The sequence below is a fragment of the Haladaptatus pallidirubidus genome (assembly GCF_020700235.1).
Classification (GTDB): domain Archaea; phylum Halobacteriota; class Halobacteria; order Halobacteriales; family Haladaptataceae; genus Haladaptatus; species Haladaptatus pallidirubidus.
The window spans coordinates 111390-168171 of sequence record NZ_CP085304.1 but is presented as its reverse complement, the minus strand read 5'-3'; the positions used below and the strand labels follow the sequence as shown (position 1 = coordinate 168171).

The 56782-nt window shown below is 53.6% G+C and carries 56 protein-coding genes and 5 pseudogenes (2 of these 61 only partly in view); 36 read left to right on the top strand and 25 right to left on the bottom strand.

The window, feature by feature from the left end; genetic code table 11:
• Window positions 1–936, top strand: partial view of a glycoside hydrolase family 27 protein gene (locus LIX15_RS26330; RefSeq protein WP_227777859.1) — the 3' portion only. The gene continues 252 nt to the left of window position 1, outside the view; the window shows 936 of its 1188 coding nt (coding positions 253–1188); its start codon lies off the left edge, out of view; its stop codon occupies window positions 934–936.
• A 183-nt stretch (window positions 937–1119) separates the two neighbouring features.
• On the opposite strand, the gene LIX15_RS26325 is transcribed toward LIX15_RS26330, so the two are convergent.
• Window positions 1120–2082, bottom strand: coding sequence for an NPCBM/NEW2 domain-containing protein (locus LIX15_RS26325; protein WP_227777858.1), 963 nt, complete (start codon window positions 2080–2082; stop codon window positions 1120–1122).
• The gene (locus LIX15_RS26320) at window positions 2079–3380 is read right to left on the bottom strand and encodes a BNR-4 repeat-containing protein (protein ID WP_227777857.1); all 1302 of its coding nucleotides are present in this window, start codon (window positions 3378–3380) and stop codon (window positions 2079–2081) included. The genes LIX15_RS26325 and LIX15_RS26320 overlap by 4 nt, the downstream gene beginning before the upstream one ends.
• A gap of 176 nt (window positions 3381–3556) precedes the next feature.
• Between LIX15_RS26320 and LIX15_RS26315 the strand changes: the two are divergent.
• Window positions 3557–3746 (top strand): annotated as a pseudogene (locus LIX15_RS26315) (zinc ribbon domain-containing protein); the annotation flags it as partial.
• A gap of 375 nt (window positions 3747–4121) precedes the next feature.
• On the opposite strand, the gene gfo6 reads toward LIX15_RS26315, so the two are convergent.
• Window positions 4122–5192, bottom strand: coding sequence for a D-xylose 1-dehydrogenase Gfo6 (gene gfo6 / locus LIX15_RS26310; RefSeq protein WP_303657543.1), 1071 nt, complete (start codon window positions 5190–5192; stop codon window positions 4122–4124).
• Between the two features lie 384 nt (window positions 5193–5576).
• Here gfo6 and LIX15_RS26305 point away from each other — a divergent pair, with 384 nt between their 5' ends.
• The 3 genes and pseudogenes from LIX15_RS26305 (at window position 5577) to LIX15_RS26295 (ending at window position 9155) form a co-directional block, all read left to right on the top strand.
• Window positions 5577–6359 (top strand): sugar phosphate isomerase/epimerase family protein, encoded by a 783-nt coding sequence (locus tag LIX15_RS26305; protein WP_227777855.1) that lies wholly within the window; start codon window positions 5577–5579, stop codon window positions 6357–6359.
• A 212-nt stretch (window positions 6360–6571) separates the two neighbouring features.
• Window positions 6572–8479 (top strand): annotated as a pseudogene (locus LIX15_RS26300) (GH39 family glycosyl hydrolase).
• Between the two features lie 145 nt (window positions 8480–8624).
• Window positions 8625–9155: a hypothetical protein gene (locus LIX15_RS26295; RefSeq protein ID WP_227777854.1), complete on the top strand. Its 531-nt coding sequence runs from the start codon at window positions 8625–8627 to the stop codon at window positions 9153–9155.
• A 177-nt stretch (window positions 9156–9332) separates the two neighbouring features.
• Here the strand turns inward: LIX15_RS26295 and LIX15_RS26290 are convergent, their stop codons facing one another.
• From LIX15_RS26290 to melA, 3 genes are all read right to left on the bottom strand, one after another.
• Window positions 9333–9755: a hypothetical protein gene (locus LIX15_RS26290; RefSeq protein WP_227777853.1), complete on the bottom strand. Its 423-nt coding sequence runs from the start codon at window positions 9753–9755 to the stop codon at window positions 9333–9335.
• A gap of 273 nt (window positions 9756–10028) precedes the next feature.
• Window positions 10029–11387, bottom strand: coding sequence for an alpha-L-fucosidase (locus tag LIX15_RS26285; RefSeq protein WP_227777852.1), 1359 nt, complete (start codon window positions 11385–11387; stop codon window positions 10029–10031).
• A gap of 121 nt (window positions 11388–11508) precedes the next feature.
• Entirely contained in the window at window positions 11509–12816 is a 1308-nt protein-coding gene (melA, locus tag LIX15_RS26280) for an alpha-galactosidase (protein WP_227777851.1), read from the bottom strand.
• 388 nt (window positions 12817–13204) lie between these two features.
• On the opposite strand from melA, the gene LIX15_RS26275 reads away from it, so the two are divergent.
• Window positions 13205–14203 carry an aldo/keto reductase gene (locus tag LIX15_RS26275; protein ID WP_227777850.1) on the top strand — a complete coding sequence of 333 codons (999 nt, stop codon included), beginning with the start codon at window positions 13205–13207 and terminating at the stop codon, window positions 14201–14203.
• A gap of 388 nt (window positions 14204–14591) precedes the next feature.
• On the opposite strand, the gene LIX15_RS26270 is transcribed toward LIX15_RS26275, so the two are convergent.
• The 3 genes from LIX15_RS26270 to LIX15_RS26260 form a co-directional block, all read right to left on the bottom strand.
• Entirely contained in the window at window positions 14592–15299 is a 708-nt protein-coding gene (locus tag LIX15_RS26270; RefSeq protein WP_227777849.1) for a ThuA domain-containing protein, read from the bottom strand.
• Between the two features lie 840 nt (window positions 15300–16139).
• A complete protein-coding gene (locus LIX15_RS26265; RefSeq protein WP_227777848.1) occupies window positions 16140–16910 on the bottom strand; it encodes an IclR family transcriptional regulator in 771 nt (256 codons plus the stop codon).
• Between the two features lie 550 nt (window positions 16911–17460).
• On the bottom strand, window positions 17461–18636 hold the full coding sequence (locus LIX15_RS26260) for an enolase C-terminal domain-like protein (RefSeq protein WP_227777847.1): 1176 nt from the start codon (window positions 18634–18636) through the stop codon (window positions 17461–17463).
• Between the two features lie 135 nt (window positions 18637–18771).
• Between LIX15_RS26260 and LIX15_RS26255 the strand changes: the two genes are divergently transcribed.
• From LIX15_RS26255 to LIX15_RS26245, 3 genes and pseudogenes are all read left to right on the top strand, one after another.
• Window positions 18772–18984: an L-rhamnose mutarotase gene (locus LIX15_RS26255; RefSeq protein ID WP_345413086.1), complete on the top strand. Its 213-nt coding sequence runs from the start codon at window positions 18772–18774 to the stop codon at window positions 18982–18984.
• Window positions 18985–19447: 463 nt separating this feature from the next.
• Entirely contained in the window at window positions 19448–21376 is a 1929-nt protein-coding gene (locus tag LIX15_RS26250) for an ABC transporter ATP-binding protein (protein WP_227777846.1), read from the top strand.
• Window positions 21377–21590: 214 nt separating this feature from the next.
• Window positions 21591–21803, top strand: a pseudogene (locus LIX15_RS26245) (ArsR family transcriptional regulator); the annotation flags it as partial.
• Window positions 21804–21823: 20 nt separating this feature from the next.
• Here the strand turns inward: LIX15_RS26245 and LIX15_RS33830 are convergent.
• Window positions 21824–22597: a DUF7260 family protein gene (locus LIX15_RS33830; protein ID WP_345412920.1), complete on the bottom strand. Its 774-nt coding sequence runs from the start codon at window positions 22595–22597 to the stop codon at window positions 21824–21826.
• Between the two features lie 167 nt (window positions 22598–22764).
• On the opposite strand from LIX15_RS33830, the pseudogene LIX15_RS26235 reads away from it, so the two are divergent.
• The 3 genes and pseudogenes from LIX15_RS26235 to LIX15_RS26225 all read left to right on the top strand — a co-directional run.
• Window positions 22765–23118: pseudogene (locus LIX15_RS26235) on the top strand (enolase C-terminal domain-like protein); the annotation flags it as partial.
• A 38-nt stretch (window positions 23119–23156) separates the two neighbouring features.
• Window positions 23157–23693, top strand: a complete 537-nt coding sequence (locus LIX15_RS26230) for an EamA family transporter (RefSeq protein ID WP_227777844.1) — start codon at window positions 23157–23159, stop codon at window positions 23691–23693.
• Window positions 23694–23708: 15 nt separating this feature from the next.
• Window positions 23709–24059, top strand: a complete 351-nt coding sequence (locus LIX15_RS26225; RefSeq protein WP_227777843.1) for an EamA family transporter — start codon at window positions 23709–23711, stop codon at window positions 24057–24059.
• A gap of 34 nt (window positions 24060–24093) precedes the next feature.
• On the opposite strand, the gene LIX15_RS26220 is transcribed toward LIX15_RS26225, so the two are convergent.
• Window positions 24094–24969, bottom strand: a complete 876-nt coding sequence (locus tag LIX15_RS26220; RefSeq protein WP_227777842.1) for a sugar phosphate isomerase/epimerase family protein — start codon at window positions 24967–24969, stop codon at window positions 24094–24096.
• 100 nt (window positions 24970–25069) lie between these two features.
• Between LIX15_RS26220 and LIX15_RS26215 the strand changes: the two genes are divergently transcribed.
• From LIX15_RS26215 to LIX15_RS26200, 4 genes and pseudogenes are all read left to right on the top strand, one after another.
• Window positions 25070–26149, top strand: a complete 1080-nt coding sequence (locus LIX15_RS26215; RefSeq protein ID WP_227777841.1) for a Gfo/Idh/MocA family protein — start codon at window positions 25070–25072, stop codon at window positions 26147–26149.
• Window positions 26150–26305: 156 nt separating this feature from the next.
• Window positions 26306–26605: pseudogene (locus LIX15_RS26210) on the top strand (geranylgeranylglyceryl/heptaprenylglyceryl phosphate synthase); the annotation flags it as partial.
• A gap of 135 nt (window positions 26606–26740) precedes the next feature.
• The gene (locus tag LIX15_RS26205; protein WP_227777840.1) at window positions 26741–26977 is read left to right on the top strand and encodes a hypothetical protein; all 237 of its coding nucleotides are present in this window, start codon (window positions 26741–26743) and stop codon (window positions 26975–26977) included.
• 380 nt (window positions 26978–27357) lie between these two features.
• On the top strand, window positions 27358–28536 hold the full coding sequence (locus LIX15_RS26200; RefSeq protein ID WP_227777839.1) for a hypothetical protein: 1179 nt from the start codon (window positions 27358–27360) through the stop codon (window positions 28534–28536).
• A 9-nt stretch (window positions 28537–28545) separates the two neighbouring features.
• Here LIX15_RS26200 and LIX15_RS26195 read toward each other — a convergent pair whose 3' ends face one another.
• Window positions 28546–28740, bottom strand: coding sequence for a hypothetical protein (locus LIX15_RS26195; RefSeq protein ID WP_227777838.1), 195 nt, complete (start codon window positions 28738–28740; stop codon window positions 28546–28548).
• A 169-nt stretch (window positions 28741–28909) separates the two neighbouring features.
• On the bottom strand, window positions 28910–29143 hold the full coding sequence (locus tag LIX15_RS26190; protein WP_227777837.1) for a winged helix-turn-helix domain-containing protein: 234 nt from the start codon (window positions 29141–29143) through the stop codon (window positions 28910–28912).
• 135 nt (window positions 29144–29278) lie between these two features.
• Between LIX15_RS26190 and LIX15_RS26185 the strand changes: the two genes are divergently transcribed.
• The 7 genes from LIX15_RS26185 to LIX15_RS26155 all read left to right on the top strand — a co-directional run bounded on the left by LIX15_RS26185 (window position 29279) and on the right by LIX15_RS26155 (window position 38791).
• Window positions 29279–29809, top strand: a complete 531-nt coding sequence (locus LIX15_RS26185; protein WP_227777836.1) for a hypothetical protein — start codon at window positions 29279–29281, stop codon at window positions 29807–29809.
• 10 nt (window positions 29810–29819) lie between these two features.
• The gene (locus tag LIX15_RS26180) at window positions 29820–31217 is read left to right on the top strand and encodes a TrbL/VirB6 family protein (protein WP_227778092.1); all 1398 of its coding nucleotides are present in this window, start codon (window positions 29820–29822) and stop codon (window positions 31215–31217) included.
• A gap of 117 nt (window positions 31218–31334) precedes the next feature.
• Window positions 31335–31643 (top strand): PrgI-related protein, encoded by a 309-nt coding sequence (locus LIX15_RS26175; protein WP_227778091.1) that lies wholly within the window; start codon window positions 31335–31337, stop codon window positions 31641–31643.
• Window positions 31644–31685: 42 nt separating this feature from the next.
• A complete protein-coding gene (locus tag LIX15_RS26170) occupies window positions 31686–34598 on the top strand; it encodes a VirB4 family type IV secretion system protein (protein WP_227778090.1) in 2913 nt (970 codons plus the stop codon).
• Window positions 34595–34855 (top strand): hypothetical protein, encoded by a 261-nt coding sequence (locus LIX15_RS26165; RefSeq protein ID WP_227778089.1) that lies wholly within the window; start codon window positions 34595–34597, stop codon window positions 34853–34855. The genes LIX15_RS26170 and LIX15_RS26165 overlap by 4 nt, the downstream gene beginning before the upstream one ends.
• Window positions 34852–35916 (top strand): DUF8128 domain-containing protein, encoded by a 1065-nt coding sequence (locus LIX15_RS26160; protein ID WP_227778088.1) that lies wholly within the window; start codon window positions 34852–34854, stop codon window positions 35914–35916. Before LIX15_RS26165 ends, LIX15_RS26160 begins: the two co-directional genes overlap by 4 nt.
• Window positions 35909–38791 carry a type IV secretory system conjugative DNA transfer family protein gene (locus LIX15_RS26155; protein WP_227778087.1) on the top strand — a complete coding sequence of 961 codons (2883 nt, stop codon included), beginning with the start codon at window positions 35909–35911 and terminating at the stop codon, window positions 38789–38791. The genes LIX15_RS26160 and LIX15_RS26155 overlap by 8 nt, the downstream gene beginning before the upstream one ends.
• On the opposite strand, the gene LIX15_RS26150 is transcribed toward LIX15_RS26155, so the two are convergent.
• Window positions 38783–39244 (bottom strand): helix-turn-helix domain-containing protein, encoded by a 462-nt coding sequence (locus LIX15_RS26150; protein ID WP_227778086.1) that lies wholly within the window; start codon window positions 39242–39244, stop codon window positions 38783–38785. The two genes, LIX15_RS26155 and LIX15_RS26150, sit on opposite strands and share 9 nt — an antisense overlap.
• Before the next feature lie 613 nt (window positions 39245–39857).
• Here LIX15_RS26150 and LIX15_RS26145 point away from each other — a divergent pair.
• Entirely contained in the window at window positions 39858–40094 is a 237-nt protein-coding gene (locus LIX15_RS26145) for a hypothetical protein (protein WP_227777137.1), read from the top strand.
• A gap of 615 nt (window positions 40095–40709) precedes the next feature.
• Here the strand turns inward: LIX15_RS26145 and LIX15_RS33020 are convergent.
• A complete protein-coding gene (locus tag LIX15_RS33020; RefSeq protein ID WP_265338456.1) occupies window positions 40710–40838 on the bottom strand; it encodes a hypothetical protein in 129 nt (42 codons plus the stop codon).
• 109 nt (window positions 40839–40947) lie between these two features.
• Here LIX15_RS33020 and LIX15_RS26140 point away from each other — a divergent pair, with 109 nt between their 5' ends.
• The 3 genes from LIX15_RS26140 to serS all read left to right on the top strand — a co-directional run bounded on the left by LIX15_RS26140 (window position 40948) and on the right by serS (window position 43565).
• Complete coding sequence (locus LIX15_RS26140; RefSeq protein WP_227778085.1) at window positions 40948–41256, top strand: hypothetical protein; 309 nt, start codon at window positions 40948–40950, stop codon at window positions 41254–41256.
• A 120-nt stretch (window positions 41257–41376) separates the two neighbouring features.
• Entirely contained in the window at window positions 41377–41946 is a 570-nt protein-coding gene (locus tag LIX15_RS26135) for a thermonuclease family protein (protein ID WP_227778084.1), read from the top strand.
• Between the two features lie 341 nt (window positions 41947–42287).
• Window positions 42288–43565 carry a serine--tRNA ligase gene (gene serS / locus LIX15_RS26130; RefSeq protein WP_227778083.1) on the top strand — a complete coding sequence of 426 codons (1278 nt, stop codon included), beginning with the start codon at window positions 42288–42290 and terminating at the stop codon, window positions 43563–43565.
• A 281-nt stretch (window positions 43566–43846) separates the two neighbouring features.
• On the opposite strand, the gene LIX15_RS26125 is transcribed toward serS, so the two are convergent.
• Together LIX15_RS26125 and LIX15_RS26120 are read right to left on the bottom strand one after the other, a co-directional pair.
• Window positions 43847–44221, bottom strand: a complete 375-nt coding sequence (locus LIX15_RS26125) for a DUF7344 domain-containing protein (protein WP_227778082.1) — start codon at window positions 44219–44221, stop codon at window positions 43847–43849.
• A gap of 77 nt (window positions 44222–44298) precedes the next feature.
• Window positions 44299–44958 (bottom strand): helix-turn-helix domain-containing protein, encoded by a 660-nt coding sequence (locus LIX15_RS26120; protein WP_227778081.1) that lies wholly within the window; start codon window positions 44956–44958, stop codon window positions 44299–44301.
• A gap of 303 nt (window positions 44959–45261) precedes the next feature.
• Between LIX15_RS26120 and LIX15_RS26115 the strand changes: the two genes are divergently transcribed.
• From LIX15_RS26115 to LIX15_RS26100, 4 genes are all read left to right on the top strand, one after another.
• Window positions 45262–45546 (top strand): hypothetical protein, encoded by a 285-nt coding sequence (locus LIX15_RS26115; RefSeq protein WP_227778080.1) that lies wholly within the window; start codon window positions 45262–45264, stop codon window positions 45544–45546.
• Window positions 45547–46108: 562 nt separating this feature from the next.
• Window positions 46109–46441 carry a bacterio-opsin activator domain-containing protein gene (locus LIX15_RS26110; protein WP_227778079.1) on the top strand — a complete coding sequence of 111 codons (333 nt, stop codon included), beginning with the start codon at window positions 46109–46111 and terminating at the stop codon, window positions 46439–46441.
• Between the two features lie 81 nt (window positions 46442–46522).
• Window positions 46523–46759 carry a helix-turn-helix domain-containing protein gene (locus LIX15_RS33430; protein WP_227778078.1) on the top strand — a complete coding sequence of 79 codons (237 nt, stop codon included), beginning with the start codon at window positions 46523–46525 and terminating at the stop codon, window positions 46757–46759.
• Window positions 46760–46836: 77 nt separating this feature from the next.
• Complete coding sequence (locus LIX15_RS26100) at window positions 46837–47208, top strand: DUF7344 domain-containing protein (protein WP_227778077.1); 372 nt, start codon at window positions 46837–46839, stop codon at window positions 47206–47208.
• Window positions 47209–47329: 121 nt separating this feature from the next.
• Here LIX15_RS26100 and ddfA (LIX15_RS26095) read toward each other — a convergent pair whose 3' ends face one another.
• On the bottom strand, window positions 47330–47605 hold the full coding sequence (gene ddfA / locus LIX15_RS26095) for a DdfA family disk-determining factor (RefSeq protein WP_227778076.1): 276 nt from the start codon (window positions 47603–47605) through the stop codon (window positions 47330–47332).
• A 362-nt stretch (window positions 47606–47967) separates the two neighbouring features.
• Window positions 47968–48459, bottom strand: coding sequence for an Lrp/AsnC family transcriptional regulator (locus tag LIX15_RS26090; RefSeq protein ID WP_227778075.1), 492 nt, complete (start codon window positions 48457–48459; stop codon window positions 47968–47970).
• A gap of 158 nt (window positions 48460–48617) precedes the next feature.
• Here LIX15_RS26090 and LIX15_RS26085 point away from each other — a divergent pair, with 158 nt between their 5' ends.
• On the top strand, window positions 48618–48932 hold the full coding sequence (locus LIX15_RS26085) for a DUF7344 domain-containing protein (protein WP_227778074.1): 315 nt from the start codon (window positions 48618–48620) through the stop codon (window positions 48930–48932).
• 349 nt (window positions 48933–49281) lie between these two features.
• Window positions 49282–49638 (top strand): DdfA family disk-determining factor, encoded by a 357-nt coding sequence (gene ddfA, locus LIX15_RS26080; protein WP_227778073.1) that lies wholly within the window; start codon window positions 49282–49284, stop codon window positions 49636–49638.
• Window positions 49639–49653: 15 nt separating this feature from the next.
• Here ddfA (LIX15_RS26080) and LIX15_RS26075 read toward each other — a convergent pair whose 3' ends face one another.
• Together LIX15_RS26075 and LIX15_RS26070 are read right to left on the bottom strand one after the other, a co-directional pair.
• A complete protein-coding gene (locus tag LIX15_RS26075; RefSeq protein WP_227778072.1) occupies window positions 49654–49848 on the bottom strand; it encodes a hypothetical protein in 195 nt (64 codons plus the stop codon).
• A 118-nt stretch (window positions 49849–49966) separates the two neighbouring features.
• The gene (locus LIX15_RS26070) at window positions 49967–50437 is read right to left on the bottom strand and encodes a hypothetical protein (RefSeq protein WP_227778071.1); all 471 of its coding nucleotides are present in this window, start codon (window positions 50435–50437) and stop codon (window positions 49967–49969) included.
• 405 nt (window positions 50438–50842) lie between these two features.
• Here LIX15_RS26070 and LIX15_RS26065 point away from each other — a divergent pair, with 405 nt between their 5' ends.
• Window positions 50843–51682, top strand: a complete 840-nt coding sequence (locus tag LIX15_RS26065) for a TrmB family transcriptional regulator (protein WP_227778070.1) — start codon at window positions 50843–50845, stop codon at window positions 51680–51682.
• Window positions 51683–51709: 27 nt separating this feature from the next.
• Here LIX15_RS26065 and ddfA (LIX15_RS26060) read toward each other — a convergent pair whose 3' ends face one another.
• The 3 genes from ddfA (LIX15_RS26060) to LIX15_RS26045 all read right to left on the bottom strand — a co-directional run bounded on the left by ddfA (LIX15_RS26060) (window position 51710) and on the right by LIX15_RS26045 (window position 53542).
• The gene (gene ddfA, locus LIX15_RS26060) at window positions 51710–52012 is read right to left on the bottom strand and encodes a DdfA family disk-determining factor (RefSeq protein ID WP_227778069.1); all 303 of its coding nucleotides are present in this window, start codon (window positions 52010–52012) and stop codon (window positions 51710–51712) included.
• A gap of 362 nt (window positions 52013–52374) precedes the next feature.
• Window positions 52375–53046, bottom strand: coding sequence for a bacterio-opsin activator domain-containing protein (locus LIX15_RS33825; protein WP_438267232.1), 672 nt, complete (start codon window positions 53044–53046; stop codon window positions 52375–52377).
• Between the two features lie 280 nt (window positions 53047–53326).
• Window positions 53327–53542 (bottom strand): hypothetical protein, encoded by a 216-nt coding sequence (locus LIX15_RS26045; RefSeq protein WP_227778068.1) that lies wholly within the window; start codon window positions 53540–53542, stop codon window positions 53327–53329.
• 279 nt (window positions 53543–53821) lie between these two features.
• On the opposite strand from LIX15_RS26045, the gene LIX15_RS26040 reads away from it, so the two are divergent.
• Window positions 53822–54877 carry a DUF7972 family membrane protein gene (locus LIX15_RS26040; RefSeq protein ID WP_227778067.1) on the top strand — a complete coding sequence of 352 codons (1056 nt, stop codon included), beginning with the start codon at window positions 53822–53824 and terminating at the stop codon, window positions 54875–54877.
• 724 nt (window positions 54878–55601) lie between these two features.
• Here the strand turns inward: LIX15_RS26040 and LIX15_RS26035 are convergent.
• The gene (locus LIX15_RS26035; protein WP_227778066.1) at window positions 55602–55895 is read right to left on the bottom strand and encodes a HalOD1 output domain-containing protein; all 294 of its coding nucleotides are present in this window, start codon (window positions 55893–55895) and stop codon (window positions 55602–55604) included.
• Window positions 55896–56236: 341 nt separating this feature from the next.
• On the opposite strand from LIX15_RS26035, the gene LIX15_RS26030 reads away from it, so the two are divergent.
• A protein-coding gene (locus tag LIX15_RS26030; RefSeq protein WP_227778065.1) for a bacterio-opsin activator domain-containing protein crosses the window boundary here: on the top strand, window positions 56237–56782 show its 5' portion. 114 nt of this gene lie beyond the right edge of the window; the window shows 546 of its 660 coding nt (coding positions 1–546); it begins with the start codon at window positions 56237–56239; the stop codon falls past the right edge of the window.

The following is a 56782-nucleotide window of genomic DNA, read 5'->3' as shown; positions in this document are numbered from 1 at the left end:
GCCGATTACGTCCACGATCGCGGTCTGAAGTTCGGTATTTACTCCTCGGCGGGCACACGAACCTGCCAGGGATATCCCGCGAGTCTCGGACGCGAACGACTTCACGCTCAACAGTTTGCAGAGTGGGGGATTGACTATCTCAAGTACGACAACTGCGGCGACCACGACGGACGCGACGCCATCACACGGTACGCTGCGATGGGTGATGCCCTTCGCGAGACTGACAGAGACATCGTATACAGCATCTGCGAGTGGGGACTCAACGACCCCTGGACGTGGGGACGCAATGTCGGGGGGCACCTCTGGAGAACAACCGGCGACATCGTCGCCAAGTGGCGTGCCGAAGACGACGAATTCGGCGACGGCCTTGTGCAGATCATCGATCGGGCCGCCGAACAGGGCAGCGCAGAATACCAGGCCCCTGACGGCTGGAACGATCCTGACATGTTACAGGTGGGTAACGGGCCGGACTCAGGACAGTCACAGCACGAGGCCGTTACGGTCGAGCGACCGTTCACCAAAGCAGAAGAGAGAACACACTTCTCGTTCTGGTGTATGTTCTCGGCGCCGCTGATGGCCGGAACCGACCTTCGGAACCTGTCCGAAACCACACACGAGGTGCTAACGAATGAACAAGCCATCGCGATCAACCAGGACCCTCTCGGGATCCAAGCAACCCGAGACCGCGTCTATGGCTCGCGCGAGGTCTGGAGCAAGCGACTTGTCGACGACGAAGCGGCGGTTGTCCTGTTCAACCAGGGTGAGGAAGCCGACGAGGTGCGCACTCACGTCGACGAGGTCAACGTCCCCGTCACAGCGGATCGCTATCGCGTCCGCGACCTATGGACCGACGAGGAGTGGGAGACTGACGGCGAACTATCCGATACGGTCGACCCCCACGGCGTGACGTTGGTCCGCGTCTCGCCAGCCGAGTAACTCCGCATCTCGATCCAGCGCGTGGAACGGACAGGCGGCACCGACTACGACGTGAATCCAATGACGGTGAAGCGGAGCGGTCGTTGACGCGTTGTCTGGTACTCGCCGGGATGCGATGATGGCGATCGGGTTGACGGGCACGCAGTCTGCGGTCCGCTGTTTCTCCGGTTCGCCGTTACCTGATTACGTGAGCACCCGCGCGGCAGCCCAGTCGGCGTGATCGGAGTCGATCCCGTTGCCACCATCCGTCACGACGAGTGTGAGCGTGTCGACGCCCGAGACGTCCACATCGAGATGCGTGGCGCCTCCACTCCCGGTGAGAACGTCGGTTTCGGCCAGCGTCTCGCCGTCGCCGACAACCTTGAAGCCGACGCTCCCGTCGCCTTCGACCTCGTCGTCGACGCCGACGTCGGAGACGAAGCGTGACATGTTCTCGCCGAGGTTGTAGGTGATCTCGGAGCGGGCGTGCGTGCCGATGCCCTTCTCGTAGGTGGTGCCACCGATCGTGATTGGATTGCCCTCGACACTCTCGTCGAGGCCGATCTCGCCCCAGCCGATCGTGGCATCGACCCACTGGAGATCGCTCAGGTAGGTGTCGCTCGTCGGCGGTTTAGCTACAGTGATCTCGGCCGTCGGCGAGGCATTGTTCGTTTCCGTCGATTCTTGAATCTCGTCGTGGGGATCGACGACCGCCTGAAGCTCGTACCGCCCGGCAGAAACCATCGAGGTATCCCAGTCGTAGGTAAGGATTGTGTACTCGTTCACGTCAAGAGCGGGCACATCGAACGTAGTAAGCCGGTGCTGTTGTTCGTCCGTCACGTCGAGCAACGCCGCCGTCGTCGCCGGCGACTGATCGGCCCCCACATTTGCGATCGGGACGGTAATCCGCCAGGTTTGTTCGTCGACCGATTCGACGGTGAATTCCCTGCCGTCGATCGTGAGGTCCGGCCCGGGCTCGGGTGCCCGCCTCCTCGGTTTCCCCGCGACGTAGATATCGGCGGGCTTTTCGTCCTCGGGAGCGGTCAGACGGGCCGGATCCCGGTAGTTCTCGATGAGGCCGCCGTCGGCCGTGACGTTGCCGGGGAACGGGATCTCGTCCACCTTCTTCCCGGCCTGCCCGTCGGCCCCCGTGTCGGTGGCGTTCACCACGTAGAGATCGATCGTATCGCCGCCGCCGGCGTAGTACCGGAACGATTCGTCGCCGATGCGCTCCAGGCCGTACTGGGGGTAGGTGTAGTCGACGAGATCGCTTTTCTCCCACCCGGAGCCCGTCCAGGTGGCGATCTTGCCGAAGTTCCCCCCGGCTCCATACCGCTGGGAGCCCGTAGGCAGTAGAGGAGGATGGGGCGGCCGTCGGCGGTCACATTCACCCACTTGTCGAAGGGGACACTGTGTCTGCGGGTGAACTTATCGCTCTCTAGCGTGTTCTCCACGATGCAGTGCTCGTCCATCTCCTCGGGGGTAATGCTTTGGCCGAGGTCCTTGCCGTCGGCGGTGTGCCAGTGGAGGTTGTGGGGCGTGAAGTACGCGTAGTAGACGTTCTGGAGGTAATGGCCGTGCGAATGTTCACCGTCCTCGTCGAGACCGCCGGAGATCATCCAGGTGAAGTGGACGCGCTCGGGGTTGCCGTTCCCGGCGGACTCGTGGTGGAGTTGCTCGGCGTAGATCTCGTTCAGCCAGTTGTCTCGGCGGCCGTCGTTGACGGCGCCGGCGTGGCCGGTGAGTTCCACCGAGTTGGTCCACGTCTCGCCGCCGTCGGTCGAGCGAACGTACCGGAGGGGGCGATACGCGGTGTCGTACTCCTCGTCGCCTGGATCCTCTCCTAGTACGTACGTCTCGCGATAAAAGACGTAGAGATCACCATTGTCCGCCACGAACGGCATCGGGTAGCTAGCGCCCTCGGCTTCCTCGATCGCCTCGTCCGTCCACTCGCCTCGGACGGTGTGGGACGCGGACGGCGTCGCGTGGCGCAGCGGAGAGTTGTGACAGCCATGGAAAACGTGGAGCCGACCGTTGTCGCCCTGGACCATCGTGGGATAGTTGTGCGAGTCGTCGAAGGAGTCGCCGACTTGCTTCTTCGGCGTCCACTTGTCGTTCGCGTGGTTGAACTCCTGGACGTAGGTGGGTGCTGGCCCTTCGGCGCCCATGTACGTGATGAACGTCTTCCCGACCTGCTCGTCATAGACCCCCACCTTCAACGCCCGCATGTCGGTGTCCGTCCCCGTATCCTCCGCGGTGCGGTAGAGCGTCCAGTCGGGCTCTTCGCCGTCGAGTGGTCTGGCGTCGATCGGGTCGGCGTCGATGAATCCGCCTGACTCTGCTTCGGCGGCCGCTGTCTGTCCTCCCGTAGCGAGCAATCCGGTGCTCGCGGCGAGACTCGTCCGCAGCAGTCGGCGACGACTGACACGATACTTAAATTTCGAATATGAAGGATTGTCCCTCATGCGAACGACAATAACATCTATTGTGTATATTTTCCTTGGTGGCACTGTTAACTTAGTCGGCTGAAGTAGATGGAGTTCCTCTGAACATGATTGAGTTATGATAGAGGAACTCCGGTTGGCAGATTCGGACGCCGGCACTGTCCCGTTTTTGGATAGGAGCGCACGCCAGCCGACACTACACGTCGTACAAGGCTGAAGCGGAAGGCATCGAAACGGCGCAGGTAGACCCGGCGTACACGTCACAACACTGTTCCAAGTGTGGGACGACTCTGCGAGGGAATCGCCCGTCACAAGAGCGATTCTGTTGCCAGAAGTGCGGTTACGCGGTCAATGCGGACTACAACGCGGCGAAGAACTTCGGCTTTAGGCTACTCTGAGTGGGGCAAAAGTTACCGCACGGGGGGACGACATATCACCTCACCATGAAGTCTGGGATGTTGAAAGTTTATAGCGGTGCTTGCCTGCCTCCGAATAGAGGCCTGAACTGGAATCCACCGACAAGCCCCGCCCCTCAGGGCGGGAAAGGTGACCTGTGTACGAAGCGGCCAGCAGGTCGACTCTATTGTCCGCATTCGGTTGGTAGAACGCGAAAACAAGCGTGCATCGGATGTGTGGCCCGAATATCGAGACGAGGAGAGTGGGACGCTCCGAACCCCAACGCTCTCAGAACCCGAAGGATTCTGCTCCTCCGATCGATTCGAACGCTTCGCGCCTCTGTTGAGGTCGGAGGAGTTCACAGGCTCAGATGTCGACGGAAGAGCCGGTCTCAGCAGCCTCGTGGATCGCATGGATCGTCTCCATATCCACGAGGGCATGGTGTCCGTCCGGATAGATTTCCTCCCCCGAAAGTACTCGGTCGGCGAAGTAGTCGAACACCGCTTCCATTTCGTCGTCGCCACTGTACGACGTGTTCTCGATATCGATGTGGATATCGTCACGATTGAGCGAGAGAATCACCTTGCCGTGGAACGCGGGATCAAGGTCGATCTGTCCCTCGGTTCCAGTGATCTTGAGCTGGGTGTCGCCCTGCGTATTCTGGCTTGCCGTACTAACCAGTGGAACGCCTCCCTCGAAAGTCAGCGTGAACGCGGCGCGCTCGTCGGGAACGGCTTCGAAACCATCGTGCTCGGATGTCATATAAGCCGTCGCCGCCACTGGATCTCGTCGGAGGAGAAACCGCGCCGTGTTTATCGTATAGATGCCGAGATCCATCACAGAGGTCCCGTAACCGGTTACGTCGGGATCTAAGCGCCACTGATCGGGGTCGGGAATCATCTCAAGGATTGATTGAGAGTTATTCCCGTAGACATGCGTCGGTTCGCCGATGAATCCGTCCTCGATTAACTCTCGGGCGCATCGGACCGCAGGATCGACCTGCATCCGGTAGGCGGTCATCAATGGTATATCAGCGTCTTCAGCAGCCTCCACCAGCCGCTGGGCACGTTCGGCGGTTGCCTCGAGTGGCTTTTCACACAGCGCCGCCTTGTCGAAGCGAGCAGCTGACTTGACGTGTTCGAAGTGATAAGCGTTGGGCGTGCCGATGTAGACGGCATCGTACGCCTCGGTGGCGGCACCGTCGTGGTATTCGTCGTATGTGAGACCGTGCTCGATGTCGTGTTCGTCCGCGATCCGCTCGGCTTTCTCCTTCGACCCGCTCACCAGAACGGTCGTCTCGCAAAGAGTGGAGGACTCGATGGCGGGGATGGCGACATCAACCGTCCACCAGCCGAGTCCGATAAGCGCGAATCGAACTGTGCCGTTCGTTGTGGTTTGCCAGTCACGTTCCGTGTACTCCTGGATCCACGAATGAATACCCATGCTTCCTAGCTGGAGCAGACGGAGGTAATAATCATTCGGATACGGTCATCCACTATCGGATACGTTTCGAGGGCCGCCGAAAACGTTCGAGGTCGCTCCCAGCGATCACACTATCGAACGCAGCGCCAGAAGTGAGTGCGGAGGTCGCAAGAAGGCGTCGGTTGCGAGACGCTACGGTGACCACGCCATTCGAGATCAATTAGCTGTTGGCAGCACTCTCGTCATCTCTAGACGGCTGGATGGGAGTGCATCCGTGCCCGGCGAAGAAACTCGTCCGTACCTCGAAGAGCTCCATCTATCCGATTCGCAGTGAATCGGTGGGTCCGAATAGCACCGTATTGGAAAAAATTCATAGTAGTGGCCGGCTCTGAATAACGTATGCAACTCGGCCTGTGTACGATCTCCAACAAGGAGTGGGATAGTACGCGCATCATCCGCCTCGCGAGCGACCTCGGCTTCGAAACCGTGGAAATCTGGGGAACGGAAGCCCACGTCGGGGACGGACCGAGCGAGCGGTACGAGGAAATACGGCACGCCATCAGATCGATGGGTCTGACGTACGGGTCCTATCTCCGCCCAGGAACGGACAGTTACGATGATGAGTGGAAGTCCGAACTCCAGATCGCAGATCAACTCGGAGCCGATATCATTCGTGTTTGGCCGGGAGAGCAGAACTACGGTGAGCATACTCGGGACCACTGGGAGCGGACGGTTGATGACCTCCAGCACGTTGCCCGTCGAGCCGCAGACCGTAATCTGACCGTCACCGTCGAAAAACATGGTGGAACACTTACCTACCGCGACGAGGGAGCGAAAAAGCTTATCGAGGCCGTCGACGAACACAACTGCGGACTCAACTGGCAGCCGATCTTCCACGACACGGCGGCGGAGGTGCTGGAAAGCGCCGAATGGCTCGCACCACTCACGAACAACGTCCACTTACAGGCCGTGATCGAAAGGGAGCACCCCGACGGAGAAAAGCGAAATCGCTGCTTGCTCCGCGACGCATACTTCGACGTGGAGGCGGTGCTCGATGTGTTCGATTCCAGTGGTTTCGACGGGGTCATCGGGGTAGAGTTCGTCACCCCTTCACTGTCGTATCGGGAGGCGATCGCGAACGATTACGACTATCTACAGCAGGCGCTGAACACCGTCGGATAATTGGCCGGTCGCTCGCACCGCAGAACAGGCTCACTCGACCGATCCTCCCAGTTTTTTACTAATGAATCGGTTTGTTCCTCCCGCACGCCCGCGATCGTGAACAGGCGAGCGTCCGATCAGTGTCGACTCCTCGATAGACAACGCAGCGGACGTGGCCTCCGCCAATCCTGCAAAATTCTTAAGCGTCTGCTCGGATATCTGCAGGTCACAGAATGACACTCGAGGGTGACGGTATCGATGTCGATTTCTCAGAAGAGGGAGTCCCATTTTCGCACTTTTACAGCGGAATGGGATACAACAACACCGACTTTACGTACACGCCGCAGTACCGGCGGATGTACTCGTATTTCACTTCTTATCCATCCGAGACGACCTACATCCGGATGCACAACATCCTCACGTCCCACGGCCGGGGTGATTACTACTTCCACGAAGGAGATGACTACAACGGGCGCGGCGAAGGTGCCGCCTGTATGCTCACCGAGGACGATCATCTCGAATATGATTGGACCCACGTCGATCGGGTATACGACATCCTCATCGAGCATGATATGAAGCCGATCGTGGAGATCGAGCGGATGCCCGCGGACCTCCGGGACTCGAAGAAGGACTATCCCGCACCCGCCGATTACGATCTCTGGCGGACGTTCGTGAAGGCGTTCGTCCAGCATCTCACCGAACGGTACGGCCACGACGAGGTGGCGACCTAGTACTTCGAGACGTGGAACGAACCGGACAACCACGCCGCATGGGGTCCCGAAGAAGGCGATTACACTGATTTCTTCCGTTACTGGGACTATTCCGTAGACGCGGTCAAGAGCGTCTCCGATGCCTACCGGGTCGGTGGCCCGGGAACGAAGCAGGCAGAACGCGCATTCGAACTCTTCGACCGATTCCTGAATCACTGCGTCAACGGGGAGAACTACTGTACGGGCGAGATCGGGACACCGATTGATTTCGTTTCGGTCCATTGTAAGGGAGTTCGTCCGAAGCGCGAGGACCAGCAACCCCGGACGGAGAAGATAATTGACGACGTCCGCTGGTATCTAGATATCCTCGACGAGTATCCCTCGCTTTCGGACGTCGAATTCTTCAATGACGAAAGCGACGTCGCGTGGAGCGGGAACATGGGGCCGGACGACTTCGATTGGCTCGAATTCCGGAATACACGATACTTCGCGGGCTTCAACTGCAAGCTCGTCGATCTGTACTGTCGGGTCGTCGAAAACGAATACGGCTACGAAATGAGCCGCATGGTGGCCGACAACTGCCACCTTCACTGGGAAAGTTCCCTGTTCAGCGGGAATCGCAGCCGTCTCACGCCAGTCTTCCATTATCCGACCACGGATCTCATCAAAAAGCCCGTCTTCAACAGTCACCACCTTCTGGAAAAACTTGGGACCCGTCGATTCACGCCTGTCGTACATGAGTCCACGGACGCCGTCGGCGTCCTTCCTACCGCCGCCGACGGGTACGTGTCCGTCCTCGTCTGGCATTTCGACGATGACCTGACAGCGACAGATGAGCGCGGCGTCCACCTTCATCTAGAGAACCTGCCGCTTTCCGACGAAACACAGTTGATCGAGTATCGGATTGACGACGCTCACAGCAACTCCTACACGGCGTGGAAAGAGCATGGCGGGGATCCCGCACCGGCGCGATCGGCACTCCGGGAGATCCGTGCGCGCCAGAACCTCGAATCTACCCATCCCGCACGGACGGTCGACGTGAGCGACGGAAGCGTCGAACTCCAAACCCGCTTACCAGCCCACTCGGTCGCTCTCTTCGTGCTACACGAGCCGACGACGCTCGCTACCGATTCCGACGTCGACCTCTGTGCTTCTCTCGAGATTGACGTCTACGGTGAACCGAATGTTTTCCTCTCGTGGGAATACCTAAACAGTACGTATGTCTCTCACTACCTGATTTATCGTACGCGTGATAACACTACGATGACGTTCGGTTCCGATCGGAACGTCACCGCTTCAACGTTCGTCGACATGGACGTCGAGCGAGACGAAGAGTACACGTACACCGTCTCGGCGGTCGGTATGGACGGACGAGAGGTGGAATTGGCGGAAACGAGGGTCGAGGTGAGCGAACGAACGGTCAACTTCTGATCGAACGTCTACGGATACCGTTGCACGCGCGATGAAGAATTAATGAACGGCAGTCGGTGCTGATCGCTCGTATTTACGACGACCTCGGCCCCGATTACTCGTAACTGTCCGATCAATCCGGAGGGAGGCCGCACGTCCGGATAGAATGGGACGAGCTAACTGGGGCAGTCTTCAGTTCTACAGCGAGTTGAGGAATTCGGCACATACCTCGATCGAGATTGCAGGATCTTCCGGTGCGTCGTGCTCAAAGATGAGCCACTTCGCACCACTAGCGCGCGGCTTCGGCGCAGCCGGGTATGTCGCCGTCTCTCTCGCCAATCTCGCGGAAACCCTCGTTTCGTTCCGCATCCGAGTCTTTCATGTAGATCAAGGACATCCGATCTCCGTACGTCTCGATGAGTTCGACAGGATCTCGGCCGGTGTAGTGCACCCAGCTGATGTCCAGTTCGATACCAATGTCGGTCTATTCGATGAGCGCTTCGAATCCTGTAAGACCATCGGCGAGTTCGATGAACTCGTGTTCGTGATTGTGGTAGTGAAGATCCCAATCGGGTCATCGAGCGCCGTCGAGAGGGCGACAAGGCGCGTCGCCGTTTCTTTGATTGCTTCGGCCGACTCGAAGTCCTCCGTCGGAAGGTGGGGAACAACCGCTTCGTCGACGGCAACGAAGCGATAGGCCTCAGTTACCTCGCTGAGGCGCTCTTCGAGATCACTGGCAACGACATGCGCACTCATGACCTCGAAGTCCGGTCTCCGCGAGTTTCTTGTGAATCGGCTTCGTGTCGGCGTTAAGCGCGGGTGTGGTGCCCGAAGAACTGAATTCCGTCGTACTTCGCCTCGGCGACGCGCTCGATTACCACCCCCACCGAAGCATCCAGTTCGCGGACGCTGTAGACAATGATGTCAGTTTGTGCCATGATTCGAGAAGGATCGGGGAGAGTATCGTTATTACGGTTAGCTCTGAATCGATGACGGTTTCGGATTTGTGATTCCCGCCGTAGCGGATCGAGTACTCTCTTATCGGGACGAAACCGCTTTCAGTCTTCCGTCGGCCGAGGCTGGAGCTCGCCCGATTCGACCCTCTCCTGTAGGGGTTGTCGTCGATGTCGATTCGCGCCCGCAACCGAGCTGACTTGTAGGCGCCGAAAATGAGTTTCATCGCTCGAAGCGCATTCTCGACCGGGAGTTCGGGTTCGACACCGGTTATGAGATACTCGACGATGTGCTCGATGCCGCGGTCGACCGCGCTGATCTCCTCGGCTTCGACAATTTCCACTCGGCCTCGTCCGCTCGCCTGCACCGGAGTTCTACCTCTCCCGCGACCTCAATCACGCCCTCGGTGCAACACGACCGGTGTTTACTGCACACTAAATCGAGGCCGACACCCTTGCTTCCGGTCGAACAGAGTCCATAGGCTCCGTTATCGTACTCCCAGATGTTGTCTTTGGATGATGTACAGTAGTCGACAAAAAATGTTCGTCTTTCAGTGAACGCACAGGAGAAGAAAATACCCGGTATGGGATCGAACGGGGTTAGTTCGAACGCAAGCCTACCGACCGATACCCGACACGTCGCTGATCCGTATTGCGTACGCCGGCGCTTCCGTCGGAGGGTCCTCCGGCAGCGCGACGGAGAAGTCCCCGTCTCGGTCGAAATCGAGATCCAGGTCACCATCAAGGAGTTCGACACTATCGATCGTTTCCAGATCGACGTGATCCTCGATCCCCAACACGAGGTCATCGGTCGGCCAGTCGAGGCAGATCGCGTATAACGTCTCGTCTTTCCACGTATAGCGCACCTCAACGTCGCTTATCGAGTCTTCGGAGGTCGCCCAGTAGGTCGTCCCGTAGATCGCTTCTCCGTTGGTATCAAGCCATGTTCCGAGGCCTGTGAGTGGTCGTTTCTGGAGATCGGGGATAGTTCCATCCGCTTTGGGTCCGACGTTGATGAGTAGATTTCCATTTTTCGAAACGATATCGACGAACGACTGAATTAACTCCTCGGCTGTCAGGTGGTCCTCCTCTGTTTCCGCTGCATTGTAGCCGAAAGAAAAGCCGAGCCCGCGGCACGCTTCCCACTTATCTTCGGAGATCTCATCGTAGGTTTCGTACTCCGGCGTAGAGAAGTCAGCGTGAGAACCTCTGGCGTCAGTTGCAGCGCGATCGTTGACGGCGACCGTTTTGTCCCACTCCGCGGCGGCATTGTAATAGTCGGCAATGATTTCGCGTGCATGGACGCGATCACTGTCGGCGCACGGAACGTCAAACCAGAGGAGATCAGGTTCGTACTTGCGGATGAGCTCCCGATGTTTCGCGTTCATGAAATCGACGTACTCCGGCCCCGGCCCGGCGTCTTCGCTTCGGTAATCTCCGCCAGCGCCCTCGAAACCGGGGTGACCGAACCGACCCTCGAACCCGGGTTGGTAGTAGTTTAGGTTGGCGTGGTACGATGCGGCGAACTTCATATCCCGATCGCGAACAGACGCCGCCAAGTCGCCGACGAGATCGCGTTCAGGACCCATCTCCACGGCGTTGTACTTCGTGTAATGGGAGTCCCATAGCGCGAACCCGTCGTGGTGCTCGCCCGTGAGGACGACGTACCCCGCACCCACATCGGCGAAGAACTCCGCCCACTCGTCTGGATCCCAGTTTTCGGCCGTAAACTCCCCGGCGAAATCGATGTATTCGACGTCCTCACCGTAGTGTTCACGGTGGTACTCGTACCAGGAACTTCCTTTATCGTACATATAATACGGGTACCATTCGGCGTAGTGCTCTCCAATGGGCGCCCAGGCGGGAACAGAGTATAGACCCCAGTGGATGAAGATTCCGAGTTTGGCATCGTGGTACCAGTCCGGAGCGGAATGTGTATCGATTGATGACCACATCGGTTCGTACTTCTTAGACATTAACTTCGAATTTTAATGGGACACATATATAGGCTTTCCTAACAGCAACATTGGTGAAGTTCGTCGTAGTCTCACCACCAGCCCATTCGATCGTCTCACCGCGGAGTCCTCCCTCCGGTGGCTACTTAAGCGCGGGTAGATACTCTTCGTTGGCTTCGATAAGTTCCTCAGTCATCTCGTGAATCTCGTCAAGGGAGATGGCAGCCGCCGTTAAGGGGTCGTGCTTAACCGCTCTATGCACTTTCTGCCGGTCATTCTCTAGTGCGGCCTCGACAGCGAGTTCGTGGACCGTCGTATGTTGATGGGAGAATTCTGCCACTTCAATCGGGAGTTCACCAACCGAACACGGGCGGATGCCCGTACGGTCAATGAGGGCCGGAACTTCGACACACGCATCGGACGGAAGATTCGTGATAGCTGAGGTTTCGTTGCTGACGTTGAGGTTGACTCGGCGGCTCGTGTCCGTTTCCAGTGAATGGATGATGCGCGAGGCGTATTCCTCGGAGAGTTGAACAGTAGACTCCGTGAGTTCGTCGTCGGGTTGGGAACCGTCCCGTTGCTTGGAACGGTCCTTCCAGCCTTCGAGGTACGTCGCAGTCGGCATCCGTCCTGCCGATGTGGTACCAGTCATCTCGTCGATGACCGCTTGGTCGGTACGGAAGTAGGGGACATACTCGCTCATGTGATGGGAAGACTCGGTGGGAAAGTAACCGAAGTGCTTCATCATCTCGAACCGGACCGTGTCCTGCTTGTAAACGGCTCGGTCATCCATCGCATCGAAAAGATAGGGATAAATGCTCTCTCCTTCGTACTTTGCTTCGAGAAACCACGCGACGTGGTTGATACCTGCGACCCAGTAATCGAGTTCCTCGGTGGGGATGCCGACGTAATCTGTGAGAGCCTCGGCAGTGTGAGGGACGCTATGACAGAGTCCGACTGTCTTGACTTCGGTCGCATCGTACATCGCCTTGCAGAGAATGGACATCGGATTCGTGTAGTTGAGAAGGAGTGCGTCCGGACAGAGTTTCTCGATATCGCGTCCGATATCGAGCATGATCGGAATCGTCCGGAGGCCGCGGAAGATGCCTCCCGGACCGATGGTGTCACCGATAGCTTGCTTGACGCCGTACTTCTGAGGGATTCGAATCTCGTTTTCGAATGGTTCAGTACCACCGACGTTGATCATGTTGAGGACGTAGTCTGCGTCCTCCAAGGCTTCTCGCCTGTCAGTCGTCGCCTCGATAGTCGTATCAACGCCTTCGTTGTTGACCATCGCTTCAGCAACTGTGGTCGTCTGCGCTAGCCGGTGTTCATCTATATCCATTAGCGAGATCGTGCTATCGGAGAGTTCCTCGAACGAGAGGATGTCACCGATTAGTGTCGTAGCAAACTCCATGCTACCAGCTCCGATAAAGGTCACTTTGGGCATGTGTGTCTATACTAGCGAGTGATTGCTATTTAAAATATTCGTCAACAGCAGCCTCAATTCTAAACTGTGCGACACCGCGGGGCTATCCGAGACCCGTTCGTGGAAGCCGCAGTTATCTGTCGGTGCATTCTTTCGGGAGTCACCCACCCGCCTAAATGGCCTCCGATTTCAGCAGGTACTGAGACACTTGGTGGAAGTTCCCGTAAGTGGCTACTACCCAGTTAGCGGTTAAACGCTATCATGAATGGCTCATAGTCGGATTCATCACGGCATCACACCATTTAGAGCGATAAAACGGGATACTTCTGCCGCTCTTTAGGAAAACGATGTAAGCAATCAGACCCGGTGATCCTCAAGATTCATTACGATAGAGTGAGTCTGGCGAGTGATGGCAGACATGGAATACACGTACCTAGGCGAGACTGGACTGGAAGTATCCAAACTTTGCCTTGGTTGTATGAATTTCGGTAGCGGATGGCGTCCCACATATCAAGATGACTGGACAGTCGGAGAAGAAGATGGTGTTGAAGTAATAGACCATGCGATCGAGAACGGTATCAACTTCCTAGACACAGCAAATACATATTCGACTGGCGGTAGCGAACGAATTGTTGGTAAAGCGATTCAAGAATACGACCGAAATGAAGTAGTTGTCGCCACTAAGGTCCGTAACGAGATGCGTCAAGGGCCGAATGGTGAGGGCCTCTCTAGAAAACACATTCTTGATCAGGCAGACGCGAGCCTTGAGCGTCTCGATACAGATTATATCGATCTCTACCAGATCCACCGCTGGGACGACAATACACCCATCGAAGAGACGTTATCAGCACTCGACCATCTCGTCAATGAAGGAAAAGTTAGATATATTGGAGCAAGTACAATGCCCGCGTGGAAGTTCATGAAAGCACTGTATACCAGCGATGTTGAAAATCTCGATCGGTTCATCAGTATGCAGCCCGAATATAGTCTCGTGCGTCGCCACGAGGAAGAGAACGTTCTTCCCCTTTGTGACGAGGAAGATATCGGGGTTATTCCGTGGTCACCCCTTTACGGTGGATTTCTTACGGGAAAATACGAGCGGGAGGAGGAATCGCCTGATGGGTCTCGGTTAGGGGAGAGCGGACGATCCCCCGATGAAGTCTATAGTGACGAGGAGTGGCAAGTCCTCGATGTTGTCCGAGAACTCGCCAAGGAACGTGGCGTATCTCCTACGCAAGTTAGCCTCGCGTGGTTACTCCACAATGAGATTGTTACTGCGCCAATCATTGGCCCCAAAACAACTGAACAGCTTGATGAGAATATTAGAGCACTCGGAGTCGCTCTCACTGATGAGGAAATAGAGCGACTCGAAGCTCCTATTGACCCAGTTTGGACGGCATCACAGTAATTAAACATCCTCACAAATAGTCATTTTTCACAGTAACTTTGTTTCGTAGAGCGAATACAAGCAGTTCAACTTCCAACACATCAGACGGTCAATATGAGCAAAGTGACCTGCCACGATGCGATCGCCAGTATACGATGGCCCAAACCCCTTTTCACCATGATGGTCAATTTCTAAGATTTATTTGTAATTCGACATATTAGTTCAGGTACTTGTACCATGGCTTCTACCCTACGTCGCCGCGTTCGTCCCATTCGCTTTGTGCTTCGTTCGACTGTACCACATGGTATCACCACAGGAAATTAGCACATGAAGGGAGAGGTGTTGTGAACGAAAAATTGTTTATTTTCTCGTGTCGAGAGACTTGATTCATCCTCGGTTGTACGAATGCTCACTCCAGTGCCTTTGTATTTCCGTAAGTCGCTGTCACACCTTCCAAAGGCGTAGCCCATTCAGTAGCATTAGTTATGATTCGACGAATTTCGTCTTGGTAATAGATTGGGTACTCCTCATGGCCAGGCTGGAAGTAAAAGATTCTACCCTTCCCACGTTTGTAACAACATCCACTTCGGAGAACTTCGCCTCCCGCAAACCAACCGATAAACACGATCTCGTCCGGTTTCGGTATATTTTGCGGTTCACCATACATCTCTTCTTCAGGAATCTCAACATACTCCTCAATTCCGTCAGCTATCGGGTGGCTTGGGTCAACAACCCAGAGACGTTCTCGATCGTCATGTCGCCACTTGATGCGAGTAGATGTCCCCATCAGTCGCTTGAAGACCTTTGATCCTCTTGCCGAATGAAGTGGTATAAATCCCATCCCGTTATGGATACGTGAGATAACGCGGTCAACCACCTCGTCTTTGACTTCGTCATTTGCAATATGACTCCACCAGATTAGAACATCTGTATCATCGAGAACCTCTTCCGAAAGACCATGTTCTGGTTCGTCAAGGGTCGCAGTCCGCACGTCGTAATCTTTGCTATCCAGCGCTTCTGCAATAGCGGTATGAATCCCGTCTGGATAAACTTCACGTGCTTGCTCATCCTGCTGTTCATGACGATTTTCGTTCCACACAGTAACCTTGGTGGGCATGACGTATGAATAGATTGATTCACAGATAATAAAGGAATGGATTGCAGTAAGAATACATCAATAGTTCAGACGGCTAGAAACCTGTGATTATATAATCAATTCATTACTTCACTTCTCCAAGACGTAGTTCTTCTCGTACCGGGAGCAGTACTCGTTTCTCGAACTCAAATTTGGTAAGTATGAATTCACTCTCGAGTGGCAACCGAAGAGACGAACAAAGAACTTCATAGTATGATATAATATTAATTTATGTAAAATAGAGAAAGAATAATTGAGGGAAATCAGCTGTTCCTCATTAATGAATACCCACCCAGGGTACTCCGGTAGCCTGAATAGAATGATTGGCTATTGGATAAATTTGTTTCCTATGAGATCACGAGTATTCAAAAAGGCAGCCGAAACCAAGTCTCACCAGTATCCCCTAAGTCGGAATCTATTCTATTTATGCAATCATATTCTTTATATTTGTGGTGTCGGCGCTGGTTGAAATCTGGATCAGGAATATTGTTCGGGTCTGCATTACTGAACACGGAACAAGATATTCCTCGACAGTATATGCCCTAGTTTTCCTTTCGGGCAGGATCCGCTATCGATAATGAGTATTGTATAACAGCACTACTTTTGTTATTCATATAGACGCTTTCGAGATGGGGAGGGGATTGAATACAATCAATTTTATATTAATTTATAAATAAATTAGATTAATTTTAAATCTCCGTGATTATTCCTGGCCAATATTCAATAATAGTGAATCCAGCTGGACTTCGAAATCAGCTCTCTCAAAGGCCATCCACAGAGGGATATATGAAGGAGGTCTCGATTCGGATCACGCAGTAATATCTATCCGTAAGCGATATTTAACTCAATAATATTGACTGCGCTTCTGAGCAATTCCGGAATCTCTTCTTCGAATCGCTCCTGCTGCATTCGACTCAGCGGACCTGAAACACTAATTGCTGCTTCTATGTACTCATCGTTTCTCAGAACCGGTGCAGCTACGCATCTCAAGCCCTTCAACCGCTCTTGCCTATCAAAGGCAACCCCCGTTTTCCTGATTTGTTCTAGCTCATCGAACAATTTTGACTGGCTGGTGATCGTGTTCTCAGTTGATCTTACCATTCCGTGCCGATCGAGAATTGACTTAACGCGCTCTTCGGGCATATGTGCAAGGATAGCTTTTCCGAGCGCGGTGTTATGTAAGTGGACTTGCCCTCCAGTGTACTTATCAACGCTCACTGCTTGAGATCCGACTTCACGCAGGATGTAAATTCCCTTGCCATGCTCCTCAACGAGTAGATTCGCCAATTCTCCAGTTTCTTGAGCGAGTGATGCCACTTCAGGTTTCGCGACCTCGTAGACGTTCTGTCGATGTCTTGCGAAAGCTCCTAGCCCGAGAAACTTTATAGCTACATGATATTCATTCCCCTGTTTCACCACGTATCCTCTTTCCCTGAGTGTACTAAGATAGTTATGAACGGAACTTTTCGTGATTCCAGTGTACTCAGCAAGTTCGGTCACACCCGCTCCGTCCAGTTCCTGTAGTGCCTCTGTAATATCGAACGTTTTATGTACGGATTTTACCGGATGTTGTGCCTTGTTAGACTGGTCCATAGCCCCCTTTTGGATTCACCAAATAAAAATATTTCTCCATCATTAGTGAATCCTGCTATATCTATCAGACTCGCCCAATTATACACACCTTTCTTCGATATTAACTAACTAATTCTTACTTGAATCAAACTCGAAACACATTGTGAAATGTATAGGGGCACATCGACGCTATTTCTATCAGCTTCGGATTATCGATCAAATAATCACCGATAATATAATAATTGTATAATGTTTATCGACGTGCCTTATTCAGTTTATCTACCTGAGTAAGGGAGCAACGGAGTATATGGTAGAGAATGATGAACATGGCGTACATAATATGCGTCTTTAGGCGGATACTCTTATTGCGGAAGGAATCGAGAACCTAATGCAATCAAGTCAGGTAGATATGACGTCTTCTGTACACCGATCCCCTACGACGGGTGCGATGGTTCGCAAGTCCGTTTGCTTGTCCGTCCACTAGGGTAAACTGCAACGATTTCGGAAATCGAATAGACTGAAAACCTAATTGATGTCGATTTATCGATGGAGGGCTCACTTACATCTTCTCTTACTTGTAGACGTGGACGCTACCTGTTTGGTTCGAATCGATATACTCCCAGTCGTACTCAACTCCGAGACCAGGATCTGTAGGAACAGGGACTGTCCCGTCAGCGGCGACATCATCGAGCATGTCTGAGTAGTCACCCAGATATACAGGCGGTTGTGTATTCTGACACTGAGGATGAACAAGTGCCAATTCGTAATAATTAGCGTTGCGAATCGCTGCAATACAATGGCGTTGGGCGGGACCAGGCGCATGGAACTCGACGTCGAGGCCGAACCCCTCCGCGACTCGTGCGATCTTCATGGCACCGGTGATGCCGGCGTCGTACTCAGGATCGGCACGGACGAAGTCTGTACCACTACTCTCAATAAAATCGGTATGTGGTTCAAGTCCGCGAATATGTTCTGTTTGAAGAATCGGTGTGTCGAGCATTTCTCGCAGTTTTCGGTGACTATGCTGTGAAATGCCCCCGTCACGATAAGGATCCTCTAGCCAAAAGAACCCTGCTTCGTCGCAGGCACGGCCGATTTTGATTGCTTCACCAAACGTTTCATACTCGCAAGCTGGGTCAAGCATAAGATCCATTTTGTCGCCGATACGGTCACCAAGAAGCCTTACTGTCTCAATTTCGCGATTGAGATCCCGTGAATTCTCGCTTCCTCCCCACCCATGTACTTTGAATCCAGAAAATCCCCGATTATGGCACTCTTCTGCAAATTTGGCGAATGCTTTCGGCGTGTCAAGACCGCCGTTTTCATCGCCATGGTAAGTTGAGGCATACGCTGGAATTCGCTCACGATAGGTACCGAGCAGTTCGTGGATCGGTGCGTTGTATTGCTTGCCGGCAATATCCCACAAGGCGATATCGATAGGGCCGATACCCATACGGTCGTATTTTCTGAGTGCGCGCTTCATCTCGCTCCAGTGCTTTTCTCGATGAAGCGGATTCTTGCCGATAAGATAGTTCGCAAACATATTGATCTGGGCTGCTCCTGGTGAGTTTCCCCCCACGTACTCACCAATAACCCCCTCGTCGGTATGTATCTTGATCGCGAATAATTTTCGCGTAGTCGTTGTTCCTGGATCGTATACTAAGTTAAATCCGTGATAGTCTGTACCGACATCTTCTAACGGATATTCAAACTCGGTGCTTTCGATCCTCGTTATTTCGAGAGTCACACAACTGTGGATACTTCCCTTGGATAATAAAATATCGTTTGGTATCGTCTTCAGTTGCAATCTGTAATCTTCAGTCTAGATTACGCATGGAGCTGCTCGTTGTCTCATCAATTTGATTTATAATGGAGAACAAACATTATAAGTCAACATATCGATTCCAGCCATGTTGAAGCCTACACTGAGGCTCACAATAATGTCCCCACCGATGTAACCAATGCAATGGAACGCGGTGGCTTCCGGAACTTTGAACTGTATATCAGGGGGACCGTCGCTGTCTGTCTACTTGAGGTTGATGACATCGACCACTATCTTGATGTCGTCACTGATGATCCGGCAATCGAACGGTGAGAGCGGCGTGTGGCCGTATACTAAGAAGATGGAGTGGAAGTTGATGCACTACCTGAGGAACAGATCCCGTTCATGGAACAAATCTGGTCACATCGACCGGAGAAATAACGTCTTGCGTATAGAATCGCCATGGCTTCCGTCTTACCTGTGAAATGCAATGCTCATATCTGGGTGAACTAAGTACATAAATTCTATATTCCCTACAATATCATCAGAATTTCCTGATCCATTGAACCCAATGATGAAGACTGCTAACTAAACATAATAATAAGGTGTCGATTAATATTCAACCAGCTATCAGAATATGCTAGCGCTGTTTGAGGAGCTATGACCGTCCAGTACGCCAGGAAGCACCGGTCTACCTGAACAGGATCGCCAGTGGCAGTATCGGAAAAGCGGAGAAACTGTCGCTGACCGATCTTTTTTTGACTGATGGAATAGTACTCCGGGAGTATCGTTCCGAATGAGTTCAGACACAGAAATCGATCTGGAGTATATCAGACGACATCGCGAAGAGATCGACCATCCCCTTTTCCAGCTGTTCATGCGGTTCGGCCACGGCACTCGTCGGTGGTTTATCGTGGGCATCCTAGCGAGTATCTGTTCGCGGTTCCTCTCACTGGTTCCGCCAGTGATCCTTGGCGTGGCAATCGACTCGATCTTCCGAGACGACACGGCCTTCGAGTTGCCATTCGTCCCCGCGTCGTGGCTGCCGGACACCACAATGGAACAGTTCTGGTTTGCAATCGCAGCTATGGGAATCGCAATGGTCGGCCAAGCAGTATTGATTTTCGTTAGGGCATCATCCCTAAACCTCTTTTCTCATCGCGTGAAACACGAGGCCAGGACGGCCACCTACAAGCAAATGCAACGCCTCGACATGGACTTCTTTAACGAAGTGCAGACGGGCGAGCTGATCTCCATCCTCTCCAACGACACAAACCGGCTCGAACAGTTCCTCGACTCCATGATGGGCGAAGCAATCCAGCTGGCTGTCCTCATGGGCGGCACCGCCGTGATCCTACTGTGGATGAACAAACAACTCGCGGCCGTCACATTGCTCGTTATCCCACTGTCGGCAGTATTCACCTACTGGTACATGAGACTTGCCGAAGAACGATATACAGACATCAGGGAGTCCGTCGGCGAACTCAACAGCCGCCTTGAGAACAATCTTAATGGCATTCAGGTTATCAAGGCCTCAGTCACAGAGGACTATGAGGATCAGCGCGTCGAGGATCACTCCTACAAGTACTTTCGCCTAGACTGGCTCGCGTTGCGCCTGAGTTTTATTTACCGGCCAGGGCTCAGGGTACTCACTTCGCTGTCGTTCATTACGACGTTTATCGTCGGCGGGGTCTGGATCCTTGACGGCCCGCCAGGACCGCTGACGGGCGATCTCACGGTCGGATCACTCGTGACGTTTCTCCTGTTGACTCAGCGACTAGTCAATCCACTCGCCCAGATGGGAAACATCGTCGAACGCTACGAGGACGCCAAGGCGTCGACGAAGCGAATTCTTGGACTGATGAGCCTTCCAGTCCACATCCTGGACGCCCCCGATGCCGTCGAACTCGAGGACGCTGAGGGCGACGTGAAGTACGATGATGTCACTTTCGGCTACGGCAAAGAGATAGTGCTTGAGGATATCGACATCGATGTCGAACCGGGCGAGACCGTTGGACTCGTCGGACCGACCGGCGCTGGTAAGACGACCGTCGTCAAGCTTCTCCTGCGCCTCTACGATGTCGACGAGGGAACCATCCACATTGACGATCTGGACATCCGTGATGTGACGCTGTCGAGTCTACGGGGAGCGATGGGCTACGTTGGACAGGACAACTTCCTGTTCGACGGTACCGTCGAGGAGAACATCAAGTATGGGCAGTTCGATGCCGACCGCGAGGCAGTCATCGAAGCATGCAAACGTGCTGAGGCTCATGAGTTTATCGCCAATCTGCCGGAGGGCTATGACACCGACATTGGTGAGCGCGGGGTCAAACTCTCGGGTGGCCAGCGTCAACGCATCGCCATCGCGCGGACTATCCTCCAGCGACCGGCAATTATGATCTTCGACGAAGCTACCTCGGCGGTCGACACGGAGACAGAGATGCTGATTCAGCGCTCGATCAACGAACTCGCGGCCGACCGCACCACATTTATCATCGCCCACCGTCTCTCCACCGTTCGGGAAGCCGATACCATTCTCGTTGTTGAAGACGGACGTATTGTCGAGCGCGGCACGCATCAGGAGCTCCTTGAGAACAACGGTTTATATGCGAATCTCTGGCGGGTGCAGGCCGGCGAGATCGAGAGCCTTCCTGAAGAGTTCGTCGAACAGGCAAGCGAGCGCGTGGCCCAGCAAGCACTCGACGCATCCGACGAGGACTGATGCAACGAGCCGGATACGTCTGGACTGGTCTGATGTCCCTGTCAAATTCGCGGGTAGGTGAGTATCTTCAGTTTGATTGGGATCAATCTGATTGATGGGCACGTTTATATTACGATCGATCTCAACAAACGGATATGGTAATTACCGACATTGAACATGATATCCGATCCAGTACTATGACTGAGTCGTTGCGCAGTCGGAGTTTCGGTCGTGATTGCGTGACCTTCCGCTGAATGCCAAACTCGTCGCGAAGGTATTAGATGTTGACGCGCCGCTTGATCAAGCACAACTCGCAGAGGAAACGTTCTTACCGAATCGAACCGTCTGATATGCACTGAAACAGCTCCAAGACGCGAACCTCGTCTCGGCGCAGGTGAAGATACACGACGCCCGCAAACAGGTCTACGAACTGCATCCACCCCACTGAACCAACATTTTATTCCGCCTTCAGGTGGAAGAGGCTGTCAAACCAGCCCAGTGCTGATGTTCGATACGATCGTGGATATCGCGGGCTGTCGCGAGCGCAGCTAATCCGGGATGATCAATGTCGAGGTCTGAATAGACGAGCGATGCAAACAGGTCATCATGCACTAGTGATGTCGAGCGCTGTTGGAGATACGCTTGGTGGTCGACTGCCAACTGGTCGAGGTGATCCCGTGTCGTCGTCAGACGTCTACTACACTCAGAGAATGTGTCCGTCCCTCGTTCAACCATTGCTAATTCCTCACTGATCAGGGCAAGCGACCCATGAAGATCCTCTAATTGCTCTTGTTCCTCTTTTAATATCTGGTTTGTCTGCTGACGGGTTTCGATAGCGGTTGTACTTTCAATGCAAAGTTGAGTCAGTAATTGGGGAGACCACGTTGCTGACCCACCTGTGACGCCGGCAACAATACCTGCACCGAACTCGTTTGCCATACTCTCATAAACGGTGTCCTCACCGTATGCGTCCATCCAGTGGTCAACAGATAAGACGGTCTCACGATACGCACACTCAATTATATCCTGGGGTGGTTCTGACAAGTGAAACCACGAACAGATCGTGGTTTTGAGCGACCCACCATTAGCATGAGAGAGATGGACTGGAATGTCGTTGAGTCGTTCACAAAACCGTTCGAATGCATCGATTTCGGCCTGAATGCGAGACTGTTCGTCAGTGAGGCGGCTCTGCGCTGGCGACAGTGACGTCCAGTCAGCTAGATGGTTGGTACTATTTACCATGGCTAGTCAATCGCCTATCTCCGCTCGAACCACTATACTTTACCGGTCGGATATCTCATCCCGTCAACAAGGAACGTCGTTTCGGAGAGAAATCGTGTTTCTCGGCCAGCAAGCCAAGAAACGCGGCCGTCGGGGCTTTTCTTAGATGCTCCGAGATAGGAACGCCAAGAGCAGTGTCTATCGTCCAGCCGAATTTAGGTCGGTGCGGCGGGTTTTCGGAGGCACGACGGATTGCTGATATGGCGACGACCGAAAACGTGGCGATTCGTCCCCACGTGTAGAACAGCAGCGTTGGGTTGGCAGCCGCAATCCAGTTCGCTGCAAGCGTACCGCAGTATCCGCATGCAGATTACATCCCAGAACCGCTACTCTTCGAGTTCGACCGAAGCGAAACCCCCCTTCGGGACGATCTATTGATCGACCCGGTCGACCCGACAAGTGGCGTGTTGGAGGTGCCTCAGGAGCCTGGACTCGGAATCTCCGTAGATGAGGACGCCGTCAAACAGTACCGAATCGATTAAGTCGGTACTCAAATACGCTTTGAGTTACATTATCAACTATGGATCCCGTTCTCAATAATGGAATGGTATACGCGGTCATTGGTGCCGTCGTCTGGGGATACTTCCTCTTTCTTTACAAATATCAGTTCGACCGGGTGCCGTCGACCGTTTTTATGACATTCATGTTTGTCTCGCCGGCGGCCTGGTACATGCTTGTCGCGGAGGTGAAAGGGATGCCAGTTACACTACCCGCACGACATTCCAGTACTGATTGGCTGTTCGTACTCAGTACTATCGCCTTCCTGGCTGCCGGACTACTCATCCTGTTTCATTCCATCAAGATCGGGCAAGTGTCATACGTCGCACCGATCAGTAAAATCACGCCTACTTGTTCTTCCGTTCGAAATCGTTCTGCTCAACGAGTAATTGACGTTTGTTCAGATATTTGGCGTAGGACTGGCACTTTGGCAGTATATGTCGCGAATTATCAGGGTGGGAAACTAACGATGTCGGTTTTGAAAGCGACCACGTATCGACCCGCACAGTTGGCACTCCTAAGTGCGTTTGTCTTAGCGATTTTGAACGTTGCACAGTGAGTCGTTCTTCAGGAGTTGGCGTTCCCGACGACGACGTGGGTCATACTCAAACTCGGGGGAACGCCGGTTCTACTGTCACCGCTGGCGATTCGTGATTGGCGTTCCGAATTTCGCGGCGATCTTCTGAAACTTTTCCTGGCGGGTACAATCTTGATTGTGGGTGAACACTTCATCGCACTTGCTTTTGCACGGATTCCAGCTAGTATTGCGTCGCCAATTCTTAGTATGCAAGCCATCATCGCGGTTCTGTTGGGAGGAATTATTCTAAACGAAGAGAAACTTCAAACCCGTCTCACTGCCGCCGCTATCGCCGTATCTGGGGTGCGTTTATCGCAATTTGAACCACTTCGTGATCGTGTTACTTGAGACATAACACGGCATGAACTCGTACGAGAGACCCCTATTCGTAGTCCACACCCACCTCCGTGAGGACGGAACGAAACGCCTCGGCCGCCGTCTGAAATCCTTCAGAACCACTCATCCCCGTGCTTGGGCCCGCATATTGAAGATGAGGTTCAAGAGAGGCAAACCCGTCGAATCCCCGTGCGTCAAGCACGCGAATCAAGTCGTCGAACCGGCCGTCGCCTTCACCGGCGGGTCGTATCTCACCACGTTCGTCCATCTCGGCATCCTTGACGTGGAGATACTCGACATATTCGGCGAGGAGTACAAATGCGTACGGATAGGCCTTGACCCCGATTTCGACGAAGTTCGCAGGATCAAACGCAGCACGGAGACTAGAGGAATTCACAGTTGTGAGAACGTCTCGACATCGTTCGGCGGTGTCGCCGTATATATCCTTCTCATTCTCATGGATGAGTGTCACGTTTTCTTCCTCTGCACGCTTTGCTTTCCAGCGCATTCGATCCATAACTTCCCCTCGGTATTTCGAGGGGTCGTCGCCCTCCGGGATGTAGTAGGAGAAGATTCGGATATACTCTACATCGAAGAACGCCGCGACCTTGATGGCGCGCTCAAAACGTGCTTTGTGGGGCTCGAAATCATCTGTGATACCGATTTTACCAATGGGTGAGCCGATGGAAGAGATAGCGATGCCGCGGTCGTCTATCATATCTCGAATACGTTCGAGGGAATTATCATCTAAATCAAGGACGTTGGTATCGTAAACACCGCGGAGATCAAAATAGCCGATATCGAGGTCTTCAAAAACGTCTAGCTGCGTTTCCAAGTTCGGATCGATCTCGTCCGCAAATCCGGAGAGAACGAAGGTACTGCCATCGCTGGTCGTTGTATTTTGTGTATGGTTTGTTGTCATGTTCGACGCTCGTGTGGATGGTCGTAATCATGTTAATGGTTTCGGCATCGGGGAAATAACCGGTATTCTTTTGACAAGGTCGCGAGTCGTTTCGAACCGAATGACGGAGAATTATCGTATCGCTATCGCCGGTATCGGAGCGGTAGCGGAGATGCATGCGGAATCCATAACTGACTTGTCGAACGCTAAACTAGTTGGGGGCTCTTGCCGGACAATCGAAAAGGGCCGCGCGTTCGCCGATGAGTTCGACTGCACGCATTATACCGACACTAAGACGATGTTGGAAGAGATGGATCCCGACGTGCTCATCGTCTGCACACCGAGCGGTGCCCATCTCGAACCTACGCTTGCTGCAGCGGATCACGGCGTCCACGTCCTCTGTGAGAAACCCCTTGAGATAACGACCGAACGTATCGACGAAATGATTGAAGCTTGTGAAGCGGCAGGCGTTCGGCTTGGAGGCGTCTTCCCACAACGGTATAACCCCGTGGTCGAGACGATGCACGACGCAGCAGAGTCAGGTCGATTCGGTCGGCTTGCGGTTGCGAATGCGTACGTGCCGTGGTGGCGTCCAGATGATTACTATGAGGGGTCGTGGCAGGGAACCGTGGAACTCGACGGCGGTGGCGCGATTATGAACCAGTCCATCCACAGCGTGGATGCTATCCAGTGGCTCGCCAGTGCAACGATGGATCTCGACGAGGACGTCAACCCGGTTGCCGAGGTGTTTGCCTACACGGACACGCTTGCGCACAATAGCGATCTTATGGAAGTCGAAGATACCGCAGCCACTGTATTTCGGTTCCGAAACAAGACGCTCGGCCAACTTCTCGGTACGACCTCGATGTATCCAGGGTCGCTCAAACGCATCCATCTGGCAGGTCGTAACGGCACCGCGGAAATCCTCGAAGATGAGCTCGTAACGTGGCAGTTTCGCGAGGAGCACTCGAATGACACAGCGGTTCGTGAGGGATTCACCGAGATGGCCAGTGGCGGGGGTGCGTCTGACCCGATGTCCATTGACTACGAATACCACCGCCGAAATATCGCGGCCTACCTTGACGCGCTAGCGAACGAGGAGCCGTTCATGCTCGACGGACAGGAGGCACGCAAAGCCGTCGAGATTATCGAGGCTGTTTATGCCTCGGCCGACCGTGGGAAGCCGGTTCGACTCGGATAGAATTTCACTCAGCAGGATACAGATCTGGTGCTGTGACGTGTACTGTAGACGTGGACGGTTTGATCAACAGTACGAGGTGGGCCTTCCCGACAAGGAAGCACGCGAGAAAATCTTCAAAGGACGATTGCAGCGCTCCCAATCGATCTTGATCAGCAGGATCTTGAGACCGATGATGTCGTTGCGTATGCTGAACTTGCCGAACAGATCCTCGGTCAGCAGATCGTTTATCTCGAGTATTCTGGCACCCTCGGCGATCCAGCAGTTGTGGCTGCCGCACGAGATGCACTCTCATCAGCACAGCTCTTCTATGGGGGCGAGATTCACGACTATGATTCGGCCTACGAGATGGCAAGTGTCGCAGACACGGTCATCGTCGGCGATGTGCTCCATGAAGCCGGCATCGAGGCGGTCGAAGCAACCGTTCGCGGAGCAAGGGATGCGAAGCACGACTCATAATCCTGTGCCCTCCAATCGAAGTGGTGATTGTGTCAATCGGGAGTGTGTGCCTACAGGCAATCGTTTGCAGGTTAGTATAATATACTAACCAAGATCCCCCACCGATTTAACGCCGTTCAGACACGATCACTTGACATGAGCGAGAATGCCGCAATCGTCGCTCGGATAATCGAGCATAATACGGGCGGGCAAAACCGTGCGACAATTGATTGCGACCACATTGGTGTGACTGCAACCCAACATGGTCGCTTTGACGGCGATATTGATGATTCAATAGCCGAGGCCCTTGATGAAGGATACATCGAAGAGCAGGACGGTGAGTACGTGGCGACTGAGAAAGTCTGGGATCTCGTTCCTGGTACGACTCGCTAACTCGTCGTCCGGTCTGACAGCGTTTTTAGCTCTTCCTGCCTCGCACTCTTTCTTCAACCTTCTCGTTAGCATATAATGCTAACAAATACATCTGAATTAAAAAACTCACTTCAATCCATTTAGTAACGTACGTAAAACTTATCTAGTGTTGTGTAATACCGTATTCTAGAAACAACGCCTGCACTAAAACGCGAGTGATCCCTCTATGATACCACCACTAACCGCTGACACAGATGATCACGAATCGCACAGTCGACGGGCGTTTCTCGCGACAACCGCTAGTCTCGGTCTTGCGTCACTGTCCGGGTGTGTACGGCAGTGGAATCGGAGCTGTTGATACTGGATCGAACAGCACCAATAGCACGAATTCAACAAGTGGCATGCCGTCAGGACTCGATCCGACAAAGTACGCCGACCAGTTCAAACACCGAGTCAACATCGTAAAGAAAGGCGCAGACAACAGTGGAAAGCAAGCGATTGATGATGTCCTCGACCGTGTGATCGACAACGATACACTCGTTTACTTTCCACCTGGTCGGTATAAGCTCAATACGAACCATCGCCACGTTGGACTCCGTAATCTCGGGATCATCGGACAGAACGCGGTCCTCACGCACGGACGTGTGGACGCGATCGAGGGATTCGATGTCACCAAGGGCGAGTATCACGGCCCTGCTCAGCATTTCAAAATCGGAGTGCCTGATACGCCACATCAGGGCAAGTTCGTGTTCGGTGGGTTCACAGCTGATTGGCGCGGGGAGAACGAAGGGATGCAAATTCTGAATCATCACACAGCCGGGACATCGGTGATTCAGAACATCCGGCAAGTCGGGATGCACTCACTGGGATGCCAGGGACCATTTCGACTGAATCCAGCGACTGAGAATGCGTTCGTTCGGGCCCAAAATATCGATATTCGACATGGTGGACTCACCTACCAGAAAACGATCAACACGCGAGATACCTACGACGGTGGGCCGTATGCCGGTCGATCGTGGGCGACATCGGGGATTACGATGCATCCACGCACGCAGGGGAAGCTCCGCTTAGAACGGGTTATCTGTGGTGGATGGCCCGACAATGGGATCTACGTGATTGGTGGCCATCCCGGCACAGGAGACGGTACCGTCGAAGTGATAAACTGCATTGCAGGCAATTCACACGCCTCAAACATCCGGATTGGCGGGACGGACTCAAAGATCATCGGGTGTAAGGTCATCATCGATCAGTCGTTCGGAAACGAGTTCTATTACGAGCAGCGTCCCATTCGGATCGATGATGGTTCCTGTGCGGTCAAGAATACCCAGATCATCCAGAAGAAGCCGACTGGATGGAGTCTCACTATCCTTCATGGGGTGCAGAAAGCGTTGATTGAGAACGTCTCGATAACAATCCACGAGTCGCCGACGAAAGCACTCGTGGTTGATGATGCAGCAAGCAATGTTACGGTTCGTAATCTACGGGTTCAAACCCCTGGTTGGCAGGCGACAGAGAACATTCTCTTTCGGGGGTCGGGCGATGTGATGGAGAATATCACTGTTGATGGGGAGCCGGTTTGATCCTCGAGATCAGATTTTTCTGATATCGCGGAGGACACCCCAGACACAAATAAGCGAAATCAGAAACGCCGCTGGTTTTGCCCAGCCTTCGGGAAGGTACATCGAAAGATAGTACCAGAATCCGATGAAGGAGAGACCGAACGCGATGAATGGGGCTCCAAATGCGAACAGAATTGCAGATACTCCTCTCCCGAGGGTACCCATCGTTACGCCCTCCAGTTTGCGACCGCAGCAGTACCAAGGATGATGATGAATGATCCGATTCCCTTGATACCAAATACATAGCAAACAAGGAGCGCCAGGAGAATTGCGCCCCAGAAGCGTACTTTTCGACTGTGCTTGATCGCATCAATGAATGTGGTTTTGAGGGCAGTCATGAGTTTGTGTCTTGGTCGTCTTCGGTGTTTTCGCGTGGGTCAGTAAGGAGGTGGTACAGTGCGGATTTGGCGTGGATGTTTTCGATGTAGCCCGCTGCTTCCAGCACTTCTAATCGCTGATGGATGTATTGCCGCGTATAGCCTGTTTCGTCGACCAGATATGATTGCGTTCGGTCTCCCTCGTGAAACAGGTCGAGTATTTGCTTGTCAACATCCTTTAGTCGAACCATCGGCTGCAATTCGTAGCGTATCATACGTAAGTGTTGTCTGTCATTGCCCTTTTGTAGTTTACGGACAGTCAAATACGAAAAGACACTACCGTCCGTAAACTATTTATTTCTATTTCTAGTTGAGTAGGATGGAATATGGTTCCCTCAAGAAACCACGAGCAGAGCGATAGAGGCGCATCAGAAACAGCATCTAGTGACTCCGTTTCACAGACGATTGCAGGGACGGTTGACGCTGGTGTAGAGTTGGTAGACACGATGGCCGTGCGTGCCGGTCGAGCAATCGGCGTCACGGACGAGACGGTTGCAACAGCGATTCCAAAGGCATACAGTGTCGCGCTCACATCAGGCCTCGTTATCGGTCGTGTCGCCGCCCAATCGAGTGGAAGCGTGAACGTCTGCAATCAATCCGAATTCATTGGTCAAGCACTCCCGTTCTTTCTCACCGCTGGCGGGACGTTCCTCGTTGGCGCGTACGCACTGAGCCAACTCATCGGTGGGGGCGGCCAGGCACTCACGATGTCGAGCGGGAAACAAGGCACGTTCAAGCAGATGCAGATGAGAGGCCACAAGGGCTTCATCAGCGCTCTCGTTGGTCTCTCGATGCTTGGCATTATGATGGGCTGGATGGCCTTCCCGGTCGATACCAGCTGTCTGCCCGGTGTCTAAGGAGGAATGCATGCACGCCAACACCCGACGAGTGTTGGTTGTCAGTCTCGCCATCATCCTCCTCATTCCGATGCTGATTACCTCGGCGACCGCCGCCACCCCCCACTCGTCGCACCCGATGTTTCAAGCTACTCCGCCCAACGGATCTGCAGCCAATAATTCGACAACAACGACGCTAGCCAACGGCTCGCATGCGCCGGGCAGTGGCTCGTCCGGGAGTGGTGGCTTCGGTGGGTTCATGCCTGATATTCCGGGGCCGAGAGAGACCGCGAAAATCGCGGTCAATTTCCTCGCTGGCACGTGGCTTGTTGAGCAAATCACGACGGCAATCGAGGAATTCATCAACGCCTTTACCGGCTTTATCGTCGGAACGCCATTCCCGACAAATGATGGCTATCTCGGTATCCTCGGCTATCCGGTTGAGAACCAGAACCCCAATTGGAACGACATCTTCTGGCAGCTTTACGTTCCATTCGTTGGCTCGACCTCGATGGTCCTGCTGGTGTTGAATCACTGGTTTTCTGCGATCAAGGTCACCGCACCCGGTATTGGACGAGATCTTGATGGAGGTGACTTGCTGATTAAGACGACAGCTGGCGGGATGTTCATCGGCCTCTGGTGGCAGATTGGGACAGCAATCGCCCGGCTGAACAATGCCTTTGCAACCACACTCGCCCCAAGTGGAGCAGAGATGGCTACGACGTTGAATGGATTGGCCAAGCTCGCCTCTGGAGGGATACTCACTATCATCTTGACCCAAGGCGCGAGTCTCTCCGAGATATTTGCCTTGGCGATCATGTTCGGTACGCGCCACGCATTGCTCATCCTCTATCAGGTGTGCATGCCCATTCTGGTGATCATGGCGCTCACAGCACCGGCTGAGTGGATACGTGGGTTCTTCGCCCGATTGGCGTGGCACTATCTCACGCTGCTCATCCTCGTCTTCCCGGCGGCCTTCCTTCTCCGACTTGGGTTGATTATTGACTTCGATTTCGGATTTGGAGTCCTCGGCGACATGCTCGTCGGAATGGGCTTTCTCGGGGGTGCGATCCTGTCGATCGCGATCCTCGGTTGGACGTCGATCGCAACGCGGCGCTATGCAGGGAAGATGAGCAAAGCGGCCGGGAACAGTCGTCCTACGAAAGAGGGTATGGAGAAATCCTACGAGCGTGCCAAAGAGCGCAAAGAATCCACCACCAATTGGCTCCACAATCGACGCCAAAATCTCCGAGCCATTCGGTCAGATGGCGGCACAGACGATTCCTCACCTGAACCAAGAAAATCGCCCGTAACACGGCAGGGATCACAGCCCGAAATGGCGCCCTCACGTCCGAACGAAAGTATGCGAAAGCGTCGGAACGAAGGCGGATGGCGGTTGTCCGGAAGGAAGGGCTATACCGATGACTGACAGCCAGTACCGACTTTCAACCACGGAGGACGGGACTTGTCCTCCCACTCGCAGTCAAGCAGTGTCGTTCTTGAGCGGCACTGTGCTGCGGTGATCCACTACACACCTAGATCACATATGCCAGATTCACCTGGAGCAGAAGTCCTCGATCAAATGGCCAGCGGACGGGACGTCTTCGGCCGGTGGGACATGAACGAACTCGTTCGTGCCATCTACCCGGCACTCGGGATCTTGGTCCTCACGCCATTCCTCCCGAAGCGGCTCCAAATCGCGGGCATTCTCCTAACACTCGTCGCGTTGGCGGGTGCAGGAGTTGTGCTCGCTGTCGAACCGGCGTACCTCACAGCAGGTGAGTTCGTCGCTCAACGGACAAAATGGCTCACCCGGCAATCGGTGAAGCTCCATTCCCGTCAGAACCGCCGCTAACCCACAGTATCGACCGCTAACTAACATCCAAAACCCAAACCAATGAGTCAGAACGCCCAACCCGCAAACGAGCATCCGACCGCACAGAAACTCTTCCAAACAGTCCCTCTCGTCCGTCGATTCGTGACGAGTACCAGCGGCCAATCCACCCAAGAGTGGGTTCCCGTGAACCGACCACTTCCGGCACACAACGCCGTGGAATTGGCAGACCGTTCAGTTGTTGCCGCGATCCGCGTCGACCCAGCGAACATGAGTACGAAAACGGCATCCCAGTGGGAAGACCGCATCAAGCAGCTGGATGAAGCCCTCTCAACAACCGTCGATTTCGAGATTGAGCAGTACAGCACGCTTCGCTCACTCGATAAGCAGAGCTATCGCGAGGATTATCACGAAATGGCGGCTGAACGGCCTGACGGAAAAGACCTCACGGGAATGGATCGCCTGCAACGTCGCCTGCTCGATGAACGAGTGGAGATTATCGACGACGACCACGAGAGTGTGCTTGTTCGCGAGCATTACATCCTCGTGAAGGTCATGCCGGTCGAACTCTCCGAATCGTGGGACGATGCTGCTGGATTGTTCGGGAGTGCAACGAACCTCCCGCTCATCGGCGATCAGATCAAGGCCCGTCGGATGAACAACTACGGCGATGACCTCGAGCAGCTCCGTACGGACTTAACTGCTCGGCTAAACAAGCGAGTTGACAGCGTCGTTCAGGCACTCGGAAGCGTCGATGGTATCACCGGGACGCCGATCTCACTTGTCGAGTTCACACGGTTGCTTCGCTCCTACTACCGAGCGGACAATGCAGCCACGATTCCCGATGAGACGATTCGGGCACTGATCCATGACTCGCCGGTTGTGGGCGGGAATGCCGATGTAGATGCAGATTACGAGGTTGATGTGCAGACAAAGGACAGCGATCCACTCGCCGAGAACTATCGGTCATTTCTCGCTCCCGAGTCGGTTCGATATGATGATCAGCGCTATCTTGTCCTAGACGAGGAGACCTACGTCCTTGGAATGTGGGTCGAGAATTGGCCGGAGAACCCTGATATTGGCATGTTTCGTGACGTGTTGAACACACCCGGCGTGCATATTACGCTCTCAACCCATGCGCTTGGGATCTCAAAATCCGATGCCCGGCAACAGTCCCAGAAAAACAAGATCAAACACAGGAGCGACTACGAGAAGAAAGAGCAAGAAGGCCACTGGGGAGCCGAGTCAGCCTATCGCAAGTGGCAAGCAGCTTCTGACATCGAGGATTCCCTGACTGAGTCTGGGTCGGGGCTGTTCATGACATCGACGTACGTGAGCCTTCGCGCCAACTCCGAAGAGCAGCTGCTCGATGCGGCGAAGACGATGAAACAGCGCTTCAAAGAGCAACCCGCTCGGTGCGAGGTCGTGCCTGCCCACTTCCAGCAGGAGGAGATGACCCACTCGGCTGCACCGCTCGTCTACGATTCGATGAATAAGGCCACGCCGATGCTTGGACGGGCGTTGGCAAAGCAGATGCCCTACACGTCGAACAACATCTACGAGCCATCGGGAATTGAGGTCGGCATCCATCACGATCGGGACGAGCCCACGATTGTCGATCCGTACCTTCGGGGAATGGGCTACAATATGATGGTGTTCGGCAAGATCGGAAGCGGGAAATCGACGACATCGAAGAAGATCCTCACCCAACTCAAAGAACGCAACCCCGAGATGAACGTCGTGCTCATCGACCCACTCGAAGGGCTTGCAGGCCCGTCGAAGCTCTTCGATGCTGAGCAGATCGTCGTGGGCGGTGAGACGGGCCTCAATCCACTCGAAATCAAAGAGACACCCGAGGAGAAGCTATCGGTCGTGGGACGTACGACGCCGTTCAGTGAGGCGATGGAGCGCTTCATGAGTTTCGTCGAGATATTCTACGACCTCGAAGACCGAGAACTCGAAGCGGAGAAAAAGAACGTCTGGGAGAAAGCCGGACGCCGTGCCTATAACGAGAAGGGAATCACGAAGGATCCGAGCACGCACGGCAACGACTCACCAACGCTTCGCGACGTGATTCAGGAGATCGCTCACATTGCTGGGGTGGGTGACAACCCCGAGATTCACCAGATGGGGGACCTCCTCGACGCTGATTTGAGTGAAACGGACGTCCCACTGCGAACGCGCGAAGCGGCCGAACGGGTGCTCTCCGAGGACATTGAAGCGTTCCGCACGCGCTATCGGCACTTCACAAAGGAAACTGGCTTCGACTTGAACGCCGATGGCGGGAGTTTCTACCTCGATCTGCAACTCAAGGAAGGGAAAGGCGAAACGGGGCTGATGCTCGGGTTGCTCCTCACGTCGGTCTACGAGATGGCCAAAGAAAGCGACGACCCGACGATGATTCTGATTGACGAAGCGCAGTATCTCACTAAGCACGCGGACAACCTGACGTTCCTTGAGCAGGTTGTACGCCACTCCCGGCATTATAACCTCTCGCTGCTCTTTAGCACCCAGTCAATCAGCGAGTTCTACGCGAAAGACGACGAGGGGACGAGTGCGCTCAAATCGCAGGCAGAGGTCATCTTCAACAACTCCTCGATGATGTGCTTTCATCACTTGGACGATATGACCCCCGAGTTCGGGAGTGAAATCGGGCTCAACGCCGAGGAAGCAACCTTCGTCAACAGTGCTCTGCCGGGCGACAAGGACCGTGGGTATTCGGAAATGCTACTTGCTGTAGACGAGGATGGAACGCGGGAGTGCTACCCGCAACGGGTTGAGATGAGCATGGATGTAAATCCGGTCGAGTTCTCGATCGTCGATTACGAACCAAGTGACCACGGCAACTGGCATGAGTACTTACAGCGCCAGCTTGGCGATCGCTTCGATGATGGGCAGCAAACCAGTGATGAGTCGGAGAGTGAGACGACGGCAAAGCGTTCGGTAATGGCGGTTGACGGAGGTGAGCGGGAATGAACCTCCTATTCCAGGCTGTCGAGATGGTAGTGGCCGCGTTTCATACACTCGCGAGTGTCCCACTCATCCAGCAGTTCTCAACGTTCCTCGCCGAGCGGCTGTTCGCGGTCTTCTTCACGAACAGATTCGTGCCGGCGTTCCTGGGCTACTCAGCACCAGAACTCAGCGCGCTACTCGGTGACATCGTCGCGTCGTATCTCGCGATCATCGGTGTGCTAATCGGAGCCTCAAAACTCATTCCGGGGGCAGGCCGATGAGTCGCTTGAGTCGGTCAGCCGAGTACAGTGCCGCACAACTCGGTATAGAGTCCAACAACCAAGCTAGTGATGAGCTCATTCGCGTTCGGCCGTTCAAAGACGACGGCGGGATAGACACTGCGATCGAGTGGTTCGAATCCGTCCATCCCTCCCACTCAGATCTGAGTGGGAAGCGAAGCGTGCCCCGTGCAGCCGAGATCGTCTACGACGGTGAGCAGATCAGCTTCCGCTACCTGCCGTGCAGCGACGATTTCCACTGGTTCCTCACCCGACTTCGGCACAAGTATCCTGATTCGGACGTTCGGAGGGAAGAGGCCGACCTCATACACATCGATGAGGGGGATTACGTCGCCGGTGGTGAGTGGACGCTCCGAAAGCACCGATGGTGGCCAATACGTCGCCGCGACCTCGAAGGCTTCCGCGAAGACGACCCATACGAGACTGTCCTCGGCGATATCGTGGATGATGCCGTGAAAGCAGGCGGTGCGACCGGTCGAGAGTCAGTACGGAGTGTCATCCAAGTCATGTTTCGCCCGACGACGCGGAATTGGCAGACAGGACGGCTTCTGACGACGAATCTCACCGAACTCTACTACCATTTGAACGGTGTCTACACGATTCACAACCTCGCCGAAACCAAGCGCGAGAAAGAAACAGCCGATGCCACAGAGATCGGAAACGTCCTCGATCGACGTGCGAAAGAGAAGGCGTTTGATGTGATGATTCGCCACCTCTCGGTCGGTGACGACAAGAAAGCAGTCAAGCACCATGCTGAGGCGGTTGGTGCCTCCTTCGCGAGCTACTACAACTCAAAGACCGAGCAGGCGTTCATCGTCGAGCCAAGTAGTTCGCCGAATACGCTCGCCGAAACGATGGCCCGCCGGGAGTGGTCCGGGGAAAAGATGCTGCTCACGTCACTCGAGATCGCCCCAATTGTGCACCTGCCGCCAGCAGATATCTCGATCGCCCAGCTCGATCGTCGCCAGACCAAACGTGGCGAAGAGGTGCCGGTCGGGTCCCACGAGCACAGCGGGTACATCACGGGGGAGAAAGATGTTTAACCGACTCTTCGGGAGTGGTGAAGACGATTCGGCGGATGAATCAGCGGAGAAGGAAGCCGAGGAGAACGAATCCATCTCAACGACGATCACAAACGAACCGTACGGGTTCACCCAAACAGGTGCAGAGTACGCGGCGGATGGAATGACCGAAACGATCACTGAGACCGAAGAGCAGGGACCGGTGGCAGGCCCAGAGATCCGCGAATTGCTCGAACGCGCTCGCGATCATCCAGACATGCCACTGTGGTTGGGCTACAATGACAGCGCCCAGCAGGGCTTTGATCCAGCACCAGTGGAGTTCAATCAGCTCTTTCAGCATCTCTGGGTTGTCGGCACCACTGGCGCGGGGAAAACGACCGAGATGCTGAACTGGATGGTGCAGCTCGCGTGGGCAGGCTACGGGTTCATCTACTTCGACCCCAAGGCCGAGGACAGCAAAGAACTCCTCCAGAAGCTCCCCGAGTATCGGCATGACGACGTGATCTGGATCGAACCGGGTGACGACGATCACGATCGAAGTATCGGGATCAACTTCCTCGAAGTGCCGGACTGTGAGAGCGAAATAGAGCTTGAACAGCACGTTACCGACCGTATTCAGGTGCTCAAGGCCGTTCTGTCGGGCGACGACTACTGGGGACCGCGGATGAACGCCATTGTTGAGTCGATGGCACGGGCGATGATGCAGGCGAATCACGAGATCGAGGATCGAGACGAGCAGTACTGTGTGCTCGATATGTACTTCGTCCTCCTGAACGCCCAACGGCGTGAGGACTTCGCCGAGGAGATTGACGATCCGTGGGTCGGTGAGTTCGTCTCCGAAATCGCCGAAATGGATGACGACGCTGTCCGACCCGTGATAACCCGGCTGAAGCCGTGGGTCGAGAGTCCCGTCACCCGCCGAATCGCGGGGTGTCGTGCGAGTACGATCGACTTTCGGGACATCCTCGATGACGAAAAGATCGTCATCGTTCGCACGGCGGTTTCCGACGATGATATCAAGCAACTTGTGACACTCGGGACGCTTCGCCCGCTGTGGAATGCGATTCAGAACCGTTCAATCGAAGGCGCAGAGAAAACACCGTTCTTCGCGATCCTCGACGAAGCCGATCGCGTCCTCCACAAGAACCTTGACGTCGATGACATGCTGGCACGCGCCCGCTCGATGCGCCTCTCGGTCACCTTAGCCTGCCAGTATCCGACGCAACTCAAAGAGTCAGGCGTGCTCAAGCCAGTCAAAAACAACTGCAACACGGGTGTATTCTTCCGCGTGCTGGACGACGAAGACGCCCGCCCACTCACACGGAGATTGAGTGACTGTGATATCGAGGATTTCACTGAACTCGAAAACCATCGGATCTGGTCCCGCATCCCGCTGGACGGCGGTACCCGGTTCTCTGGTGCGCTCAAGCTCAAGACGTTCGCGCCGTATCCGAACATCCGCGATGAAGACGAAGCGGAGGAGATTATCACTGAAAGTCTGGAGCGGTTCGCGGCCCCACCACTCACGGACGACGAGATGATGCGCCAGCTCAAGTTTGGCGGGATGAACGAGAGTGTCACGCCGGAGAAAGCGAGTGCTAAGACACTCGATACAGCTAACGACGAACGATCGCGTGATGCAGCACTGAAAGCCATCTACGACGAGAGCATCCGACAGGGACAACCGGGTGCGTTCATCCCGATTGAGGCATGTCTCGATCGGCTCACCGACTATCTCCCCGCGAGGGGTGGGGTTGAGACCGCCGAACGTGCGTGGCGGCATGTGCTCAAGGACATCCCCGAAGCCTATCTTGAGTATCGCGAAGAAAGCGGCCAAAGCCAAGTGAAGGTGCGCTCTCGGAGCTTCATGAACGTCGGCGATAGCGAGAATGACGGCGGGGCGGAACACTGGGCACCGATGGCTGATGCCTATGTCCCACTGACGCAGCTTGGCTTCATCTTCGAAATTCCAGATCAGACGGGCAACGCAATGCCGGACGGTCTCGCACGGGTTGATGAGATGCTTGCAATCGACGACACCGACGATCCCGAAGAGATCACTGCTAAAGTGACCACCTATCGGGACAATCACGCCCTCCTGAATCGCCTTGCGGGAGCGAAGGACGTCTATATTGAGAGTGAACACACGACCGGCAGCACCCAACCCTCACAGACGGTGAAAAATCTCGCCCAAGCCCACAACGCCGGGCATCGCTGTCTGTTCTTTGCCCGAGAGGACGTCGCCGAGAATGTGTATGAGACGGTCGCAAACACGCCGTTCTGTTGTCGGAGCAATCACCCGGTGGATGACGAACGGCGGTTCTACACCAGCACTCAGATGCTTACGATTGACGGCGAGACGATGACCCGACCTGGAAGTCGGGAGAACGTCTGGGTACATGATGAGCAGACGGACGAATACGTGCTACGCGACAGTGAGGGCACCGTTCATGCACGCTTCGAGTCGGCAGCCGACATCTTCACCGACGCGAGTGCGTACCCGAGCGGTGGCGAGCGGAATATCAAGCCGCCGATGATCCCCGAGTACGAAATGGATGGCGACCTTGATGCGGTCGAGTGGGACGTGATCGTGGTTCCGCCAGAGACACAAACACCGATGGATATCCGACTGTATGAAGGCGAGACACAGACACCGTTAACCGATCTGGTGAACGATGTATCCAGCTATCAGCTGGAATCGAACGGAGGAGGTACCGATGAATCAGTCACAGGTGATGAGAGGGACGAGCATGAGACAGGCACCGAAGACGACGTGGACACCGAGCGAGAGGAAGATACAGCACCGACTACCGAGAACTTGAGCAGTGAATGCGATACGAACAGAGACGAGGAGGAAAGTATCGAGTCAAACAGTGGATTTGGCGTATTACGATAGTTTCGTGTCGGCCTCTGCGAGGATCTGTTGTACTTGTTTTTGCGTTTCGTCGTCTTGTGCTCCGGAGATGACTTCGAGGATATCGATGATAACCTGCCGCCGCTGGCGAGTTTCCGCTTCGAGGTCTTCGATACGATTTTCAAGCGCGGTTACCCGTGTGGCAGTCTGTGCGGTTTCTGGTGGTGAGAGCACGTCGTCATGGTCCTCGATGAATGCCACTCCGTCGTCGGTGAGCTGCCACACGCGAGCACGTGAACCACCTTGCCCAGTGTAGGTGCGATCTGGTTGTTGCTCAATGAGATTCCAGCGGGTGAGCAGCTTGAGATGATGGTCGATACTTCCGGTGGGAACGTCGGCCCGTTGTCGGAGTGTTGATGTATCCAATGTGGCCTCGTCGGCCCGGTTGAGTGTGGCGAGCATTTTCCGGCGCTGGTCGCCCAGCTTGTCTCGCATCTCTTCAGGGGTTGGTGTGGAGTTGTCAGAGTCCATAGTATGCCTATACCCAGCACTATTGAGGTAGTACGCCTTCAATATTAGGGCACTATACAGCTGTATCAAGAACTCCCGATAGCTGTGCATGAAGCGGTGAACAACACCAAAAAATAACGCCATGGGGCTATCCCACAGTTCTATCAGAAACTGGAAATGTGTGTGCGCGACTCAACGCGGAGCGAGGACGCCCCCGAGAAGAGCGGGAAATTCTGGCGGGCACCAGAGAGCAAATGACGAGTGTAACAGCAGCAAGGGGCACCCCAACTTATCACGAAAGTGATGGTGGGAGATATGACGTGAACAGGGGCACCCCAACAGGCACAGCACAGGCGAGAAACCGACGAGCGAACAGCCCATCAACAGCGAGCGAACAGAGGGGACAGTCCACCCGAGAACACGAGGAGAAAAAGAGCAGAGTGAGGCCGTGGGACAGTCAGGCCATGCCGGACCCAGAAGAAACAGAGAGAAACAGAAAGGGACAGTCCAGCAGCGCGACCAGCAGAGCAAGCAACGGAGTGCACCGACTGAAGACAGGACGACAACAGAGAGGACGAAGGCAAATTGAGGAGCAGCGGTGAACAGGGACCGAGAGCGCTGGCGTCCAGGACAGCACGAAGACCGTAGCAACCGCGGCAGGCGAGAGGCAGTGAGTCACGGTCTGAACAGCACGGAGAGCGACGAGACAGCCGACAGCGAGAGTGCAACCACACCGGAATTCCTGAGAAACATCGCGAGCAGCAGCACCCCGAGACAGAGTGATGACCACGAGAAAGAACGTAGCACGACCATACAGGACAGTCACTGGGCGTGACAAGGCCGGACAGTCCACTTCTGGCCGGAACAGGCCCGACAGAACGCTGTGCGTCTAGCGTGGGGGTGCCGACGAGCGACACATCTCTACTCACAGCCTGAGGCATGGCCAGGTGCCACCACCAGCACGCTTCATCTGGGTGCCGATATGACGGCCTGATCTGGGTGCCGACCCGAGCGCACCAGCGGGGTCCCAATGTGGGCGACACACCAGAGTTTCAGTGAGCGCACCAGCGCGAGAAGAGGCGACGACAGCAGACAGCACCGTCAGCACGTGGGACTGTCCACGAGCGACAGCCTGCCCTGTCCGCCGGCCACCAACAGAGGGGACTGTCAGATCTGGCGACCAGTACGCCGAGCCTCTAGCTAGCTGCGGCGTCGACGGCGCATTGCACCGAGTGCAAACTACCACGTACAGCAGGGCCGACTGTCCTCCGGGCGAGACACTGAATTCTCTGAGCTCGAGCACCACCAGACTGTCAGCCCAGCACGACCCAAAGGGGACTGTCATCCGGGCGGTGCAAGACTGATGCGAGAGGCACGAGTGCGACTGAAGATGGCCAGATTACTACGGAAATGTGGTGTCCGCTACACGAGAAATCCGACTGACAACCGGCTACAGGAGTCTGACTGTCCCACCGGTGTCAGCAGTGGCGGTCCGGTCGGTCGAGGCGGCCTGCTGCGGAGCGTTCGGGTCGGCGCATTCATTCGCTCGCCAGTACCGGTTGTGGTCAGTGTCTTGCAAACTACTACTATGGATTGTTCATTGCATAGCTCCACTCGGCATATACAACCATATCAATAGTATATCGAATTAGATAAAGAGTTATTTGCAATCAACACGATTTCTCAGCATGGACGTATTTGAAGATCAACGCCAGAAAGAACAGACCGCTGGGTTCATCGGCTTACTTATTGCAGGCCTGTTCCTCTGGCGAACACTCTCTGCATACGCGATGCAATGGCAAGGGTTGTTTCGCATGCCATCGGGACTCTGGTTTGTCATTACGACCACGACCTGCCTTGCTCTCTTGATCTGGTCCGTCGGGCATCTTATTGGTGACTATCGGCACAACCAGCTCTACTCCCGTTTGATTGGCATTCTCTCCAGTCTCGCCGTCGGAAGCATCCTCGTCTTCGTCGGCTATATTTTCGCGCAATAACCACTACACTGTTTGAAACAGCGATGATCGAATCTCGCCACAGGTATGTAGTCAGACCATCTGTGTCGGCCATCATTCGCCACCCCCAACGTTGAACTAAACACAGAGACGACCACCAGTATGCATCGCTCCCTCCCCATTCTCGGCCTTGCCCTGCTCATCGTCCTCGCAGGCTGTCTCGGTGGTCTTGGATTCGGTGGTAGTAGCGACGCCGCGACAACGACGACGAGAATAGAAACACAGACGACGTCTCTGCGGCAGCCGACGACGGCGAACATTGAGACCCCTGAGGATAGCGAGCGCTTCCAAGCGCGTGTCACCAAGATCATCGATCCGACGACGCTCAAGATCAAACACAATGGGAAGAACCGCACTGTTGATTTGATCGGTGTGAGCGTCCCTGAGAGAGGTCCCATCCACAAGAAGGCAGTTCGCTATACGAAATCACAAATGGATCATCAAGTCGTGACAGTCGTCTCTGACCCAGAGGTGGGCACAACAGACGACGGCCACCTACGAGCGTATGTCTACATCGGGAATTTCATGGTCAACTCTGATTTGGTTCGTATCGGCTACGCTCGCGTGCCAGACGGCCAGTTCAGCAAGCGACAGGAGTTCCTACAAAAACAGCAGCAGGCCAAACAACGCGGATACGGCCGCTGGAACACAACCACCAATACTGACTCTTAGAACCACTTGATCAGCGAAACACTTGGTCAATGGGTGAGCGTAGCCTAGCCAATATATCTCACAAAACTATAAGTGTCCACAAGTGTCAGCACATGATATGGAGTCTACTTCCCGGTCTCGGTCTCAGTCCTCGTTTTGGGAAGTAGACAGTACTGCTGCTGCAGTCGGTTGGGCATAACTCAACGCGTCGGCGCTCGGTCTCCCTCGCTTCCTCGCTTGTATTGGCCGAGAGCCATCATTCCACAACCCACCAACTACGACGTATGCAGTACACTGAACGCAATACACCGAATCAACCTATAGACGACCAGTATCAGCCTGGAGTGTTCCAGTGACACCCTATGCTTGATATTGCCCTCTTTCGGGACGCCCCAGACAAGATCAAAGCAAGTGAAAAACGCCGAGGCAAGGATCCCAGTCGTGTCGACACCGTTCGCGAACTCGATCAACAGTGGCGCGAGACACACCATCGATTGGACGGTCTTCGTCACGAGAAAAACAACCTAACAGATGAAATTGGAGCGAAAAAGCAGGCTGGAGAGGATGCTTCGGATGCAATCGCGCGAGTAGCGGAGTTGAACGCGACAATCGACGATCTCGAGGAACAAGAAGCAACACTCCGGTCGGAGCGAAATGATCTCCGGTATGAGATTGGAAATCTCGTACATGAACCGGTTCCTGACGGTACGGATGAGAATGATAACGTCCCAGTGAAACACTGGGAGCCCACCGAGGGAAAGAAAGACGATGCAGTGCTTGGTGCTGAGCTACTTGAGCGGAACAATCTCGTAGAATCCGAAAAAGCAGTCGAAGTCGCTGGTGAACGCGCTTACTATCTCAAAGGCGATCTCGTCCGACTAGCTTGGGCGCTCCAACAGTTCGCGATGGATCTACTCGTTGAGCGGGACTACATGCCGGTCCAGACACCGTACTATCTGGACGAGGAACCGATGGAGGCTGCGGCGGAGCTCGAGGACTTTCGGGAACAGCTGTATAAGCTGGAGCGCCACAATCGATATCTGATTGCAACCGCGGAGCAGCCGCTTGCTGCTCTGCAGTATGATGAAATCATCGAGGCGGATGACCTACCGCTGAAATACGCGGGGTTCTCGACGAACTTCCGGCGCGAAGCGGGCAAACATGGTACGCAGACGCGTGGGCTGTGGCGAGTGCATCAGTTCGAGAAAATCGAACAGTTCATTTTCGCCGACCCGGCGAATTCGTGGGAACTCCATGGTGAATTGTTGGAGAACGCGGAGAAGGTGATGCAAGCACTTGAGCTGCCATATCGGGTGGTCAACGTCTGTACTGGCGATCTTGGTGATACAGCGGCGAAGAAATTCGATATCGAAGTGTGGCGACCACCACTACAGGAGTATGGTGAGGTCGTCTCATGTTCGAACTGCACCTCGTATCAAGCCCGAAAGTTGAATGCGCGCATTCGGCGACCGGGTGAGGAGAATGAGACGGTACACACGCTCAACGCGACAGCGCTTGTTCCCCAGCGAATTATCACTGCGATTGTCGAGAACAAGCAGACGAGCGAGGGCATCGTTCTTCCTGCGCCACTTCAGGAGTATTTCGGGAAGGAGGTCATCGAGATTCACTCGAGCGATTGAGTCAGATTCGACTCTATCAAATGGGTCTGATCTTTGGAAGACACCTACGATACCCGGAGGAGTGCTGAAAGTCTAGAAAAGATAAGAACAGGCACTACTCTATTTTGCACTAAGCAGGAGTGGAGACTATTGCAGCATTAATGCACCATCACCGATGGGGCAAAGAGCAGTCCTACTCCATGCTCATAGTGAAGGCGGCGAATCTCGAGTAAAACGAAGCTAACAACGATTGCATCACCTAAGGAGGCCAAAGGTGGAACACACATTTCTAATGGTACGGACTACGTATGTGGATCGTCCGCATTCGAATCACCTCCTGTTTCATCGCTCTCGATTTGTTCTGCATGTATCAGTGCTTCTACTCGTGGATGCTCAGTATACGAAATAAGCTGGAGTGAGGTGTTGTACTCGATTACGCCATAATCCGCCAATTTTGGAAGGTGAATATGGCGAAGACGAATCAAGAGACGCTCCCGAGAGTATGCTGAATCAATACTTTCGTCGGACATGAGTTCTTCAAGAAGCGCTTCAAGGGGAACAGGGTGGTCAGCATTGTCGATCAGATAGATCAAAATTCGTCGACGTTGTGGATCTGCTATGAGATCAAAGAGTTCATCAAGAGAACAGGGTAGATCCTCATCGTCCGACGGGCTCATTGTATGGAGGTACTAGAGCCAGTTGTAAAAGGGATGGGTCTGTTCAGACAGGGTAGTTTAAAAGGTTGGTAGTAAAATCACACTCCCGACGTGCGGAAGAGGACATATTCGACAATCGCTTCAACGCCATGTCGAATGCGATCAGAGAGTGACTGTTGACTAATATCCAGTTCTGTCGCTAATTCTGAGAGCGTCACCTGCCGTGGTGTCATGAAATAGCCACGTTGGAACGCAAGCACGAGTGCTTCTTGTTGTTTGTCAGTGACGATATTTGCTAATTGGGACGCTCCAGTATCTTGCATCGCTTGCATTTTCCCAAGTATATATTCGAGATTATTGTCGCGGCTTACATTGTGAAAGCGCGTCAGATGATCATGCGAAGGGAACAATAATTCAAACACCCAATCATCGTCACCGGAACCATGTGCGCTCCGAATAATCCCTTCTGCGACGGTAAGACTTTCCAGAAACGCACCAGGTGGGATATCCCAGTAAAGAAGATACAAACGTCGGTCATTAATCTCGTCAATGGCAATGAGCTGCTGAACGCGTGGATCCGCTCGAACGTGGTGTTCAAAGCTATCTAAATCCCCATTCCAGGCCCAAAAAATAGGGACGACGTCGGTACCAACTGGAACAACTCGCTCGAATTCGAGATGAATCGCTGTTCCTGCAGTCAGCAACGTTCCTAACGGAAAGTCCTCTGGCGGGAGTGACAGCTCAACAATAACTGCCATCTGTCTCTGACCCATCTATGCATACAATCTTAGTAGCTTGGGTAGATGCATCTAAAATGGTAGCTGGCAGACGTAGTCGGTTGTGGAGGAAGCTATTTTCGCTAGGAGACAAAGAATCAGTGTTCGATAACTAACAACTGAATACTACTTGCTTTCGCTTGTATTGAGCGAGGCCGGTGACAATTCCGGTTGTTCAGCAGCCTCGGATTCGTCTTCTCCTGCCATGTCGATCGGAATTCGTCGTAAAGAACAGTATCTCGACAAATCCGTAGCTCTATTGAATGCTATTCCATAGCAAAGATTATGGCTGACATTGACTGGGATGCAGATGATGTCGAGCAACAAATTATGACCGCATCGGAGATCTCAGATATGGAAGCCGCAACCATACAGCTGTTAGACACCGTTCAGTGTATCAATCGATGGGTAGACGATCATCCCGAACACGAGCAACTGTCGGTGTGGTCTCGCGAGCTGCTCGAAGCAGCACTGTACATTCAAGGTGAGTATGCATTCTCAAGAGCTGAACTACCAACACTTGCAGGAGAAGATACAAACGCCGATCCCCGATTTCTTCAATCACGCTGAATTCGCGGACATGGTCGTTAGCGCGTACACGCTGTTCGAATGCATCTAAATCGTCATTCCAGGCGAAAAACAAGGGAATCGCATTTGACCCAACGGGGACGATCTGCTCGAATTCGACCTTGATTTCTGAGTCAGCTGTAAGTAAGCGGCCAAGCACGAAGTCTGTGGCTGGGAGCGAGAACTCAACGAAGGTTGCCATTACTTCACAAACTGTCTGGTGTCTCTTATGTCTCTTGGCGGGAACGCCGAGCAACTTTCGTACATATTTTGGTTCAAGGATACTGAGGGCACTTCACTGCTGTTTCTGATGGTATCAGTTGAGCTACCTACCAAATCTTCCCACTTCGATTGTCAGCTCTCGCGTGGATAGGCCAGCTGAACTCGTGAAAACAACATTGATAGCCAGTTCCAGAATGTGGCAGCTTCTCTGGAGTAATACAGGATAACCACGCCAACCTCATTTTCCGAGATACCATAATATTACTACTCTATTTTGCACTGAACGGGCGTATTCAGTTCGCCTGTACATGGGTTTTTCCGTCTTCAGGCGCTACTCGGGACCATGTTTGTCGCGACGTTTTCGCTCCCGGCAAAAGGATTCGCTCTCGGTCACACACTCGAGACAGCACCAGACATGACGGTCAAAGCCGAGCGTGTCGCCGCCCATGGCACTGTTTGGGTCATGCCGTGTCTGTGGGTAACTGGTGGCGATTTCGATGCCTTCGATGCGGCACTGAACAGTGATCCAACAGTCGAGAGAGTCATCGAATCAGAAGCATTTGACGAGGAGACATACTATCAGCTGGAATGGAGCGACTCGGTCGCCCAGTTCGTTGATGCCCTCATTGATACCGAAGGCGCAGTCCTGAATGCCAAAGCGCATGACGGTACGTAGGAGCTCCGGATTCGCTTTGCGTCGCGTGAGCAAATCAATATCTTTCAAGAATATCTCTCGCTCCAGGAGCATCCATATCGGTTGCTGAATCTCTTTGAGCCACGATTCCCACGCCAAGAGCGGGCACAACTCACAGCAGCCCAACGCGACGCGCTTGTTGCGGCTGTCGAACACGGCTACTATCGCATCCCTCGCGATATCGCGTTGGAAGACCTAGCGGACTCATTGGGTATTTCTCGCCAGGCTGCGTCAGAACGACTTCGTCGAGGAATCGAACAGCTCGTTACGACCGTTCTTATCGAACCTGAAAACGTGTAATCAATATTCACCGTTTTATATAAAGGCATGACTGGTCATGCCGGTGATTCTCACCACTACATAAACGTAGTACCCCTATGGGTTCGAACTCACCAGCACGTTATTCGGAGACAAGGGATGAGACAGACCCTTCATTGGATGCTGTGTTCGAGATACTTGCTGAACCACGTCGGCGATTCGTCCTCTCGCATCTCCACGAGCGCTCCAAACCAATCGCGATCGCAGATCTGATTCGGGAGATCAGTGCAGATCAGCACGAGCTAGCCAAGAACGAGGTTCCAGAGGGAATGTTGAAGCAGGAAACAATTACGTTTCATCATTGCCATCTGCCGAAGTTAGAGGGTGCAAATCTCGTGACTATCAATGCTGATCGAAATACGGTGATGGCAACAGAGACGCTCCAATCGATCGAGCAGTTCCTCGCGATCGCAGCAGAGATCGAACAGTAGAGAGTCAGTGACGCAACAGGTTGCAGGGTATTCTACGGAATGAAAATCAGGGTTTGATAGCAACAACGGTCACGACTGCCACTCTAGATGAGAGCTGCTACTGGGTGTCGGCCCATGTTTCCTATGCGTTATGACTCTCCAGGCTCACATTCCCCTCACTTGACACCGTTACCCGGTACCCGGCATACTGAAACGAGACAGAGCCGTCTGCTCGCGTCGTGCCATCTGCCTGTGGGGCAAAGAGCTCATCGAGAGCTTCTGGATTGACTACATTGTACAATGGTTCTAGGTCATCTGGCGTGCATTCCTTCGCATCTGCGACGGCGGTCAGCACGCGCGTACTCAGTGAGTGTGGCGATGCATCAGGTGGCTCGTCGTGGGGATTCGTTGAATACATAGATACGTTTTCTTGCTAAATAGCGGTAGTAGACCAGAGCTGTGATGAATTTAGCCGCTATTCTGTACCCTATACGCTATTGGCGTTAACCTATTATAACCCGTGGATATCTCGACTGAACTGTTGGACGCCGTCCAACAGAATTCCTTTTCGACAAAGGCTAGCGGAAACACTTGAACCCCTCTGGCCGTTCTCACCTCACACCACCTCTTCCATACATAATTATCATTTATAGATATTCAGCAGATTACAAAATGACCAACAAAAGGCTCGAAATGTTGTTCTGCAGCAGAGTCCCTGTATAAATTCAGCAAAATAGACGTTCGAAAGTGTGAAATCTGCAATTGAAAGAGTTGAAAAAATCAGCTCTCACGTCGCTCTTTTGCCGTTTCCTCACTGAAATGGAAATGATTGAATGGCTGGATATGCCGCTCGCGTATGATCTCGGAACTCTCAATCGTGACGCCTGAGTCGTGCAGCGTGTCCGTGATGCGTGTAATATCTTGGCTACTCGTCCCAACCACTTCCACGTAGATATTCCGTTTGCCGACAAGCATCTCGCATACATCGATTACGCCCTGCACAGCGAGCATCTGCTGGACAAATTCGGCTTGTTCGGTTGCTGGCGCAGTACACACGAACAGTACGCGTAGCGGAAGGTTAGCGGCTTCATAGTCAATCTCGGGATGATAGCCCTTGATAATGCCGTCTTCTTCGAGTTGCGAAATCCGGTTCCGCACAGTGCTCGCGGAGACACCGACTGTTTCGGCAATTTCTTCCGTGGTTGTATTCCGTGCATCTCGCTGGAGATGATACAGAATGCCTTGATCCACGTTGTCGAGTCCTCGGCTCATCTGCGATAATAGGTGGAGTGGGCGTAAATAATCTGTGAGAAACTGAGTGAATCACCAATAAACTACGTTTAAGTGATTCACTCACTTCCTCAAACAACTACCAATCCGAAAAATGAGAGGTGCTTAACCGTGTTCAGTGTGTTAGGATGTAAGTACCTATGACGCTCGACGAGCAGCTCTCAGTCCTCTCGAATCGCCACCGACGACGGCTCCTTATGGCCTTAGCACAACGGACTCCTCAACCCGATCGTCTCGCTCCCTCTCGAGCTTTGGCAGCGGACGGGGGAGACGAAGAGCAAACGATCGCAATGCAGCACGTCCATCTCCCCAAATTAGTGGATCACGGCTTCATCGACTGGGATCAAGACGCACAGCACGTGACAAAGGGGCCTCGGTTCGACGAGATCGAGCCACTGCTCACCGTTCTGAGTGAAAATCAAGATATTCTTACTGACCGTGGTGTCCCCGACTAATGTCGTATCCCACCTCAATGCCATCGGTCGCCAGAAATAGTCAACTGCCGAAATCAAGCAAAGAACCAGCCTTTCACCCTCCGACTGCAGATGGGTCGTGTAAGTGCTCGCGGTCGCTATTGGACATGATTCGAACAGGGACCAACTCGCAGAGGTTCCATAGCATGCAGTGTTGGACTTTTAGCCAGAGGTATATGTGACTGGCACGTAGTCGCTCACGATAAAGAAGCAAGGGCGCACTGTGTGTCTGTTTCCATTTGCAGCAGGAGCAAACCTTTCAGATCTCATCTGGCTGTTTCACATGACGAATGTGGGGCACATCACACTGTTTTAACTTCTCTTTGACACCATGACGAAGCACACGCCCTCTAACGACGAGAATCATGATGAGTCGGACGATGACACCCACCAGACGGAGTTTGATCCGCTTACGGACACCGTCAGCGAAGAACTCATCACGGCTATCGCAACGCTCAATGACGCCGACCCCGCTGAGCTGGCGCTTCTCGCGGAGTTCATCGACCCAGAGGCCCTTGATGCACTGTTTGGGCCACAGATGGATGGCACACCGCGTGACACCGACGGCCATGTTGTGTTTAATTATGACACGTATCACGTCAGGATCGACAGCAACGGAAAAATCAGTCTCCGCCGCACCGAGGCCGAGACAGGCAACGAACGCTCACGGAGTGACGACGCCGAGTAGAACTCGATCCGAGCGTTAGTCGTCAGTGAGTGCAAAGTGAACCTCGGTTGGCGTCAGTGTTGTATCAGCCAAGTCAGCGAGGAGATCATCGTCGATATCTCGAATCGTCCCTGTAATGTCGAAGGCAATCACGTCTTCTTCGACACCAACGTCAAGATTGTCAAGTTCGAGTTCCGCCTGATCCTCCAAGTGAACTACAAACTCTGCCATATGCTAGCAAACAGAGCTCACCGGTAAGAGTGCACCGGTGGATATTGGCTTTCCTGTTCACTACGACCACCGGAATAACAGGCGGATGCGAATCTGACGTCACTCCTCTTTCAGATAATTAGGGATGGTGATTCTTCAATTCGAGATCAGTGTGGTGATCAAGTCTGGGCTGTGAAACCCCAGACTCGGTATAGAAATGAATCACTGCGTCGCGGGATGAAAAGTGAAGGAGACACAACCACTCTGAGGGTGTAATACGCCCGAACAGCGCAGTTGCCTCCTGCTCGTGGAGTGTCGTCGCAAGCTTGGCAAGCGGCGTGACTGCATCGGCGCTCAGATCCCATTGAACGCGGTAGGATACTCGGTCAGAACACCGAGCGTGTTGAGAGAGGTCAGTTACTGCTCGGTCGTTAGCGAGGCGACTTGCGAGCAGCTCGCGCTCGGGGCCGTATACCCAGAACTGAGGCAAGAGGTTCTCATCTGGGTCGCCAAGGGTGGCGAACTCGAGAAAGGAATTCGACTCACGAAGATATGGACTAACGAGATTGATTTGCTCGGCGGGAAACGTGAGTCGATACACCAGACGCATCTGCTAAGTATTTGGGCTAGTCCTGTATAACCTTACTGTGATTATCTGGGTGACTGATTAATTATCTAACTTATATCTGTCAAAATATACATTGCCACCTACTGATGCCATCGAAAGCATACCAATCGGGAAGCCATCCACTTGCTGTGAAATCAGCAACAATCTCGCAATAAATTGCGTTTTTAGGATCAGATTTCTGTGATTATCTGAGTTAATATCGCATTGGCTGGCGAATCAGCAAAATGACTGCAGAGGGATGAGTGCCTTTGATACGTGTGGAGAAATAAAATGTATTGATAGTGAATAGTTCTGTCAAACCAGCCCCACGAGTTGAACACCAACCAACTTCTCGGCGACAGAACGATCTGAACAAACCCGGTGATCCCGGGCAAGTGGTTGGGACCCATGAAGGACTTATCTAATCAACAACAATCGATCGAACTGCTCCAGCAACTCGGCTTGAAAGAGTACGAAGCAGGGTGTTTCGTGGCGTTAGCACGCCTCCCGAAGGGAACAGCCAAAGAGATCAGCGAGATTTCCGAAGTGCCACGAACACGCGTCTATGATGCGATTCGAGTGCTAGAATCCAAAGGGCTTGTCGAGATTCAGCATTCGAATCCCCAGCAATTTCGCGCCGTGCCGATTGAGGAGGCCGCCGAGACGCTGCGCCAAGAATACGAATCACGGACGGACACACTCATCGAGGCAGTGGGCGCAATCGAGCCTGTAGAATCAGATGGCGGTGATGAGGAACTCACACACGAAGTCTGGGCGCTCTCGGGGACCACTGCGATTACGAATCGTACTCAACAACTCATCGATGCCGCCGGGAGAGAGATCGTGCTCATTGTCGGTCGTGACGAGGTTATTACTGACGGATTGCTTGCACAGCTCCAAGAGGCGCTCGACACGGGTCTCGATGTGCTGATTGGTACACAAACCCAGGAGCTTCGTGAGCAAATCGCAGAGACACTGCCCGATGCAGAAGTGTTCGTCTCCGGGTTAGAGTGGTTGCACAGTTCGCCCCTTGAGGCCAACGACGACACGACGATCAGTCGGTTACTGTTAATCGATAAGAATACGATTCTCGTGAGTTCGGTGCACGAGACGGATACCGGTGGGATTGAGACGGAAAAGGCAGTGTTTGGGAGAGGGTTCGACAATGGAATCGTGGTGATTGCCCGGCGATTGATGGCCACTGGTTTGCCACGGAGGCAGGATCCTGATGTGACCGAGGACGAGTAGTCTTCGGTGCTACAGTATCAGGGGTTCTTAGCTGGGAGCAACGTGTACGGCGCCAGTGCTGTGGACAGTGACGGAGTAGCCAGTGTAGGTGAAGGAGATCGATACAGTCGTATCGGTGTTCCGTGCCAGCGGTGGTACAATCATCGCATCTAAGGCGTCGGGATCAATACACTTGTAGAGTGGACTGAGCTCTTGCTGGTCGCAGTGTGCTGCCTGGGCAACGGTTTTGACGACAGCGGTGCTCGGTTCAATTGCTGACCACTCATACTGGGTTTGAATTGCTTCGCGTAACATCCCAGCATCAGAACTCGGCGGCTCCTCCTCACTCATGCGTGAGCACTTTGAGGGCGGTCATCAAAAACATTTTGTGAGAATATGGGTGACTAGAGATTTACATCTGACTGCTGAATCGGAAATTCAGCATTCTCGGCTACCGGAACACATGCTAATCGGGTAAATCGAAAATACTAGGTGATATTCACTGCCGCTTATAGATTTATGGGAAAAAGGGGTTAGAGCAAGTGATCTCGATTCCAAATAAGTACTTTAAACGCTGAGTAGCCGTGCATGACAGATGTAACTCCAATAGATAGGGTCATGCGTTTTACCTAGCTCCGGCAATTTGTCGTTGATGGCGATCTTCACCAACAAACCCGGTAGCCACCCGCTCGGTGTTAGTTAAGATTATACGTTCATCTGTCGAGCTTCAGACTAGGAGTCAATCCCTCCCCTGTTGAGAGATATAGGTATTCTCTCCACAGTTCTTCGTTAGAGATTACGACTTGTGTTCTCATTGCTGGAGATAGTTGGGAGAACTTCCTTGAGGATTCCTTTGGTTCCTCGCCGGAGACGCTCGGAAAGCGCTTGGTGTGATACGCCAAGTTTCTCGGCCAATTCTGATTGATTGGCCACCCGCGGGACGTCGTAGTAGCCGTGTTCGACGGCCAGGGTAAGCGCTTTTTGTTGGTCGTCGGTGAGATCGAACTGAACACGCTGGGCGCTATCGGCATCATAGATCCGGGAGACATCGAGCGAGAATCCGTGTTCTTTCGCATACTGACTGCCGAAATCTTGTTCTGCTCGGGGAACAGCACACGAAGAGTCCACTTATCGTTGTGCGCCATTGCCCGCTGCACGGTCGCATCCTGTTCGAGCAGCATATACGCAATGATCTGGGTCTTGGTGACCCATTCCATTCGGTAAAGCCATTCGTCTTCGAGTTCGGTGAGCAGCTCGACATCCCCAACACTTGGGTCGTCTCCGAGTACCTCTGTCAGCGTCTCGAAATCACCGTTGGATGCCCAGACAAATGGCAGTACGTAATCTGTATCGTGTGCGACGACCCGGTCGATTGTGAACACCATCTCGGGCAGGCGCTCCAATGTCTCGGATAAGGCAAATTCCTCCGCAGGGATACTAAATTCCGCGATTGTACTCATGTTTCTACGTGGTTTTCAGAGCTTATGGGCGTTATGGGCGGCAGAGCTCTAGCAAGTGCCGCGATCACATATCCCGTGAGAACAGATAGAGACAAAATACGAACCCCACGATTTGAAGGCGGCTATCAGAGGTTTCTGCTTAAACAGTCGCTGTTGAATCCGTTCTGACCACGGAGCGGGATTGAGGAATCAGGTTGATGATGTGCTACAGGTACTCATCGGGGAGTTCGCCACCGTGGTCATCCGGGAGATCCGACAGTGGAGTGATAGCGTCGAATCGGGGGCCCTTCTTCACGAGATTCTCGTCGTAATCCCAGGTGAGAAAGCCGTGTTTCACTAATGTGGAGAGTTTGGTATGGTGGAGTGCAAGACGGAGTCGTGCTACCTCTTCGTCGGCAGAGGGTGCGTCGTTCTCAAGCATGGCGAACCACTAGTCACCTACCCGTATAAATCAGTGATAATTTCACACAGATATAATGTGTGAGGAATCGGGTAAAAGAGCGGCGAAAAGAGACGACTCTCGAGAGAGTTTATCATCGATTGAGGAATTTGCACCACGAGCTCCGGACAGAGCGATAGAGGCACCGGGGGTGAGTCACTTCTACTTAGGATCTAAGAGGTAGTAACCCGACAATTTTCTGGATATCAAAAGTAGGAGCGATGCACAGGAGTTTATTGGGCATCGATTCAACTGGTGGTGATGAGTGATTCGAGTGACGGAACGTCATCTATGAATTCAATGCACCAACGCGCGGGTGCTAGCCAGCTCAAAATCAAGATCTTATTGGAGGTCAATCGCTGGGTCATCGTTGGCGGCCTTGCAGCGAGTATCTTCGTTACGCTCGTTCTCGTCGGAACCTTCGGGCCTGCCCCGATTCCAGTGCTTCTGCAATACCAAGACCCAATCGATACCCTGTTTCAGGGCCTTGTCAGTGGCGTCATCACAGGCGTCACCCTCATCCTGACGATTAATCAATTGGTTCTTTCGCAGGAACTCGACCCAATCGGGACTCAACGTGAGCGGATGAAGGGCGCACTGAGTTTTCGCCAAGACCTCGAGGACGCAACGGCCCTTGCGGTGAGTCCTGCACAGCCGTCCACGTTTCTCCGAGCCCTCATTGAAGCAATCCGGAGGAAAGCGATTACCCTTGAAGACGCTATGGATACTGGTATTGATGGGGATATGCGTGATGAGATCGAAGATACTGTCGATGGCATCACAGATAATGCGGAGGAAGCACAGGAACAACTGACCGATTCTCAGTTCGGGACGTTCAACGTTCTTGGCGCGGCCTTAGGTTTCAATTATTCGCGCAAGGTTCACGACCTACGTCGACTCCGGAACTTGCATAGCGATTCCCTCCCGGATGAGGTAAACGAACGGCTGAATGATCTCCTCGAGGTGATCAAGTTCTTCGGCCCGGCGCGTGAACACATCAAAACACTGTATTTCCGATGGGAACTGATTGACCTCTCGCGGGCAATTCTCTATGCTGCAATTCCGTCGCTCACCACTACCTTTCTCATGATTCTTTTTTATAACCCACGAGAGATTCCAGGAGAAATACTCGGGGTACCGAACACGCTCTGGCTCGTCAGTCTAGCCGTGGCAATCACGATCCTCCCGTTCCTTATTCTTCTTTCGTATATCCTCCGGATTGCGACCGTCGCGAAGCGAACCCTTGCAATCGGGCCATTTGTTTTGCGAACAACTGATCGCAATGAGGAGATTGAGTGGGAAGACGACTTTGAGTGAGTTATCGACAGCCAATCGGGAGGAAGATTAATCTATTTTAATTGCCAAGACACGTGTCGATTGAGTAGTCGGGTGACTATGCTTTCGTTAGGATTTTGAAGTGAGGAAAGAGGTACAAGTGAAATTTTTACTCTACTACCGCCAGTACAGCGCCACTATCCTGTCGCCACTATCGGAGTCAACAGAACATTTGGGTGGAATTGCAGTGCCTGAGATAGCCTTCAATTGCTCGCCATCCTCATTCCGTAGTTCGATCTCAACATCTGGAACGTTGTCTCAGAAGCGAGATATCGCGCTTGGTCGCTTCAGAGGTGCCGCCGGTGGAACTGTTTTTCTCATCGAAGCCTACACGAAATACATGTCATCACCAGGCTCTTCGGAGGATATCTATGAAGAGACCCTAACCGTCTTTGAGCAAACCAATTATCCGAACGAACCCCTCACCGGAGGTTACCAAAGTCCTTGATTGTCCACGCCGAACCGCCTATAAACGACTGGAGAACCTCGTTGACAAAGGTGAGCTCAAGACGAAGAAAGTCGGCTCCAGTGCTCGAGTCTGGTGGCAACCATCCACCAATTCAATCGACGATGCACCCACAGCTTCAGGAACCGATAATAACGAACAAAAGCGGCTTGAAGACGAACTTGGGCAGCCAAGACCCGATATCAACGCCTCGTGGACAGGTCGATACCTCCAGAAGGGTGCACTCTATTTTGATCGGCGTTATGCAATTTTTCGGAATGTTGCCGTTCCATCCTGATGGATCGTAATTCGGTACCCCTCATACGTGAACTCGATTTCTGCTTGTGCAGTCGCTGGCGGTGGGCTCGAAAAGAGATTACTAACAAAGTGATCGATCGCCTCATACACTGGCGTTAGTTCAGTTGTGTTTTTCCCTTCGAGCTCTGCCACCACTTCCGCAACAGTAACCTGCGGATCACCGTCTTCAGTTGGAGTGAGCTCCGTATGGATAACCGTTTTTTCGGGACTCTGGTGGACGTTTTCGTTCTCGGCCATATCACTGTTCATTGAGCGTGATCGTCGTAAAGGAATTGGCTGCAGAACTAACAAGAAACGAAGATTTCAGGTTCGTCGAAAATATTACTTGACTCTAAGACTCTTTGTTGTACTTCGATTCCACGATTTGGTTAGTAATCTCGGTTTGACTCTTCGTACGCAAAACGATACCCGCGTGATGAAGTTCCCGCAGTTCTGGCACCAGTTATCAAATTCCGTGGGTGAATTTGACATGATCTCGACGAAGCACAGAGATCGAAAGAACGACTGTTGAGCCGCGTCTACCGAATGCCTGCATTGTTTCCGATAGCCCTTTCAAATGCAAGTGCCATGATTCATCTATGACAACTATTGCGGAGTTCTCCATCCCAGCCGAGCAGTTCGCACTTCGAGAAACGCTCAGCCGTCGCCCGCACCTCGAATTCGAGATCGACCGCGTCGTCGCCCACGACACGACGCGTGTCATGCCGTTTGTGTGGGTATCGGGTGAGGGACTGAAAGATCTAACCGCAATACTTGACGCCGACCCGAGTGTCAAGCAGGTCGAGTTGCTCACTGAGACCGACGAGGAACGGTTTTATCGGCTCGAGTGGGCTGATGAAGCGCGGATTATCGGGCGTATGGTCATCGAGTGTGGGGCCACTGTCCAACGGGCGATCGCTGCCACCGACGAGTGGACACTGCGCGTGCTATTTCCCGAGCGCAGCGACGTCTCGGCAATCCATGACTTTGCGAGGAAGCATGGACTCGATCTCGACGTCGACCGGCTGTACGATGTCGATAACGCCCGGCATGTCCGATTTGGACTCACTGAAAGCCAGCACGAGACGCTTGTCGAAGCCTACGAACGTGGATATTACACCATTCCACGCGAGACCGATGCGGTC

Excerpts from the sequence above, each read along its gene's own strand:
- LIX15_RS26320 (WP_227777857.1), bottom strand. The coding sequence starts at position 3,380 with ATGAGGGACAATCCTTCATATTCGAAATTTAAGTATCGTGTCAGTCGT.
- LIX15_RS26305 (WP_227777855.1), top strand. The coding sequence starts at position 5,577 with ATGCAACTCGGCCTGTGTACGATCTCCAACAAGGAGTGGGATAGTACG.
- LIX15_RS26295 (WP_227777854.1), top strand. The coding sequence starts at position 8,625 with ATGGGACGAGCTAACTGGGGCAGTCTTCAGTTCTACAGCGAGTTGAGG.
- LIX15_RS26285 (WP_227777852.1), bottom strand. The coding sequence starts at position 11,387 with ATGTCTAAGAAGTACGAACCGATGTGGTCATCAATCGATACACATTCC.
- melA (WP_227777851.1), bottom strand. The coding sequence starts at position 12,816 with ATGCCCAAAGTGACCTTTATCGGAGCTGGTAGCATGGAGTTTGCTACG.
- LIX15_RS26275 (WP_227777850.1), top strand. The coding sequence starts at position 13,205 with ATGGCAGACATGGAATACACGTACCTAGGCGAGACTGGACTGGAAGTA.
- LIX15_RS26270 (WP_227777849.1), bottom strand. The coding sequence starts at position 15,299 with ATGCCCACCAAGGTTACTGTGTGGAACGAAAATCGTCATGAACAGCAG.
- LIX15_RS26265 (WP_227777848.1), bottom strand. The coding sequence starts at position 16,910 with ATGGACCAGTCTAACAAGGCACAACATCCGGTAAAATCCGTACATAAA.
- LIX15_RS26250 (WP_227777846.1), top strand. The coding sequence starts at position 19,448 with ATGAGTTCAGACACAGAAATCGATCTGGAGTATATCAGACGACATCGC.
- LIX15_RS33830 (WP_345412920.1), bottom strand. The coding sequence starts at position 22,597 with ATGGTAAATAGTACCAACCATCTAGCTGACTGGACGTCACTGTCGCCA.
- LIX15_RS26230 (WP_227777844.1), top strand. The coding sequence starts at position 23,157 with ATGGATCCCGTTCTCAATAATGGAATGGTATACGCGGTCATTGGTGCC.
- LIX15_RS26220 (WP_227777842.1), bottom strand. The coding sequence starts at position 24,969 with ATGACAACAAACCATACACAAAATACAACGACCAGCGATGGCAGTACC.
- LIX15_RS26215 (WP_227777841.1), top strand. The coding sequence starts at position 25,070 with ATGACGGAGAATTATCGTATCGCTATCGCCGGTATCGGAGCGGTAGCG.
- LIX15_RS26205 (WP_227777840.1), top strand. The coding sequence starts at position 26,741 with ATGAGCGAGAATGCCGCAATCGTCGCTCGGATAATCGAGCATAATACG.
- LIX15_RS26200 (WP_227777839.1), top strand. The coding sequence starts at position 27,358 with ATGCCGTCAGGACTCGATCCGACAAAGTACGCCGACCAGTTCAAACAC.
- LIX15_RS26195 (WP_227777838.1), bottom strand. The coding sequence starts at position 28,740 with ATGGGTACCCTCGGGAGAGGAGTATCTGCAATTCTGTTCGCATTTGGA.
- LIX15_RS26190 (WP_227777837.1), bottom strand. The coding sequence starts at position 29,143 with ATGGTTCGACTAAAGGATGTTGACAAGCAAATACTCGACCTGTTTCAC.
- LIX15_RS26185 (WP_227777836.1), top strand. The coding sequence starts at position 29,279 with ATGGTTCCCTCAAGAAACCACGAGCAGAGCGATAGAGGCGCATCAGAA.
- LIX15_RS26180 (WP_227778092.1), top strand. The coding sequence starts at position 29,820 with ATGCACGCCAACACCCGACGAGTGTTGGTTGTCAGTCTCGCCATCATC.
- LIX15_RS26175 (WP_227778091.1), top strand. The coding sequence starts at position 31,335 with ATGCCAGATTCACCTGGAGCAGAAGTCCTCGATCAAATGGCCAGCGGA.
- LIX15_RS26170 (WP_227778090.1), top strand. The coding sequence starts at position 31,686 with ATGAGTCAGAACGCCCAACCCGCAAACGAGCATCCGACCGCACAGAAA.
- LIX15_RS26165 (WP_227778089.1), top strand. The coding sequence starts at position 34,595 with ATGAACCTCCTATTCCAGGCTGTCGAGATGGTAGTGGCCGCGTTTCAT.
- LIX15_RS26160 (WP_227778088.1), top strand. The coding sequence starts at position 34,852 with ATGAGTCGCTTGAGTCGGTCAGCCGAGTACAGTGCCGCACAACTCGGT.
- LIX15_RS26155 (WP_227778087.1), top strand. The coding sequence starts at position 35,909 with ATGTTTAACCGACTCTTCGGGAGTGGTGAAGACGATTCGGCGGATGAA.
- LIX15_RS26150 (WP_227778086.1), bottom strand. The coding sequence starts at position 39,244 with ATGCGAGACAAGCTGGGCGACCAGCGCCGGAAAATGCTCGCCACACTC.
- LIX15_RS26140 (WP_227778085.1), top strand. The coding sequence starts at position 40,948 with ATGGACGTATTTGAAGATCAACGCCAGAAAGAACAGACCGCTGGGTTC.
- LIX15_RS26135 (WP_227778084.1), top strand. The coding sequence starts at position 41,377 with ATGCATCGCTCCCTCCCCATTCTCGGCCTTGCCCTGCTCATCGTCCTC.
- serS (WP_227778083.1), top strand. The coding sequence starts at position 42,288 with ATGCTTGATATTGCCCTCTTTCGGGACGCCCCAGACAAGATCAAAGCA.
- LIX15_RS26125 (WP_227778082.1), bottom strand. The coding sequence starts at position 44,221 with ATGAGCCCGTCGGACGATGAGGATCTACCCTGTTCTCTTGATGAACTC.
- LIX15_RS26120 (WP_227778081.1), bottom strand. The coding sequence starts at position 44,958 with ATGGCAGTTATTGTTGAGCTGTCACTCCCGCCAGAGGACTTTCCGTTA.
- LIX15_RS26115 (WP_227778080.1), top strand. The coding sequence starts at position 45,262 with ATGGCTGACATTGACTGGGATGCAGATGATGTCGAGCAACAAATTATG.
- LIX15_RS26110 (WP_227778079.1), top strand. The coding sequence starts at position 46,109 with ATGTTTGTCGCGACGTTTTCGCTCCCGGCAAAAGGATTCGCTCTCGGT.
- LIX15_RS26100 (WP_227778077.1), top strand. The coding sequence starts at position 46,837 with ATGGGTTCGAACTCACCAGCACGTTATTCGGAGACAAGGGATGAGACA.
- ddfA (WP_227778076.1), bottom strand. The coding sequence starts at position 47,605 with ATGTATTCAACGAATCCCCACGACGAGCCACCTGATGCATCGCCACAC.
- LIX15_RS26090 (WP_227778075.1), bottom strand. The coding sequence starts at position 48,459 with ATGAGCCGAGGACTCGACAACGTGGATCAAGGCATTCTGTATCATCTC.
- LIX15_RS26085 (WP_227778074.1), top strand. The coding sequence starts at position 48,618 with ATGACGCTCGACGAGCAGCTCTCAGTCCTCTCGAATCGCCACCGACGA.
- ddfA (WP_227778073.1), top strand. The coding sequence starts at position 49,282 with ATGACGAAGCACACGCCCTCTAACGACGAGAATCATGATGAGTCGGAC.
- LIX15_RS26075 (WP_227778072.1), bottom strand. The coding sequence starts at position 49,848 with ATGGCAGAGTTTGTAGTTCACTTGGAGGATCAGGCGGAACTCGAACTT.
- LIX15_RS26070 (WP_227778071.1), bottom strand. The coding sequence starts at position 50,437 with ATGCGTCTGGTGTATCGACTCACGTTTCCCGCCGAGCAAATCAATCTC.
- LIX15_RS26065 (WP_227778070.1), top strand. The coding sequence starts at position 50,843 with ATGAAGGACTTATCTAATCAACAACAATCGATCGAACTGCTCCAGCAA.
- ddfA (WP_227778069.1), bottom strand. The coding sequence starts at position 52,012 with ATGAGTGAGGAGGAGCCGCCGAGTTCTGATGCTGGGATGTTACGCGAA.
- LIX15_RS33825 (WP_438267232.1), bottom strand. The coding sequence starts at position 53,046 with ATGGTGTTCACAATCGACCGGGTCGTCGCACACGATACAGATTACGTA.
- LIX15_RS26045 (WP_227778068.1), bottom strand. The coding sequence starts at position 53,542 with ATGCTTGAGAACGACGCACCCTCTGCCGACGAAGAGGTAGCACGACTC.
- LIX15_RS26040 (WP_227778067.1), top strand. The coding sequence starts at position 53,822 with ATGAGTGATTCGAGTGACGGAACGTCATCTATGAATTCAATGCACCAA.
- LIX15_RS26035 (WP_227778066.1), bottom strand. The coding sequence starts at position 55,895 with ATGGCCGAGAACGAAAACGTCCACCAGAGTCCCGAAAAAACGGTTATC.